The sequence below is a fragment of the Oceanococcus atlanticus genome, assembly GCF_002088235.1.
Taxonomy (GTDB): Bacteria; Pseudomonadota; Gammaproteobacteria; order Nevskiales; family Oceanococcaceae; genus Oceanococcus; species Oceanococcus atlanticus.
In genome coordinates, this window is sequence record NZ_AQQV01000001.1 from 573,251 (window position 1) to 630,921 (window position 57,671).

The 57,671-nt window shown below is 59.1% G+C and carries 53 protein-coding genes (2 of these 53 running past the window's edge); 26 read left to right on the forward strand and 27 right to left on the reverse strand.

Annotated features, from left to right (window positions below):
* Positions 1-66, reverse strand: partial view of a flagellar biosynthesis protein FlhA gene (gene flhA, locus ATO7_RS02660; RefSeq protein ID WP_083559359.1) — the 5' portion only. Its footprint begins 2,001 nt before the window's first position; 66 of the gene's 2,067 nt are visible here — the first part of the coding sequence; the start codon lies at positions 64-66; its stop codon lies beyond the left edge, outside the window.
* A gap of 94 nt (positions 67-160) precedes the next feature.
* Entirely contained in the window at positions 161-349 is a 189-nt protein-coding gene (locus ATO7_RS02665; RefSeq protein WP_083559360.1) for a hypothetical protein, read from the reverse strand.
* Positions 350-524: 175 nt separating this feature from the next.
* Between ATO7_RS02665 and ATO7_RS02670 the strand changes: the two genes are divergently transcribed.
* Positions 525-1,208, forward strand: a complete 684-nt coding sequence (locus ATO7_RS02670) for a TetR/AcrR family transcriptional regulator (RefSeq protein WP_083559361.1) — start codon at positions 525-527, stop codon at positions 1,206-1,208.
* A 24-nt stretch (positions 1,209-1,232) separates the two neighbouring features.
* Here ATO7_RS02670 and ATO7_RS02675 read toward each other — a convergent pair whose 3' ends face one another.
* Positions 1,233-2,174 (reverse strand): response regulator, encoded by a 942-nt coding sequence (locus ATO7_RS02675; RefSeq protein WP_083559362.1) that lies wholly within the window; start codon positions 2,172-2,174, stop codon positions 1,233-1,235.
* Between the two features lie 17 nt (positions 2,175-2,191).
* Complete coding sequence (locus ATO7_RS02680; protein WP_158523009.1) at positions 2,192-4,006, reverse strand: DAHL domain-containing protein; 1,815 nt, start codon at positions 4,004-4,006, stop codon at positions 2,192-2,194.
* A gap of 236 nt (positions 4,007-4,242) precedes the next feature.
* Between ATO7_RS02680 and ATO7_RS02685 the strand changes: the two genes are divergently transcribed.
* Positions 4,243-4,737 carry a nuclear transport factor 2 family protein gene (locus ATO7_RS02685; RefSeq protein ID WP_083559364.1) on the forward strand — a complete coding sequence of 165 codons (495 nt, stop codon included), beginning with the start codon at positions 4,243-4,245 and terminating at the stop codon, positions 4,735-4,737.
* A gap of 8 nt (positions 4,738-4,745) precedes the next feature.
* Here ATO7_RS02685 and ATO7_RS02690 read toward each other — a convergent pair whose 3' ends face one another.
* The 6 genes from ATO7_RS02690 to ATO7_RS02715 all read right to left on the reverse strand — a co-directional run bounded on the left by ATO7_RS02690 (position 4,746) and on the right by ATO7_RS02715 (position 9,969).
* Entirely contained in the window at positions 4,746-5,420 is a 675-nt protein-coding gene (locus ATO7_RS02690) for a hypothetical protein (RefSeq protein ID WP_206044765.1), read from the reverse strand.
* A gap of 57 nt (positions 5,421-5,477) precedes the next feature.
* The gene (locus ATO7_RS02695) at positions 5,478-6,215 is read right to left on the reverse strand and encodes a hypothetical protein (protein ID WP_083559366.1); all 738 of its coding nucleotides are present in this window, start codon (positions 6,213-6,215) and stop codon (positions 5,478-5,480) included.
* 154 nt (positions 6,216-6,369) lie between these two features.
* Positions 6,370-7,401 (reverse strand): 4-hydroxy-2-oxovalerate aldolase, encoded by a 1,032-nt coding sequence (gene dmpG, locus ATO7_RS02700; RefSeq protein ID WP_083559367.1) that lies wholly within the window; start codon positions 7,399-7,401, stop codon positions 6,370-6,372.
* Positions 7,402-7,411: 10 nt separating this feature from the next.
* Complete coding sequence (locus ATO7_RS02705) at positions 7,412-8,323, reverse strand: acetaldehyde dehydrogenase (acetylating) (RefSeq protein ID WP_083559368.1); 912 nt, start codon at positions 8,321-8,323, stop codon at positions 7,412-7,414.
* 30 nt (positions 8,324-8,353) lie between these two features.
* Complete coding sequence (locus ATO7_RS02710) at positions 8,354-9,151, reverse strand: fumarylacetoacetate hydrolase family protein (RefSeq protein ID WP_083559369.1); 798 nt, start codon at positions 9,149-9,151, stop codon at positions 8,354-8,356.
* Complete coding sequence (locus tag ATO7_RS02715; RefSeq protein ID WP_083559370.1) at positions 9,148-9,969, reverse strand: alpha/beta fold hydrolase; 822 nt, start codon at positions 9,967-9,969, stop codon at positions 9,148-9,150. The genes ATO7_RS02710 and ATO7_RS02715 overlap by 4 nt, the downstream gene beginning before the upstream one ends.
* 193 nt (positions 9,970-10,162) lie before the next feature.
* On the opposite strand from ATO7_RS02715, the gene ATO7_RS02720 reads away from it, so the two are divergent.
* From ATO7_RS02720 to ATO7_RS02765, 10 genes are all read left to right on the forward strand, one after another.
* Positions 10,163-11,602, forward strand: coding sequence for a WS/DGAT/MGAT family O-acyltransferase (locus tag ATO7_RS02720; protein ID WP_083559371.1), 1,440 nt, complete (start codon positions 10,163-10,165; stop codon positions 11,600-11,602).
* Positions 11,599-12,369 carry an SDR family oxidoreductase gene (locus tag ATO7_RS02725; RefSeq protein WP_083559372.1) on the forward strand — a complete coding sequence of 257 codons (771 nt, stop codon included), beginning with the start codon at positions 11,599-11,601 and terminating at the stop codon, positions 12,367-12,369. Before ATO7_RS02720 ends, ATO7_RS02725 begins: the two co-directional genes overlap by 4 nt.
* A 61-nt stretch (positions 12,370-12,430) precedes the next feature.
* Positions 12,431-14,458 carry a DUF3604 domain-containing protein gene (locus tag ATO7_RS02730; RefSeq protein WP_083559373.1) on the forward strand — a complete coding sequence of 676 codons (2,028 nt, stop codon included), beginning with the start codon at positions 12,431-12,433 and terminating at the stop codon, positions 14,456-14,458.
* A gap of 9 nt (positions 14,459-14,467) precedes the next feature.
* Entirely contained in the window at positions 14,468-15,379 is a 912-nt protein-coding gene (locus ATO7_RS02735) for a peptidyl-prolyl cis-trans isomerase (RefSeq protein ID WP_083559374.1), read from the forward strand.
* Positions 15,301-16,341 (forward strand): HupE/UreJ family protein, encoded by a 1,041-nt coding sequence (locus tag ATO7_RS02740; protein WP_146680113.1) that lies wholly within the window; start codon positions 15,301-15,303, stop codon positions 16,339-16,341. The genes ATO7_RS02735 and ATO7_RS02740 overlap by 79 nt, the downstream gene beginning before the upstream one ends.
* Before the next feature lie 56 nt (positions 16,342-16,397).
* Positions 16,398-17,195, forward strand: coding sequence for an outer membrane lipoprotein-sorting protein (locus tag ATO7_RS02745; protein ID WP_083559376.1), 798 nt, complete (start codon positions 16,398-16,400; stop codon positions 17,193-17,195).
* A 214-nt stretch (positions 17,196-17,409) separates the two neighbouring features.
* Positions 17,410-18,183: an SDR family NAD(P)-dependent oxidoreductase gene (locus ATO7_RS02750; RefSeq protein ID WP_083559377.1), complete on the forward strand. Its 774-nt coding sequence runs from the start codon at positions 17,410-17,412 to the stop codon at positions 18,181-18,183.
* Positions 18,173-20,761: a TonB-dependent receptor gene (locus ATO7_RS02755; RefSeq protein ID WP_158523010.1), complete on the forward strand. Its 2,589-nt coding sequence runs from the start codon at positions 18,173-18,175 to the stop codon at positions 20,759-20,761. The genes ATO7_RS02750 and ATO7_RS02755 overlap by 11 nt, the downstream gene beginning before the upstream one ends.
* Before the next feature lie 72 nt (positions 20,762-20,833).
* Complete coding sequence (locus ATO7_RS02760; RefSeq protein ID WP_206044766.1) at positions 20,834-21,943, forward strand: Rieske 2Fe-2S domain-containing protein; 1,110 nt, start codon at positions 20,834-20,836, stop codon at positions 21,941-21,943.
* Positions 21,944-22,049: 106 nt separating this feature from the next.
* Positions 22,050-22,331, forward strand: coding sequence for a hypothetical protein (locus ATO7_RS02765; RefSeq protein WP_083559379.1), 282 nt, complete (start codon positions 22,050-22,052; stop codon positions 22,329-22,331).
* Positions 22,332-22,337: 6 nt separating this feature from the next.
* On the opposite strand, the gene ATO7_RS02770 is transcribed toward ATO7_RS02765, so the two are convergent.
* A complete protein-coding gene (locus ATO7_RS02770) occupies positions 22,338-23,510 on the reverse strand; it encodes a multidrug effflux MFS transporter (RefSeq protein WP_206044767.1) in 1,173 nt (390 codons plus the stop codon).
* A 140-nt stretch (positions 23,511-23,650) separates the two neighbouring features.
* Between ATO7_RS02770 and ATO7_RS02775 the strand changes: the two genes are divergently transcribed.
* The gene (locus tag ATO7_RS02775) at positions 23,651-24,058 is read left to right on the forward strand and encodes a hypothetical protein (protein ID WP_146680114.1); all 408 of its coding nucleotides are present in this window, start codon (positions 23,651-23,653) and stop codon (positions 24,056-24,058) included.
* Between the two features lie 57 nt (positions 24,059-24,115).
* Here ATO7_RS02775 and ATO7_RS02780 read toward each other — a convergent pair whose 3' ends face one another.
* The 9 genes from ATO7_RS02780 to ATO7_RS02820 all read right to left on the reverse strand — a co-directional run bounded on the left by ATO7_RS02780 (position 24,116) and on the right by ATO7_RS02820 (position 37,330).
* Positions 24,116-26,446: a thrombospondin type 3 repeat-containing protein gene (locus ATO7_RS02780; protein WP_083559381.1), complete on the reverse strand. Its 2,331-nt coding sequence runs from the start codon at positions 26,444-26,446 to the stop codon at positions 24,116-24,118.
* 436 nt (positions 26,447-26,882) lie between these two features.
* Positions 26,883-30,356, reverse strand: a complete 3,474-nt coding sequence (locus ATO7_RS02785; RefSeq protein WP_083559382.1) for a DEAD/DEAH box helicase family protein — start codon at positions 30,354-30,356, stop codon at positions 26,883-26,885.
* 42 nt (positions 30,357-30,398) lie between these two features.
* Entirely contained in the window at positions 30,399-30,962 is a 564-nt protein-coding gene (locus tag ATO7_RS02790) for a PIN domain-containing protein (RefSeq protein ID WP_083559383.1), read from the reverse strand.
* Positions 30,962-31,507, reverse strand: coding sequence for a helix-turn-helix domain-containing protein (locus ATO7_RS02795; protein ID WP_240499411.1), 546 nt, complete (start codon positions 31,505-31,507; stop codon positions 30,962-30,964). The genes ATO7_RS02790 and ATO7_RS02795 overlap by 1 nt, the downstream gene beginning before the upstream one ends.
* Before the next feature lie 7 nt (positions 31,508-31,514).
* On the reverse strand, positions 31,515-33,398 hold the full coding sequence (locus ATO7_RS02800) for a 3'-5' exonuclease (protein ID WP_083559384.1): 1,884 nt from the start codon (positions 33,396-33,398) through the stop codon (positions 31,515-31,517).
* Positions 33,399-33,410: 12 nt separating this feature from the next.
* Positions 33,411-34,601: a restriction endonuclease subunit S gene (locus ATO7_RS02805; RefSeq protein WP_083559385.1), complete on the reverse strand. Its 1,191-nt coding sequence runs from the start codon at positions 34,599-34,601 to the stop codon at positions 33,411-33,413.
* Entirely contained in the window at positions 34,598-36,136 is a 1,539-nt protein-coding gene (locus ATO7_RS02810; protein WP_240499412.1) for a type I restriction-modification system subunit M, read from the reverse strand. Before ATO7_RS02810 ends, ATO7_RS02805 begins: the two co-directional genes overlap by 4 nt.
* Positions 36,137-36,232: 96 nt before the next feature.
* Positions 36,233-36,469, reverse strand: coding sequence for a hypothetical protein (locus ATO7_RS02815; RefSeq protein ID WP_083559387.1), 237 nt, complete (start codon positions 36,467-36,469; stop codon positions 36,233-36,235).
* A gap of 114 nt (positions 36,470-36,583) precedes the next feature.
* The gene (locus ATO7_RS02820; RefSeq protein ID WP_083559388.1) at positions 36,584-37,330 is read right to left on the reverse strand and encodes a hypothetical protein; all 747 of its coding nucleotides are present in this window, start codon (positions 37,328-37,330) and stop codon (positions 36,584-36,586) included.
* Between the two features lie 1,655 nt (positions 37,331-38,985).
* Between ATO7_RS02820 and ATO7_RS16705 the strand changes: the two genes are divergently transcribed.
* Positions 38,986-39,822 (forward strand): class I SAM-dependent methyltransferase, encoded by an 837-nt coding sequence (locus ATO7_RS16705; protein WP_158523011.1) that lies wholly within the window; start codon positions 38,986-38,988, stop codon positions 39,820-39,822.
* Between the two features lie 7 nt (positions 39,823-39,829).
* Here ATO7_RS16705 and ATO7_RS02830 read toward each other — a convergent pair whose 3' ends face one another.
* A complete protein-coding gene (locus tag ATO7_RS02830; RefSeq protein WP_083559390.1) occupies positions 39,830-40,063 on the reverse strand; it encodes a hypothetical protein in 234 nt (77 codons plus the stop codon).
* Positions 40,064-40,178: 115 nt separating this feature from the next.
* Here ATO7_RS02830 and ATO7_RS02835 point away from each other — a divergent pair, with 115 nt between their 5' ends.
* Positions 40,179-41,120, forward strand: a complete 942-nt coding sequence (locus ATO7_RS02835; RefSeq protein WP_083559391.1) for a hypothetical protein — start codon at positions 40,179-40,181, stop codon at positions 41,118-41,120.
* 308 nt (positions 41,121-41,428) lie between these two features.
* Positions 41,429-42,580, forward strand: coding sequence for a site-specific integrase (locus tag ATO7_RS02845; RefSeq protein ID WP_083559393.1), 1,152 nt, complete (start codon positions 41,429-41,431; stop codon positions 42,578-42,580).
* 22 nt (positions 42,581-42,602) lie between these two features.
* Here the strand turns inward: ATO7_RS02845 and ATO7_RS02850 are convergent, their stop codons facing one another.
* Positions 42,603-43,559, reverse strand: coding sequence for an SOS response-associated peptidase family protein (locus tag ATO7_RS02850; RefSeq protein WP_083559394.1), 957 nt, complete (start codon positions 43,557-43,559; stop codon positions 42,603-42,605).
* A 124-nt stretch (positions 43,560-43,683) separates the two neighbouring features.
* Here ATO7_RS02850 and ATO7_RS02855 point away from each other — a divergent pair, with 124 nt between their 5' ends.
* The 9 genes from ATO7_RS02855 to ATO7_RS02895 all read left to right on the forward strand — a co-directional run bounded on the left by ATO7_RS02855 (position 43,684) and on the right by ATO7_RS02895 (position 53,927).
* Positions 43,684-44,136 carry a LexA family protein gene (locus ATO7_RS02855; RefSeq protein WP_158523012.1) on the forward strand — a complete coding sequence of 151 codons (453 nt, stop codon included), beginning with the start codon at positions 43,684-43,686 and terminating at the stop codon, positions 44,134-44,136.
* Complete coding sequence (locus ATO7_RS02860) at positions 44,114-45,397, forward strand: Y-family DNA polymerase (protein ID WP_083559396.1); 1,284 nt, start codon at positions 44,114-44,116, stop codon at positions 45,395-45,397. The genes ATO7_RS02855 and ATO7_RS02860 overlap by 23 nt, the downstream gene beginning before the upstream one ends.
* A gap of 220 nt (positions 45,398-45,617) precedes the next feature.
* The gene (locus tag ATO7_RS02865) at positions 45,618-45,848 is read left to right on the forward strand and encodes a hypothetical protein (RefSeq protein ID WP_083559397.1); all 231 of its coding nucleotides are present in this window, start codon (positions 45,618-45,620) and stop codon (positions 45,846-45,848) included.
* A 666-nt stretch (positions 45,849-46,514) separates the two neighbouring features.
* Entirely contained in the window at positions 46,515-47,009 is a 495-nt protein-coding gene (locus tag ATO7_RS16710) for a TolC family protein (RefSeq protein ID WP_240499434.1), read from the forward strand.
* Positions 47,006-48,859 (forward strand): efflux RND transporter periplasmic adaptor subunit, encoded by a 1,854-nt coding sequence (locus tag ATO7_RS02875; protein WP_083559398.1) that lies wholly within the window; start codon positions 47,006-47,008, stop codon positions 48,857-48,859. Before ATO7_RS16710 ends, ATO7_RS02875 begins: the two co-directional genes overlap by 4 nt.
* The gene (locus ATO7_RS02880) at positions 48,853-52,029 is read left to right on the forward strand and encodes an efflux RND transporter permease subunit (RefSeq protein WP_083559399.1); all 3,177 of its coding nucleotides are present in this window, start codon (positions 48,853-48,855) and stop codon (positions 52,027-52,029) included. Before ATO7_RS02875 ends, ATO7_RS02880 begins: the two co-directional genes overlap by 7 nt.
* Positions 52,030-52,136: 107 nt before the next feature.
* Complete coding sequence (locus ATO7_RS02885) at positions 52,137-52,391, forward strand: BufA1 family periplasmic bufferin-type metallophore (protein ID WP_083559400.1); 255 nt, start codon at positions 52,137-52,139, stop codon at positions 52,389-52,391.
* Positions 52,331-53,194, forward strand: coding sequence for an MNIO family bufferin maturase (gene bufB / locus ATO7_RS02890; RefSeq protein ID WP_083559401.1), 864 nt, complete (start codon positions 52,331-52,333; stop codon positions 53,192-53,194). The genes ATO7_RS02885 and bufB overlap by 61 nt, the downstream gene beginning before the upstream one ends.
* The gene (locus tag ATO7_RS02895) at positions 53,181-53,927 is read left to right on the forward strand and encodes an HvfC/BufC N-terminal domain-containing protein (RefSeq protein WP_083559402.1); all 747 of its coding nucleotides are present in this window, start codon (positions 53,181-53,183) and stop codon (positions 53,925-53,927) included. The genes bufB and ATO7_RS02895 overlap by 14 nt, the downstream gene beginning before the upstream one ends.
* 107 nt (positions 53,928-54,034) lie before the next feature.
* On the opposite strand, the gene merA is transcribed toward ATO7_RS02895, so the two are convergent.
* The 5 genes from merA to ATO7_RS02920 form a co-directional block, all read right to left on the reverse strand.
* Positions 54,035-55,528 (reverse strand): mercury(II) reductase, encoded by a 1,494-nt coding sequence (gene merA / locus ATO7_RS02900; protein WP_407938457.1) that lies wholly within the window; start codon positions 55,526-55,528, stop codon positions 54,035-54,037.
* Positions 55,444-55,791, reverse strand: a complete 348-nt coding sequence (gene merP, locus ATO7_RS17215; protein WP_083559404.1) for a mercury resistance system periplasmic binding protein MerP — start codon at positions 55,789-55,791, stop codon at positions 55,444-55,446. Before merP ends, merA begins: the two co-directional genes overlap by 85 nt.
* A gap of 12 nt (positions 55,792-55,803) precedes the next feature.
* Complete coding sequence (locus ATO7_RS02910) at positions 55,804-56,166, reverse strand: mercuric transporter MerT family protein (protein ID WP_083559405.1); 363 nt, start codon at positions 56,164-56,166, stop codon at positions 55,804-55,806.
* A 67-nt stretch (positions 56,167-56,233) separates the two neighbouring features.
* Positions 56,234-56,641 (reverse strand): MerR family transcriptional regulator, encoded by a 408-nt coding sequence (locus tag ATO7_RS02915; protein WP_206044768.1) that lies wholly within the window; start codon positions 56,639-56,641, stop codon positions 56,234-56,236.
* A gap of 67 nt (positions 56,642-56,708) precedes the next feature.
* Complete coding sequence (locus ATO7_RS02920; protein WP_158523013.1) at positions 56,709-57,557, reverse strand: helix-turn-helix transcriptional regulator; 849 nt, start codon at positions 57,555-57,557, stop codon at positions 56,709-56,711.
* Between the two features lie 20 nt (positions 57,558-57,577).
* On the opposite strand from ATO7_RS02920, the gene ATO7_RS02925 reads away from it, so the two are divergent.
* Positions 57,578-57,671, forward strand: the start of a protein-coding gene (locus tag ATO7_RS02925) for a sterol desaturase family protein (RefSeq protein WP_206044769.1). Its footprint extends 761 nt past the window's final position; the window shows 94 of its 855 coding nt (coding positions 1-94); its start codon is at positions 57,578-57,580; the stop codon falls past the right edge of the window.

Consider the following 57,671-nt stretch of genomic DNA (forward strand, 5'->3'; position numbering starts at 1 on the left):
GGCGGCACCCAGACCGGGCGTGGTCAGATAACGGGAAAATGCGTTAGCGGCGAGTAGCTGGGTCACCCGGCGGTTCCGGCGGCAAGATTGCGCCGCAACCTGCAAACTCCGGGCCGTGACGACAAACCGTCACAGCCCGTCACTTAATGATGTCAGGACATCAACTCTTGCTGGTACTCAGCGCGATCGCTTGATGACCGAACAACTGCTGCGCACTGTCGGCCTGCCAGCCGCGCATCACGCCGCATCCAGCCGCGATCAGCAGCACCGCCAAGAACATGGCGCCCAGTCCGCTGAAGTGGCGCACAGTGAATTTTTCGCAAGCTGACATTGGGGTTTTGGCATTCATTTAAGGCAACCTCCTTATCTCATGTCTTTATATTAAGGCATGTGCCTTATTTTTCAAGCTCAGCGTCATGCCACATGCTCCATCGCAGCCGGCTGGAAGCCCAGAGCAAGCGGCAAAAGCGGCACAACAGCGCTATTTTCAATATGATGTCGTGATGCACTGGTGGCGGAGATAAATGAGAGCCCGAAACAACCCGGCCCGAACAGAACGCAGCGCGACGACACGCAACAAGATCATCCAGGTGGCCGTAAAGCTGTTTGCCGAGCGCGGCATTGAGGGTGTGTCGTTAAACGACATCAACAAAGCCGCCGGTCAGCGCAACAAAAACGCCACGCACTATCACTTTGGCAGCAAGGAAGGCCTGTTGCAGGCCATTCTGGACAAGCACGAACCACCGATTGCCAAGCGTCGGGACCAACTGCTTGATGAGTTCGAAGCACAAGGTGACCTGACCCTGCGCAAGGTGCTGCGCGCGGTGATGCAGCCGATGGTGGAAAAGCTCGATGACCCGGATGGAGGCGCAGACTTTGTGCGCTTTAGCGCACATCTGGTAATCACCCACACCATGGCAGCCCTGCATCTGAATGCGCCGACGTTCCGCATCCACTCCGTGGAACGCATTGCTCAGGCGCTGGACCAGCAGCTGGGCCCGCTCACGCCCAGCGTCAAATTTCACCGCGGCATCATGCTGGGCGTGTTCCTGACCCACGGCTTGGCCGAGCACTCACGCCTGCGTGACACCGCCTCGCCCGGTGCCGATATCAATCAGATGACCGAGCTGTTCGTGTCCAATCTGGAGGATTGCCTGACCGCGATGATGCAGGCGCCGGTTTCGGAGCAAACCCGCGCCCTGCTCTAAGCCGCGGCAGGCCTGTTTCAGGCTCTAGCCAGTAACCAGACGGCGCAAGGAACGTATGCGGTTGAGCAAACCATTGGCCAATGGCGGATTCTCCGGCTTGGGCTCAACCGGTTTTTGCACCTGGTAACGGCGGCTCAATTGCTTGTGGCGCGCCATACGACGATGCTGGTTGATTGCTGAAGCCACGGTGATCTTGGTCTGGGTCTCACGCAAGGGCTTGGTGATAAAACGATAAATCTGCCCCTGGTTGATCAACTCGATCGCCATGCCAGCATCGGCCCGCGCGGTCACCACCATGGAAATCAATTCCGGATTGTGTTCTTTGAGCGTGCTGAGCAGACTCACCACCGACTGGTTCTGAACGCGCGTATCGGTGATCACCACCCCCACTGCCTCACGCTCCATGATCTCGATGGCACCTTCAATGGTGGTTGCCGCAACCACCCGGTACTGATTACCGAGCATTTGCTGAATCGCCGGTGCAACTGTGGGATCTTCATCCAGCACCAGCGTGGCGGGCAGATTGGACGCCGCCTGCTCGTCCGAGCCGCCTTCACTGCGCGAGAGCTGTATCGCTTCCCGTGTGGTGCGGGCCGCTTCCACGGCTTGAGCCACGGTCGCTTTGAGCTCCTTGTTGTCCCAGGGCTTGTTAACAAAGCGGAAAATCTCGCCCTCGTTGATCGATCCGATGATCGCATTGAGATCCGAATAACCGGTCAGCAAGATGCGCATCGCCTCAGGGCGCAAGTCTTTGGCCTCGCGCAGCAAATCCACCCCGGTCATGCCCGGCATGCGCTGATCACTGACCACAACGTCGACCGTCTCTCGCTTGAGGAATTCGATCGCCTCATTTGCGCTGTTGGCAAAGAACATCTGGTAGTCGCCACGAAACAGCATGCGCATGGTGGTAAGAATGCGCCGCTCGTCGTCTACGAACAGAACCCGTGCTTTTTCCGTCTCTGACATTTTGACCTCAAACTGGCTTATGCGGCCGCCGCAACCGCGTCATCTGCCGCCGCAACATCCGGTTGCTTCAGTGGCAACCAGACACTGAACTCGCTGCCTTTTCCTTCTATGGATTTCACATCGATGCTACCGCCATGATCTTCGATGATGCGGTAGATGATCGACATGCCCAGCCCCGTGCCCTTACCCACCGGCTTGGTGGTGAAGAACGGTTCAAAAATATGCGCCATGGTCTCTTCACTCATGCCACAGCCGTTATCCAAAATGCGGATATTGACGCCCTCGTTCAGCGCGCTGGTGTGAATGAAGATGCGACCCTCATCGCGCCCGGCCACATCAATGGCCTGCGCGGCGTTGGTGATGATGTTAAGGAAGATTTGATTGAGCTGCGAGGGCGAGCACTCGATGTCGGGCAACTCACCGAAAACTTTCTTGACCTGAATATTGCCCTTGAGATGGTTCTGGCAAATCTTCAACGCGGATTCGATCCCTTTATTCACGTCGAACACGTCATCACGTGAACGATCCACACGTGAGAAATCCTTGAGGCTGGCCACCAACTCTGCAATCTGCTCAAGGCCGTGGTCGGTATCTGCGAGCAGGCTGTCGAGCTCGTCCAGCAACTCACCGGTCGCCAGATCCTGATCCAGCGCAATCGCCATGCTTAAGGCCTCAGCGACGGCCGCTTCGGAATCTGCACCGTTGGCAATCATCTGCAAAGCCTTGCTTTGCTGATTGGTTACGGCTCGCACATCGACCAGTGATGTTTTGACGATGTCGGCGTTGCCGCGGGCATAGCCCAGCGGGGTATTAATCTCATGAGCCACCCCGGCAACCATCTGACCCAGCGAAGCCATTTTTTCCGACTGAATCAGCTGCGCTTGAGAGTTCTGCAACTCTTTCAGAGTGTCGCTGAGATCGCGGGTGCGCTCTTCAACCTGCGCTTCCAGAGTTTCATTGGCGCGATCCAGCTCGATGAAGCTGCGCCGCAGACGCAAGCCCAACCAGGCCAGAATCAGCAGCAAGACCACCGCGTAGGCAACCAGGTATTGCCGATACTCTGCTGCTTCGGAGACACGCGATTCATGCCACTGGGTGTAGATGTCGTTGAGGTCCTTGAGGTGCTGCGCCGTGGGCGCATCAAAGAATTCATCCAGCCTCTCAACCAGTTCGCGCTTGTCAGCAATGACCGATTTGATGGCAAATTCCAGCTGGTCGACCGACTGAGCCAACTCAACCTGGTCCGGCGAAATCGACGCTTTGAGGGTGACCAATTGCGACTGGATACCGTCCAGCAAGCGCTCCTCCGGGCTGGTCGCGATAATGACCGCCATCGCGTCGGTCTGCAGGCGACTCAATAACTGATCAATGTTGCCACCCGCCTCGACCAGGTTTTTCGACTGATTGGTGTACAGCGGCACCGCATCGGCGCTGCGAATCAAGCGTTGAATGATCTGCGAGGAACGGATATCAAAATCAAAGGCCAGCACGAATTTGTCGCCAGCGGTGGCCAGAAACTGATCAAGGGACGCATCGATCTCTTGCGTTAATCCGCGCAGCGAGTTGTCGCCGCTATCAATGTCGTCCATCGCATCGCCCAGGCTGGCGATGATTTCGGATTTGTTGTCGCTTTGCAGCTGCAACGACGACGCACGGTTCAAGGTCATCGCACGGTTCAAGGCCACATCCAGATCATTGATCTTCTGCAAGGCCGCCAGGCGCTCCAGGTGCTTCTGCCCGTCAGCCGCCTGCGTTTTCTGGATCAGAAAACCCAAACCGCCCAACGCTGCAATGACCAGCACAAAGCTGAAGAACAGCTTCACAAACTTCATAACACTCCCCTGTGTCCCCGGTGTCCGCCGTTTGGTCTGCGCCAGCCCGGCATGAGGCCAAGCGCATAGCTTGCAGTGTAGTCGAAAACCCTGCTTCATCCATGCGTAGCAGATCAAAAACCCCTACAAATACGGCTGTTTACACGGCAAATGATTGTCAATCTGGCACAAACGGACGAATTCAGCCGATCACGCAACGCTAAGCTGGAGGGCGGAGACACCACAAGGATTTGCGCATGTCATCAGCGATTGAGCAGCGGCTCAGCCAACTCGAAGCCCTGGACGCCATCCGGCAACTCAAGTCAGCCTATCTGTCCAGCTGCGACGCCAAAGATTGCCAGGGCTTTCGCGATGCGTTCATGGATGGCGCTGTCGATATTGATTACGGGCCGATTGGCTGCTTCGACAATGCTGACGATCTGGTGGCGGTGTTTCGCCAAATCGCCTGCCATCCGCACATGCTGGAGTGGCACCATGCCAGCAATCCGCAGATTGAGCTGCTGGCCAGTGATCATGCGCGAGGCCACTGGAGCTTGCAGTATCAGCTCATCAACACCCAGGACAATACGCTGACCCAGATTGGCGGCGAGTATGTTGATGAATATCGCCTGACCGAGGCTGGCTGGAAAATTTCAGCAACTCGCTTTGCTCCGCGCACCACATTGGTTCTGGCCCTGCAGGACGGCCAGCTGAATTGCCCGGTGATGGGTTCACCTCCGGCTGCGGCCTGACATCCGCGCTATTCGCGCAGCTTCACGAACACCTCGCCATCGCGCACTTCGATGTGCTCCACACCATCAGCAAAGGCTTGCCAGAAGCCGCCCTGGGCGCCGAACTTCTCCACCAGATCCACGTTCTTGAGATGACCCAGCCAGGCGTTGGGTAACGGCACGCCCCAGGCGCTCACGCCTTTGAGCACGATCACCGGACGGCGCTCACGAAACGCCACTTCCAGCCCCGCATTCATGCGCAGGGTCTGGCCACCAAGAATGGGAAAATCCGGGTCCAGCGGCAACACCAGACGGGCGCTGGCCAGCTGATCTGACAGATCGATTGCCAGCTTGCTGGCCAGTTCGGTGTTCTTGGCCAGCAGCGCATTGAGCTCGCGCTCCTTGAAACGCACCTCGCGGCTCGCACCATCCTCGCTGTAAGCCTGCGGTTCCAGCGCCTCGGCAGACGCCACCTCCGGGAAGGCGTCCTGCTGATATCCCAGGGCACGCAGCTTGTGGTTGAGCTCAAGCTTCTCGGAGGCACGCAGCTCCACCGGCTGGAGTTGGGACGGAAACAGCCACCACCGGGCCACCATGATCGCGACCAGCAAGGCCACCAGCACGGCGGAGAACACAATCAGGAAAAGCTTGATTCCCGAACGTTTGGGTCGATCCTGCGCAGGCATTGTGGGGTGCGTGTCCATGCCATCTCCGAATGATTGTCCAGGCTATTGATAGCACAGCCCAGCCTGCGCGCAAGGCTATGGCGCAGCGGTGGCAATCGGCGTGTGCAGGCGCTGCTGAATCTCATCATCCTGGCTGAAGCGCGCGAAAGGGTCGCCGTCGAACTCGGCATACGGGTTGTAGCCTAGGCGCAGCACATCCTTGTAAAACATGTTCTGGGTCGCACGCCGGGCAAACCCGCGCATATTGCGTGGCGTGTGCTGTGCAAGGTAGGCGCTGAGCAGTTCGCCATAGGCTTGGCGCCGTTCAAGCAGCGCCAACAACTCGGCCCGTTCAAGTTCACGCAAATCCGGTCGCGCCTGCAATTCAGCCAGGCCTTTTGCGGTAAACGCCGGCACCTGCAGCAAGGCATCGTAAGCTTGCTCGGAAGCGAGCAGGGCTTTGGCTTTTTCCAGGCTGTCGGCACTGCCAAGACGCTGCTGCACGGCCTGAAAGTGCGGCCCGCTGTCAGTGCGCAAGCGCAGGCTCACAAAATGCTCAGCCTGACGGTAAACCAGGGCACCGTCGTGCTCGTAGAGCAGCGGGTGCCGGCTCAGATTTTCGGCGATCAGCGTGCCATCCTCAGCACGGTAGACGTCGGCGATAGTCAACGCGTCATCGCCAACCACATACCGCTTGATGTTGCCGTACAGCGGATTAACCAGATACCAGGCGCTCTCATCCGGCGCCGCGGGCTGGGCCGGCGCAGCGCCCATACCGCCCGCCAGCGCGACAAACACCACCAGCCGCAATACGCCAAACACACGCTTGTTCATCGCCCATCTCTGCCTCACCCAAAACTGGGTTTAGCCTAGTCGCTGAGCCGGCCCACGGTTGTCCCGAATCCATGGGACACACCGCCTTGAGGCCGGCAATCGAAACCCAAGGCTGTGATCCGCATCACACGCTCAAGCGTGCGGCACGCTCGTCTCAGGCGATCAGTCCGCGTTCCTTGGCCATGGTCAGGGCTGCATCTTCAATCATGTCTTCCTGACCACCCACCATCTTGCGCTTGCCCAGATCGATCAGAATCTCGCGCGCCGGAATGCCGTATTTTTCTTCCGCCCGTTTGGCAAACAGCAGGAATGAGGAATATACCCCGGCGTAGCCCAAGGTCAGCGCGTTGCGGTCGATGCGCACCTGGAAATCCATGATCGGAGTGACCAGATCTTCGGCCACATCGGAAATCTTGAACACATCCACGCCGGTTTCGATACCCATGCGCTCGCACACCGCCACGAACACCTCCATGGGTGTGTTGCCAGCACCGGCCCCGAGGCCACCACAGGCGGCATCGATGCGGCGTGCCCCGGCCTCGACCGCAGCAATGGAATTGGCCACGCCCATGGACAGGTTGTGATGGCCGTGGAAACCGATTTCGGTGTCCGGATGGGCCTTTTCACGCAGCAGGGCAACCCGCGATCTCACATCCTCGGGCAACATGTAGCCGGCCGAATCGGTGATGTACAGGCAGTTGGCGCCGTAGCTTTCCATGAGCAGGGCCTGTTCAACCAACTGCTCGGCCGGAATCATGTGCGCCATCATCAGAAAGCCGACGGTGTCCATGCCCATCTTGCGCCCCAACGAGATGTGCTGCTCGGACACATCAGCCTCGGTGCAATGTGTTGCCACACGGATGGTGCTGACCCCGCAATCATGGGCCATGCGCAGGTGATCGACGGTGCCAATACCCGGCAGCAGCAAGGCCGAAACCTTGGCCTGCTTGAGACCGGGGATCACCGCACGCAGATATTCTTCATCGCTGGCGGCAGGAAAACCGTAGTTGACCGAGGCCCCGCCCAGGCCATCGCCATGAGTCACTTCGATCAGCGGCACACCGGCCGCATCCAGCCCCTGGGAAATTGATTTCATCTGATCAATGGTGATCTGATGACGCTTGGGGTGCATGCCGTCACGCAAGGACATGTCATGCACTTTGATCTGGGTTCCGTTCAAGTCCATGGCAGTGTCCTCAGGCAGCAGCGGGTTCGAAATTCAGACGTCCGGCACGCATCTCTTCGGCAAACATCTCTGCCGTGCGCGCCGCAGATGCGGTCATGATGTCCAGGTTGCCGGCGTACTTGGGCAGGAAATCGCCCAGGCCTTCCACTTCCAGGAACACGGTCACCCGGTTGCCGTCAAAGACCGGCCCGTTCTTGAGGGTGTAGCCGGGCACGTATTTCTGCACTTCGGCGATCATGTCGTGCACCGACTGGGTGATCGCCGCCTGATCCGGCTCGTCCTCGGTCAGGCAATGAATCGTGTCACGCATGATCAGGGGCGGATCGGCCGGGTTGATCACGATGATGGCTTTGCCCTGCTTGGCACCGCCGATCTTCTCGACCGCACCGGAGGTGGTGCGGGTGAACTCATCGATGTTCTTGCGCGTACCCGGGCCGACCGACTTGGATGACACGGTGGCCACGATCTCGCCGTACTTGACCGGTTGCACCCGCGACACGGCGTAGACCATGGGAATGGTCGCCTGGCCACCGCAGGTCACCATGTTGACATTGGGCTCGCGCTTGCCGGCATGTTCAGCAAGGTTGATCGGCGGCACGCAGTAGGGACCAATCGCGGCCGGGGTCAGATCAATCATCATCACGCCCAGGGCGGTGAGCTTGTCTGAGTTGTCTTTGTGCACATAGGCCGAGGTGGCATCAAACGCGATCTTCACCTCATCCTCAAGCACATGCGGCAGCAGGCCGTCGACACCCTCGTGGGTGGTTTTCAAACCCAGGTCGCGGGCCCGCGCCAGGCCTTCGGATTCGGGTTCGATACCCACCATCCAGACCGGGTTCAGCAGCTCCGAACGCTTGAGTTTGTAGAGAAGATCGGTGCCGATATTGCCGGAACCGATGATCGCGCAATTGATTTTGCTCATGACAGATTCTCGATCCGCGTAAACGCGGATTTAATCGATGAAGCGGATGGCGGCATCGCCGATGCCGGAAATCCGCAGGGTGTATTCGTCGCCGCTGACGATGGGCAGCAGCGGGGCCAGCGAGCCCGACAGAATCATCTCGCCAGCCAGAAACGGAATGCCGAATTCGCCCAGCGTGTTGGCCAGCCAGGCCACGGCTGCGGCCGGATGCCCCTGCACGGCACTGCCCAGCCCTTGTGCGACCTCTTCACCGTTACGCCACACCGTCATCGCCGCCGCCGCCAGATCCAGGCTGCGCGGATCGACCCGCTCTTCACCGACCACGAACACGCCACACGAGGCGTTGTCGGCTACGGTGTCCTGAATCTTGATGGTCCAGTCGTCAATACGGGAATCGACGATCTCGAAGCAGGCCGAAACGTAGTCGGTGGCATCCAGCACATCCTCGGCGCTGATCCCCGGCCCACGCAGGTCCTGCTTCAGACGAAACGCGATCTCGCCCTCGGCTCGTGGCTGGATCAGCCGCTGTTCGGCCAGGCTCACGCTGGCGCCATTGGACATTTCCATCACGTTGGTCAGGAAACCGAAATCCGGCTGATGCACGCCGAGCATGTCCTGCACGGCTTTACTGGTCACGCCGATCTTCTTGCCGACCACCCGCTCGCCTTCAGCCTTGCGCCGCTCGAGCATGCGCAGCGAGATACGGTAGGCCTCCTCGATGCTCAGATCGGGGTGGCGACTGGTCAGCGGCGACAGGGTGCGGCGCTCACGCAGGGCCGCAAACAGTTCATCGCCGAGCGCGGCGATCAATTCAGGGCAAAGCGTCATGAGTGATTCAGAAAGTCGATGCAGCTGCGATTGAAAAAGTCCTGATGCTCAACCATCACCCAGTGACCACACTGGTTGACCAGCACCATCTTGCAGTCGGCGATACCCGCCGCCACTTTCTGCGCGCCTGACAAAGGATTGAACTGATCGTTCATGCCCCAGAACGCCAGCGTTGGGCACTTGATCTCCCCCAGACGCTCTGTGTAGTTGGGCACGCGCATGGTCGACAGCACGGTCGACGGTTGCAGGGCACACACCGCGACGCGCTCGTTGACCACCGCATCGCTGACCTGCGTGGCGTCAAACAGCTGGAAGCCGAGCAGTTTGCGCATGCTGTCGTGATCCAGCGGGCCCTGGGCGAACAGCGCCATCATGCGCTTGATGCCTTCCATCTCGAAATAGGCTTCGCGCTCCTCGACTCCACCCGGCGCCATCAGAATCAGCCGCGACACCTCATCGGGATACGCCAGGGCATAGCCGAGCGCGATCGCGCCACCCAGCGAATTGCCCAGCAAGGTCACCGGCCCCAGATCCAGCGCGGCAATAAAGGCGTGCAGCGTGGCGATGAAATAATCGTTGATGTACTGCGCATCTTCGGGTTTGTCAGAGCGCCCGTAGCCGGGGAGATCCGGCACGATGCAGCGGTATCCGGCGGCCGCCAGCTGCGGGTAGTTCATCTTGAAATTGCTGTAACCGCTGGCCCCGGGGCCGCTGCCGTGCAGAAACACCACGGGCTGGCCCTGACCTTCATCAAGGTAATGAATCTTCAGGCCATTGGCGTTGACATAGTGGGCTTGCGGTATCGGCAATTCGGACATCGACGGGCATTTCCAGCAGTTGAACGGGCACGGCGCAGACCGTGCGCAGCGCTGATCATTGTTCGATTTCACCGGTGTTGCAGCTTCACCCGATTGGACTACGGTCCAAACGGACCACGCGGCGACAGAATTTGGCGCTAAGCTTGCTTACCTTAGAAACAACAAAACGGCCTCAGACCGCCTTGGGAGACCCATGAATCTGCTCAATCCGCTCGATGCGTCCTTCGTGCGCATGGAAAGCAAGCGCACGCCCATGCATGTGGCGGGGCTTATGATCTTCCAGCTGCCTGACGATGCGCCGCCTGACTATCTCAGCGAGCTGTTTGCCTACATGCGCAGCCGCCCGGTCATCAACCCGCCTTACAACTGGCGGCTCAAACCCGGACGCCGCGCGCGTCTGATGCCGCAATGGGAAGAGGCGCGCGAGATCGACATCGATTACCACTTGCGGCATTCCGCTCTGCCCCATCCCGGTGGCGAGCGCGAGCTGGGTGTACTGATCTCACGGCTGCATTCCATCCCCATGGACATGACCAAGCCGCTGTGGGAATGCCATCTGATCGAAGGTCTGGAGAACCGCCGTTTCGCGGTCTATCAGAAGGCCCACCACAGTGCCGTGGACGGCTTCTCCGCGATCAAGATGATGAACAACTGGCTGTCCGATGATCCCCACGAGGCCACCGATGCCGGCCCCTGGTCGCTGCCCCAGCCGGCCCGCAAAACCTCCGTGCCGAAAAACGTCAACGCCAATGACATGGTCAAAAACGCGCTGACGATCAGCGGCAAGAATCTGCAGGGCTCGCTCAAGCTGGTCAAAAAGATGCGTGAGATGGCGCGCACCGCAGACAACCCGCACGGTGGCCTGCCCAATCTGCTGGACATACCCCGCACCATCTTCAACGGCCGCATCACCAAGCACCGCCGCGTGGCCACCCAGTGGATCGAGATGGAACGCGCCCGTGCGATCAGTAAGGCCGCCGGCACCACGGTCAACGATGTGTGTCTGGCCGTGCTTGGCGGGGCTTTGCGGCGCTATCTGGACGAACAAGGTGCGCTGCCCGACAAAACGCTTTACGCCTCGGTGCCGATCGGTTTGCCACACCTCAACGACAAACCCGGTAACCGTGTGGTCGGCTTTGTCTGCCCGATGGGCACCCATCTGTCCAACCCGGCCGAGCGTCTGTCCTACATCAACGCCACCACCTCGGACACCAAGGCCAAAATGGCGTCCTTGCCCAATGAGGCGTTGAATCAGTACTCGGTTATCGGCATTGGTCCGATGATGCTGGGCCAGATGACTGGCCTGAGCCAGAAGCTACCGCCGATGTTCAACGTGACCGTGTCCAACGTGATTGCTGCCAAGAAGCCGCTGTATTTCCGCGGCTCGCAGATGGAAGCGATATATCCGGTATCACTGCTGTTTGACGGCCATACGCTCAACGTCACCATCGTTGGCTATGCCGACAGGATTCTGTTCGGCATCGTCGGCTGTCGCGACACCATCCCCAATCTGCAGCGCATTGCGGTGTATGTGCGTGACGCCCTGGATGATCTTCAAAGCGCGGTCGAAGCCCCCAAACCACGTCGCAAAACGGCGTCGGTGCGCAAGAAGAAAACGGCCGCAAAAGCATGACCGCCCGCACCACTCAGATCGTTCTCATCACCGGAGGCGCCAAGGGCGTCGGCCTGGGTATCAGCCGCTCTTTTCTGGCCCGTGGCGCGCAGGTCATCATCACCGCCCGCAACGCGCCCGAAAACCCTGTCGAGGTGGACGGTAACCAGGCGGAATTCATCGCCGCCGACATCCGCGACGCCGAAGCCTGCAAAGCGCTGCTGGCCGACATCGCGGCGCGTCATGGTCGCCTTGATGTGCTGATCAACAATGCCGGCGGCTCGCCTTTCGCCATGGCGGATGCGGCCTCACCGCGCTTTCATGAGGCGATCATCCGGCTCAACCTGCTTGCCCCGCTGAACCTGGCCCAGGGCGCCAACGCCTTGATGCAGCAGCAGGACCATGGCGGCGTCATCATCAATATCGGCAGCGTCAGCGCGGACCGTGCCTCGCCCGGAACTGCGGCCTACGGTGCGGCCAAGGCCGGCCTGCTCAATCTAACCCAGTCACTGGCCGTGGAATGGGCGCCCAAGGTGCGCGTGGCGGCGGTCAGCCCCGGGCCGGTGCTGACCGAGCAGGCCCATCTTCATTTTGGAGATGAGGCCGGCATTGCCGCTGTTGCCAGCAGCATTCCGATGCAACGTCTGGCCCAGCCGGATGACATCGGCAATGCCTGTGTGTGGCTGGCCTCCGACCAGGCCGCGTACGTATCCGGCAGCAATATCGTGATCAATGGCGGCGGCGAGCGCCCGGCCTTCCTCGACAAGGCCACCGTGAACAAAACATAGGAGCGACCGGGTGACCTGAATCACCCGGCGATTCCGCCCGTACGCGACATGAGGAGACACCATGCACACCGCGTCCATTCGTCTGGCCATCGCCGCCAGCTTTCTGGCCCTGCTTGGCTGCCGCACCTCGCAGGACCCGATTCCTCAGCCGACAACGCCGCCCGGCGTGCCGGATGTCGCCGATGCGCAGCGCGTCTGCAATGATCACAATCCGCTGAAGAACCCCTACTTTGGCGATCTGCATGTGCACACGGTGTACTCGCTAGACGCCAACACCCAGGGCACCATCATCAGTCCGGATGAGTCCTATCGATTTGCCAAGGGCGCCAGGCTGGGCATCCAGCCCTACACCGAGGATGGCGAACCGCTGCGCTATGCACAGCTCAGCCGCCCGCTGGATTTCGCCGCGGTCACCGACCATGCCGAACTGTTCGGCGAAGTGGAAATCTGCACCAACCCGGACTATCTGCAGTACAACGCTCCGGAATGCGTGTTCTACCGCCAGTCACCAGAAAACGCCTTTTTGTTCTTCAATCTGGTCGCGGTGGGCCTGCCCGACCTGTCGCAGACCCCGGTTGCCGCCCTGCCCATCATCAATTCCCTGCCACTGATCGGCGCCGATGGCAGCGTGCCGCGCCTGCCCTACTGCGGCCTTGGCGGCGCACAGTGCCTGGATGCCGCGCAAACGCCGTGGAACGACATCCGCCACGCCGCCGATGTGCATTACGATCGCAGCAACGACTGCCAGTTCACCACCTTCGTGGGCTATGAGTGGACCGGCGCGCCGCTGTCCAACAACCTGCATCGCAACGTGATTTTCAAGAGCGATCAGGTGCCGGAGCTGCCACCGGCGTTTCAGGAATACCCCGAACCGGAAAACCTGTGGACCGTGCTCGACGAGCTGTGTCAGCTGGACAAGGACTGCGAGTACCTGACCATTCCGCACAACTCCAATCTCAGCGCCGGTCTGATGTTCGACCCGGTCGACAAGGATGGCGACCCGTACGACAGCGCCGTGGCCGAAGCACGCCAGCGCAACGAACCGCTGGCCGAGATCTATCAGCACAAGGGCCAGTCGGAATGCCTGGGCACCCGCGGCCCGGGTGCCGAAGACGAGCTGTGCGGGTTTGAACTGCTGCCTTACAACAACCTCACCGGCGACCGTTTCGGCGGTTTCAACACCGGTGAGCCGGTGGAGCAGGACTTCCTGCGCGAGGCCCTCAAGGATGGCCTCCGGCTGGAACTGGAACTTGGCGTCAACCCGTTCAAATACGGCTTTATTTCCAGCTCCGATACCCATCTGGGTACGCCCGGCCTGACCACCGAAGACAACTTCCCCGGACATGGCGGCGCTGGCGCGGCAGCCACCGACGAAGTACCGCCTGGCCTGACCGACCTGGTCGAGTACAGCCCCGGTGGGCTGGCCGTGGTGTGGGCCGAACAGAACACCCGCACATCCCTGTTCGAGGCGCTAAGACGCAAGGAAGTCTATGGCACCAGCGGCACCCGCCCGGTGGTGCGCAGCTTCGGTGGCTTTGATTTGCCCGATGACCTGTGTGCACGCGAGGATTTTGTTGCCACCGGCTACCAGCATGGGGTCCCAATGGGGGCTGATTTGCCGGCACCACCGATCAGCTCGGCCGCACCCAAGATGGCTGTCTGGGCCATGGCCGATCCGCAACCCGACCCTCAGGATTCCGGACTGCTGCAGCGCATCCAGATCATCAAGGGCTGGCACGATGCCAGCGGCAAGCACGAGCAGGTCTTCGACATCGCCGGTGATGCCAACAACGGTGCTGCCGTCGACATGACCAGCTGCAGCCCCACGGGCACCGGGTTCGCCGAGCTGTGCGGCGTGTGGGAAGACCCGGCTTTCGATCCGGCGCAAGGCGCCTTCTACTATGCTCGCGTGGTGGAAAACCCCAGTTGCCGCTGGTCGACACGCCAGTGTCTTAAAGCCGGCATATCCTGTGCTGATCCGTCCGCTGTGCCGGAGGAATTCGCAGCCTGTTGCGACAACAGCTACCCGCGCACCGTTCAGGAGCGGGCCTGGACCTCGCCGATCTGGTACAGCCCACAAAATCCATAGCACCTCATCATGCGCGCTTTCGTTCGCCAACCCCTGTTGCATTTCATGCTGATCGGCATCGCTTTGTGGCTGTCATCTGTCTATTTGCAGGATCGTGCAAGCCGCCAGATCGATGCGCCAACCGAACAGGAAATTGCCACCCTGGTGGCCGACTGGAGCAGCCGCCACGGGCGCATGGCCGACGCCCAAGTGCAGGCCGCACTGGTGCGCGAGGAGATCGAACGGCGTCTGGTGTTTGCTGAGGCGCTGCGCTTGGGTCTGCACAGGCACGATCCAGTGGTGTTGGCGCGCCTGTATCAGGATGCCGTTTTTCTCGGCATCGAAGCGCCCGAGGACGAGATGATCAACATGGCCCTGGAACTGCAGCTGCACCGGGGCGACGATCTGATTCGGCGACGCCTGCTGGAGCGTATGCGCAGTTTGATCGTTAGCAACCGACCACCAGCGACCGAGGCCGAGCTTCGTGAGGTGTTTGCCGCCCACCAGGCGCGCTGGACACAGCCCGCACGCATCAGTTTCGAGCACATCTACGTGCGCCCAGCCGACTCCTCCACACAAGCCTGGGCAAAGGCCAAGGACAGAGCCCTGCGATTGCTCAAGACCAGACCCGATGCCCGCGCAGGAGATCCGTTCTTGCACGGCCACAGGTTCGAGCACATGAGCGCTCGCCAGCTCAAGGACACCTTTGGTGGACAGATGCCAGCGCTGCTGGAGCAAGACTCCACGGCTGCATGGATCGGCCCCGTCGCATCGCACTACGGCTGGCATCTGATCAGCATTCAGACCCGTGAGCCGGCCCGCCCAGCGGAGTTCGAGCAGGTCCGGGCGGATGTGCTTGCGTTGTGGACAGCACAAAGCAAACGGCAGCACTTTGCCAAGTATGTCCAAGGTCTGCGCGCACGTTACCGGGTCAATTCATGAACCGAACTCGCCTCATCATTGCTCTGCTGCTGTGCTGGTGCAGCATGCCAGCGGTGGCGCACAAGCTCGCTCCTGCCCTGCTCGACATCACGCCACAGGGCGACAGTGACTATTCCATCCTATGGCGCCTTGGCCTGCAGACACCGCCGTTGACGCTGCAATGGCCTGATGGCTGTAAGGAAGGTCCTCAGACCATCAGCCAGCAGGGCACGGCGCTTGATCGGCGCTACACCCTGAGCTGCGATCAGGCACTGGACGGCCGGACGCTCAACATCGAGGGGCTGGAAGCCGCCCGTACGGCTGTGCTTGTGCGCCTGCACAACGCCCAAAATACGCAGCAAACCCTGGTTACAGCAGCTAACCCCAAGCACCGCTTCTCGGCCCGTCACGCGTCCGACTCAGTCGTGCTGGAATACCTCGTGCTGGGTATCGAACACATCCTGATCGGGCTGGACCATCTGCTGCTGGTGCTCGGGCTTTTCCTGATTACCCACGGGTGGCGTGCGCTTGCGGCCAACGTCACAGCATTCACGCTCGGGCACAGCATCACGCTCGCCGCCGTCAGTCTTGATGCGATCCGCGTGCCCAGCACCTGGGTCGAGTTCACGATCGCCGCCACCATTCTTGCGCTGGCCCTGTCGCTGAGCCGCAAACCCGCGAATCGCGGCGGGCAGCAATGGCTGATCTTCAGCATATTCGGTCTGATTCACGGCATGGGCTTTGCCGGCGTACTGGGCGACATCGGCTTACCCAAGCAGGATTTGCTTGCAGCCCTGCTGGCCTTCAACCTCGGGATAGAAGTGGGCCAGCTTGCCTTCCTGGCGGCGTTAGCAGCGCTCTTCGCATTGGCTGCAAAGATTCACAAACAAGTGAACAAAGCCACGCAAACGCTGGCCGTTTACAGCATGGGCGGCCTTGCCAGCTTCTGGTGTATCGAAAGAGGCCTCAGCCTCTTGAATTAATTGTTGCGGCGCACAAATTAGGTTACTATAGCCATACATTGTTGCGGTGCAGCATCATGAGATTATTGTTTTTATTAGGCTTTCTAGCCATACCCTTCACATCCATCGGGGCGCAGCCTGTGTCCGATGCGGCCTCGGTTATGGCCTGCATGCGGGACAATCTGCCACGTCGGCTGGAAGTGGAAGAATTTGTCGTGCTGTCCTCGTCGCAGGACGGCGCACGCGAAACGCTGGGTGGCGAAATTTTCTTCACCCGCGAGCGCATGAACGGCGATATCGGGCGTGCCCGCGCCATGATGCGCATCACCCAGCCCGCCGCTCTGCGCAATTCGGCTTATCTGATTCTTGAAACCGACGACTACCTGCGAGATGGCATGTTCGTTTACCTGCCAGCTGTTGCCCGCGTGCGTCGCGTCAGCGGCGAAATCGCGGATGGCCGCCTGTTCGGCACCGACATCACCTACTACGATTTCAAGCAGATTCGCAGTGCGTTTGGTGACATGAACGCCGAATATGTCGGCATGAGCAGCACGCAAGGTCGCCCGGTGCATACCCTCAAGCTTTCGCCTGATGAACAGGTTAATGCCGGTTACGACCATCTGATCGCTCAAGTCGACAGCCACACCTGCCTGCCCTTGAGCCTGTCCTTCTATCAGCAAGGTCAGCTGATCAAGGAAGCATCGGTGCCGGCGAACACCATCGTGGCCGACGGCGACCGCTGGTACCCCACCGAGTTCACCTTGCGCGATCTGATCAACGGCAGCCAGTCCACACTGAGAACCATTGGCTTTCGCAGCAGCGAGCAGCTACCGGAGCGACTGTTTCACCCGGCCAGCTTCTATCGCGTGCATTGATGGGCATGCGGCACTGTCACGCCGCGCCCCTCCGAAAAAAGCGCCATAATCCGTAATCCCGTTTGTTGTGGGTTATGGCGTGAATCTCGCCTGAACGGCCGCCTCGTAGCGGCCGTTTTCATTTGACCACTCGCATTCATCCCTATGGACGAGGTCACCGGCCTTGGCTGACAGCAGGATCGTGTCTCAATAAAAGCATTATGAGGAGACACGCGTGGCAGATACCGAATTTCCCAGTGGCGCCGTTCTCGTCTTTGGTGGCAGCGGCGGGATTGGTCAGGAAGTGGCCAAGTCCTTCGGTCTTGCCGGCAGCGACGTGGCACTCACCTACCGCAGCAAGAAAGACGTCGCCGAGCGCGTCGCAAGCGAAATCAGCGGCCACGGCGTCAAAGCCACTGCACACGCAACTGATGTCACCGACCCCCAACAGGTCCAGGCCGCCATCGACGCTGCCGTTGCCGCCCACGGGCGCATCCACAGTGTGGTTTTCGGGGCAGGCCCGGTCGTGGAACAGGTCTTTCTGAGCGAAACCTCGCCGGAGCTCTGGCGACGCTCGATCGAAACCGAGTCCATGGGCTTCTTCAACGTGATGTCAGCCATGATCCCGCACATGCGCGAGCACGGTGGCGGCTCGTTTGTGCATCTGGGCTCCGCCGGTCACGCATGGTGGCCTCACAAGGATGGTCTCTCGGTTGCGCCCAAGGCCGCCAACGAAGCGCTGATCAAAGGCATTGCCAAAGAAGAAGGCGTGAATAACATTCGCGCCAACTCGGTGTTGATTGGGGTGATCGAGGCGGGCATGTTCCTGGAACTGCTTGAGCGTGGTGTGTTTGACGACGCGTGGATCGCAGAAACCCAGAAACTCCTGGCCCTCAAGCGTTGGGGCAAGCCGCAGGATATCGGCAACGCTGCCGTTTTTCTGGCGTCAAACAAGGCCAACTACATCACCGGTCAGCAAATCAATGTGTCGGGCGGCTTTGGGGTCTAGCCGCGGTTGGCTTGCCCCGGCCAGCCTTGCTCTGAGCAGTCTGTTCACGTCCGCAAGTACGCACGCCCAGAACGACGAACTGGATGCCCTTTTCGGCCCTGCACAAACGCCGGCCAAGCCCAGCCCTTCGCCAACGCCAAGCCCGTCGCCGAGCATTTCGCTGAGTGCGCAAACGCCACCTCCAGTGCTGCGAACATCACCCGCAGCGCTGGAGGAAATCATCGTAACCGCGCAGCGGCGAGAAGAATCTCTGCAGGACACACCGATCTCCATCTCAGCGCTGGGCGAGGATGAACTCACGGTCGGTGGGATCGGCGGGCTCGCTGACATTGGCGCCAGCGTTCCTTCGTTACAGATTGAGCCCTTCCCTACCAGCAACGCCACGTTACGTTTCTACATCCGCGGCATGGGCATCATTGATGCCCAGATTACTCAGGACCCAGCCATTGGTGTGTACGCCGATGGTGTATACATCGCGCGCTCCACCGGCACAGCCTTTGAAGTCGCGGATCTGGAGCGCATTGAGGTCCTGCGTGGCCCGCAAGGCACACTTTACGGGCGCAATACCATCGGCGGCGCCATTAACCTGGTCACACGCCGGCCCGATGTCGACGAGACCTCGTTCCGACAGGATGTCACCGTTGGCGACCGCAACCGCATCAAACTGAAAAGCGTGCTGAACGTGCCACTGGCCGACAACCTTGCCGTCAAGCTTGCCTTGGCCGGTAGTCAAATCGACGGCCATGTCGAAAATCTCGGTCCAGGCGGCGACTATGGTGACCGTCGCAGCGTGTCCGGGCGCCTGGACGTACGCTGGTTCCCCGCTGATGCGTGGACCGTTGATTACAGCTATGACCGTAGCGAGATCGACTTCTATAACTATCAGTATCAAGCCGTGTTCACCCCGGAGGGCGACAAAGGTCAACTTGAGCTGATCAAACGCGAAGCACAGGCCAACAGTGTTTTCAGCGATACACGCCTGAACGCGCTGGCCACCGGCATGCCGCTTGAGGAATCAGGAACTCTGATCAATGGCCATGCACTGACTGTGCAGCGGACCTTCGAGCACTTCGACCTCAAGTACATCGGCGCTTATCGCGACCTCAAAGAATCGTTTTATACCGATCTGGGCGGCGGCGCCGGCTCCACCGCTTACCGGCTCGATACTCACCGCTACGACGGCCCGGCGGCTACCAGCCTGCAAGGCGGCCCTACGCCACTGGTCATCCCTTTCATTGCCCAGGACCAGTCATCACATGAACTGCAGATTGTGGGCAGCACACCGACCGGGCATATCGACTACGTGGCAGGACTGTTCTGGTTTGAAGAATCCGCCGTCGAGGACTGGCAACCGATGGTGCATCAATTCAGCGCTGCCGCCAATCCTGTGGCCACCACGCCAGGCCTGGGCGAGCTTGTGAGTGCGCTGGGGCCTCGGCTAGTCGCCTTCAACCGCATATTCAACGAAATTGAAAACGATTCCAGCGCAGTGTTCGGTCAGGCCACATGGACACCGCAGGCCTGGCAACGTCGCCTGCACCTGACGCTGGGCTACCGCTACTCGCGCGACAAGCGTTTCGCTCGCAAGACCAAACAAGCCCCCACATTTGTCGAAATCAACCAGGGTGGCCAGGGCATTGGCATCAACCTTGGCAATCCGCTACCGCTGCCCAGCAACCCATTGACCGACCTGATATTCGACAATGTTTCTCTGGCCGGCGCAGATACCTTTGACGCGGTGCCCGGCCAGATTAAATTCAGCGACAGCTCGTTTTCATTCGTCAGCGCCTTCGATTACAGCGACGATTCCAATCTTTACGCCAAGTATGTCGAGGCCTACAAAAGCGGTGGCTTCAACACCCGCGACCCGCACATCGACGGCAACAATGAGTACGGATTCGGCTTTGGCGATGGCTTCGACAAAGAGAAGGTTCGCAGCTGGGAAATAGGCCTGAAAAGCCTGTGGCTGCAGCGCCGCCTTCGGCTGAATGCGAGCGCGTTTTATACCGACTACCGTGACATGCAAATCAACTTCATTCTGGCCGGCACGGTGTCAGACACAAAAACCACCAATGCAGGCAAAGCCCGTATGTGGGGTCTGGAGACCGATGCCAGCGTGGTCCTCAGCCACAACCTGCGGCTGAGCGGCAGCTATGCCTATCTGAATGCCGACATTACACAAGTGACCGATGCGCTGAGTGGCGAAAATGTCGCGAACCAGTATCAGTTCAATTCAGCGCCGGAACATTCGGTCGCGGCACACATAGATTGGACGTTTGCTCATCTGCAACGCACCAGTCTCACGCTCAATCTGGGCTATCAGTACACCAGCGCGCGCGAAGGCGGTGCAAACGCAGGCGCCCCGGTCGACCTGCCTGCATTTGACCTGGTGAATGCATATCTGGGCACCAGCCCCGCCGCCTGGGGACGCTGGCAGATCAGTGCCGGATTGTGGGTTCGTAACCTGCTCGACAGCGACCACGAAATCAGCGCCATCGACAATCTGCCGCACGCGGATCGCGCGGTGTTGTGGAATGAGCCACGCACCTACGGCCTGGATCTCCGGGTCACGTTCTAGTTCCTTCAAATGGACGAAGCCACAACAACAGCGCGCCCGGACACTGAGCGCCTAAACCAAAGGAAGTACGCCATGGCTGCCGTTATAAAATCGCCCTCGACCATAACCCCGTTGCATGAAATTCAGGCCAAAGCACCGCCTGAGCGTTTCGCACGCGGTTGGCACTGTCTGGGGCTGGCAGAAGACTATAAAGACGGCGAACTTCATCGGCTGGATATTTTCGGCACCCGCATGGTGGTGTTCCAGGGCGAAAGCGGCCAGCTCAATGCGGTTCAGGCCTGGTGCCCTCACATGGGTGCAGACCTGTCGCTGGGCCACGTGGAAGGCGAATCCATCGTTTGTAAATTCCACGCCTGGAAATGGAATGGCGATGGATCCTGCGCTGGTATTCCCTACGCTAAGCGCGTACCGCCGAAGGCCCGCATCAAGACCTGGCCGACCTGTGAAGTGAACAAATTCCTGTTCGTATGGAACGACCCGGAAGGCAAGCCGCCGATCGAAGAGCAGGCCATTCCCGAAATTGCCCAGATCGATGATCCGGAATGGGCCGACTGGTCCGTGGTCAAGTGGAAGATCGACATTAACTGCCGCGAGCTGGTCGACAACATCGCCGACATGGCACACTTCATTCCAGTGCATGGCTCAACCGATGTGGTCTACTTCACCAATATCTTCGAAGGGCACAAAGCAACCCAGATCATGGTGGGTGAAAACGAGCGTCTGGGTGGCAAAGGCAACTACCTGACCACCGTCGCAACCTACTTCGGGCCGGCCTACCAGATCACCCATATGTTCGGCGAAATGAACGGCATGCCGGTGGAGTCATTGCTGATGAACTCGCACACGCCGATCGACAATGACAGCTTCGAACTGCGTTTTGGCGTGCTGGTTAAAAAATTCCCCGGCATGACTGACGAGCAGTGCAATGAAATGGTTCAGGGCTATATTGATCTGACCAACAAAGCCTTCTCTGAGGACGTGGAAATCTGGCACAACAAAGTGCGTGTGGATAATCCCATGCTGTGCGATGGCGACGGACCGATTTATCAGAACCGTCAGTGGTACGAACAGTTCTACCATGATGTGGCTGTGCTTGATCCGAAGCTGCAAGAACGTCAGGTCATCGAGATTGATCGTGGCCTTGAGAACAAACCCGCCATCCATCACGCTCTGGAAAGTTGATTCCAAAAGCTTGAAAAAGCCCGCCATGCGCGGGCTTTTTTGTGCCCGTCTTGGTCTCGCCTGACGCAACGCTTATGCTTAGCATGGGGACACAGCAACACACATCATGGTTTACATCGACCCACGCAAACCGCGCCGTCTTGGAGACAAGGGCCGCGCCGCCAAAGCGCGCGCGATGGCGCGTCAACGAGCTGCTGAGGCAAGACGGCAGAAGCTGCGGTTGCTGGTCCACGGCATCATCATCACCCTGGGCATCTGGGGTTTTCGCCACACCGACCTGAACAGCAGTGACCCATTCGAGTCCGTAACATTGGTACTGATGGATATTCTGTTCTGTATCTACTTGCTGCTAATGGTATTTATTGAGGCCTGGAACCGGGCCAAATAGCCTGCCCTACTCTGCACGCACCCAGCGCAGGAGCAAATAGCCAGCTGTTGCGCACACGGTCATAACCACCGCCATGGGCACAGCCCCATGACCACCAAAATGCCCGACGCCGGCACTGACCACCCCCGCGATTGCAAACTGCATGGTCCCCATCATGGCTGATGCGGTACCCGCACGATCACCAAACGGTGCCATGGCTGCGGCGGTGGAATTCGGGAACGTAAAGCCCAGGCAAGCCAGACACAGCCACAGCGGCGGGATCACGCCCCATACGCCGCCAACCCCAGTCACCGCCATAATGCTCATGAGCAACGCCGAGACCGCGTACGTCCCCAGCGCATAGCCGAGCACACTCTGCGCCCTGAAACGCTCAAGCATGGCGCGGTTGACCTGCGAGGCCAGTATCAAACCGAAGGCGTTGGCACCAAACAAGATGGCGAACTGTGACGACGACAGGCCGAACCCCTCAATAAAAACGAATGACGAGGCCGAGATATAGGCAAACATGCCCGCCTGAGCCACGCCTCCGGACAGTGCGTATCCCATGAACCGTCGATGTGTAAGCACATGACGGTAATTGATCATGGCACTGCCCAGACTCAGCGCCGGCTCACGGCGACGCACATCAAGCGACTCCGGCACGCCAACCATTACCAGCAGCGCGCACAACGCACCAAACGCGGCCAGCAGAACAAACATCGCGGGCCAGTCGAACCAGCTCATCACCAAACTGCCAATAAACGGTGCCAATATCGGCGCCACCCCCATAACCAACACCAGCAGCGACAACACACGAGCCATCTCCTGTGGTGTGCACAGGTCACGCACCACAGCACGCGCAATAACCATACCGGCACAGCCTGTCATGGCCTGAATAAAGCGCCAGAACACCAGCACTTCAATACTTTCGGACATGGCACACGCCAGTGAGGCCAGCGAATACGCGGCAAGCCCCAGGATCAACGGCACACGCCGTCCGAAGCGGTCACTGATGGGGCCATACAGTAGCTGGCCCAGTGCGATGCCGACAAAGAAGGCGGCCAGGGTGAACTGCACCGATGCCGCATCGGTCGAGAAATACGTCTGAAGACGTGGAAAAGCCGGCAGATACAGGTCAATGGACAACGGACCGATGGCCACCACTGCCCCCAAAACCAGAATCAGACGCGCCTGAACCACGATGTTCTCCAACAATCCACTCGGCAATCCACCAGCTTAGCACTGCCAAGCCAGGGGCTGGGTTAACAGCCTGAATTCACGCTTTTTTGACGTGATACACGATGCAATGTGGGGCATCCAAACATCGCCAGTATCTGACCATGCTCCGCCCGACACACAAATTGCTCTTTGCCACAGTCACATTGACGGGCTGCTTTGCCGCACAGGCCCTGTTTGTCGACACCCAGAATACCGCCAGCGCCGCCCAGATCGAACAGCTCACAAGCCGCCTGGCACTGTGCCCGGAATTGTCCCCGTCCGTGGCCACTGCACTGGATCAACACCATGGTTTTTTGCCCGCAACAATCAGCGACGAACTGACCGACCAGATTCGGCAATGCGAACGCCAACGTCGCCATCTACCCAACAACGCTCGCACTCACATGGCTTACACGGCCTTGGCGGCCCTGGCGCATAGCCAGTCCGGCACACGCTATACCGGCGGTGATGCAACGCATCCTGAACATACGCCGCTGCGGCTTAAGCTATCCCAACAGCTGCAGCAGTAACGACCACAAAAAAGGCGGGCTCATGGCCCGCCTTTTCAGTTGAACTGCCGTAACCCGTTACGGCCCGACGTTCTGGATGCAGACGCCGTGAATCTCAAATGTGTCGAGCAATGCCAGTGTTGAAGACACTTCGATTTGAACTTCGTCGTAGTCACGCGTTGGGTTCACGCGAATCATCGATTTTGAGCTGTCACCCAACAAACCCAGCAGATCCAGCCCCAGCAGATTGCCAGCATTGGTAAAAGCTTGCCGTTGCTGACCACCTTCGAACGTCCGAACCGTCACGCCCGGCAACAGATCAGCGAGAAGCAGATCGGCGGTGGGGTTGGACACAATAACTGCAATATCACGCCCGGCGATGTAGGGGTTTTCAGTGCGCCGCTCATCAAGGACCGAAATCGCGCCTCGAGCATCAAGCAGGCCGAGGGTCAGATCTATGCTGCCCGCGGTGTTCAGATCACCATCAATAACACGCCCTCGATTACTGATCGAACAGCCGAGGCAGAGCGTAGATACGAATGTGCGATCGCCCTGAATAACCGGCCCCGCGATGTTTGGATCGCCCGTTGAGACCAGCGGCTGGAAGGCTTCGCCAACACCACAAGATACTTCGGTCAACTCGTCACAGGCATCGCCCACACCGTCGCCGTCGGCATCTGTTTGGTCAGGGTCGGGCACATTCAAGCACTTATCGTCGTCATCCAACACGCCGTCGCCATCGGAGTCCGCCTCACAGGCATCGCCAATACCGTCATTGTCGGCATCGAGCTGATCAGGGTTGGCTACCAGCGGGCAATTATCTGTGCTGTTGTCCTCGCCATCGTTGTCCATATCAGCATCGCAGGCATCACCGGCGCCATCTTCGTCGGTATCTATCTGCGATGCGTTCGGCACCGTGGGACAGTTGTCAAAGGCATCAAGCACCCCGTCAGCCATGGGCGCCCCAGACTCGTCAACATCGGAGTCATCGCACACATCTCCACGAACCGGCAGATCCGGATCGGCCAACTCGGCAGCCTCGTCAAAATTGGCTTGATTCGTGTTGGGCACTTCCGGGCAGTTGTCGACCGAGTCTGCGACCAGATCATTGTCAAAGTCGGAGCACGCGTCCCCCTGACCGTCGTTATCGCTGTCGCTCTGATCCGGATTGGCCGTGAACGGGCAGTTGTCCAGGTTGTCGTCGACGCCATCATTGTCGTCATCGGCATCACAGACATCGCCAAGGCCATCGCCATCGCTGTCAGCTTGCCCTAAATTGGCTACATTCGGGCAATTGTCAACGCTGTCCAGAATGCCGTCAGCATCACTGTCATCACAGGCATCGCCGCGACCGTCGTTGTCCCGGTCACCCTGCAACGGATTGGGATCCACCGGGCAGTTATCAACGTCGTCGACGACAGCGTCACCGTCCTGATCGCCTTCGCAGGCATCGCCAACACCATCCTGATCAGCATCACCCTGTTGTGAATTGGCGACTAGTGGGCAGTTGTCCAGGTTGTCATCAACACCATCCTGATCGTCATCCGCATCGCAAATATCGCCGATGCCGTCGTTATCGAGATCCTGCTGATTCGGGTTTGAGGTGTCCGGGCAATTGTCTACGGCGTCAACGATCTGATCGCCGTCGGTGTCATCACAAGCGTCACCGGCCCCATCAGTATCGCGGTCAGCCTGATCCGGATTGGGGATTGACGGGCAATTGTCAGCGCTGTTGCCGATCCCATCGTTATCCAAATCTCCCGGACACGCATCACCGATACCATCGTTATCGTTGTCTTCCTGCCCTGCGTTCGGCGTCAGCGGACAATTGTCGGCCCCGTCGTCAACACCGTCATTGTCTGAATCATCATCACAGGCATTGCCGACGCCATCGTTGTCTGCGTCGGCTTGCAGCGCGTTCGACAAAGTTGGGCAATTGTCTTCACTGTCCAGCACACCGTCGTTGTCGCTGTCCTGGCAGGCATCACCGACTCCGTCAGAATCACTGTCGAGCTGGTCCGGATTGTTCACCGTGGGGCAGTTGTCCAACTCGTTGCTGACCCCGTCAGCATCGACATCACCCTGCTTGGCGCACACATCGCCGATACCATCATCATCGCTGTCGGCCTGGTCCGGATTGGCGAATGTCGGGCAGTTATCTGACCCATCGGCCACGCCGTCGTTGTCATCGTCGCCATCGCATGCGTCGCCCATACCGTCAGCGTCGGTGTCGGTCTGCAGGGGATTGGCAATGGTCAGACAGTTGTCCGCACTGTCAACGATGCCATCGCTGTCGGTATCAAAAGTCGTGCCGCCGTTAATGCCCGAGTCATCAGACGAGCATGCCATCAGGACGCCGCCCAGCAGCAACGCCATGATCGTGCGTGCATGCGTGTTTTTGAATTCCATTCCCCTACACTCCTAGATACACGTGGAAAGCCACCTGCTCTGATTCAGGTCTGCTTGTGCCCTGCAGCTGGCCCCGTGAAAGATTTGCTCAGTCCTGACCACACGAATTGGCATGGATGACGGTTCCACCCGGTCCGATCATCCGCACAACCCACAAAATGCCTGTAAGTCAGGCTGTTACCCCATAAAGTTAAGGTACTAATAACAGATTATGGGACATAAGTCATGCCAGCCGTGTGACAGCCTCATAAACGGGCTTCAGGCAAGCGCTAGAGTGGCGGAGAGGGAGGGATTCGAACCCTCTCTCCCATTACCAGGAACGCCCATGCCACGGGCGTTCCCAAGACGCCGAAAATGCCGTGGGCCATATATGGGCCACGTTGGCCACGCGCGCTTGATGGGCTCAATCGGTTTGCGCAATCACTTCGCGGCAACGCTAGGCCACCCTGGCATTTTCGTTGATTTGCTCTATGGCTCCCAGCACAGTGTCCCCACCTGCCCCCGGAAAAACCCCATCCAGCCCTTCATGGTGGATTGAGGTAAAAGGCGGCTCGTAGAGCAATCCTGGGTCCATCACGCCGTGTTGCGTCAGCCGCTCAATGATCATCTCTACAAAACGAATCTGCTGACTGCTGTAGCGGTTGCCGTCAAGGAACTGACTGAAGGCTTCCTTGGCGGCGTTACGATCCAGCCCGACGAGGGATCGGATCAGTTCGGTCAGCGGCTTGTCGGCACCATAGACCTCGGTGAATCGCTCGCGGCTTTCTGCCTCACCTGACTCATAGACGAAGCGCTCCAGCTCATCCAAATCCTGCGGGGTCAGCGGCTTGTTGTGCTTGAGTTTGGCGATGGCGACGTGGTTTTCATTGGCGCGGATGTAGGCCTCAACCTTGCGCTTGTACTGCGCCACGTTGATACCGGTGGAGAAGTCACCCAATTCCACTTCGCTGGCTTCTCCCTTTTCATCCGTCAGCACGGTGTAAACGGGTTTGATGGCGCTCTTGTCCACGAACAGGATCAGGCCGCGCAGTTTGCGCCGAAGATGCTCCAGCATGGGCAGGCTGATGTCCTGCCAGTATTCGTCAGTCTGGAGGTCCTGGATCAACGGGAGTTGGGCCTTGACCAGCGGGATGCTGTCCTTGGTTTCCAGATCAGCGGCCAGCTTCATAACTTTCTGACGCAGCTTTTCGAACGCGCTGCCTTGCGCCACTGCAAGCTGCATTTGAAGACAGGTCAAATCAAACAGTTTGGCGGTGATGTGCTCGGTTTCACGTTCGCTGGGCAGACCCGCCACCTCATCTCGCAAGTCGATCAGCGCGGTATCATCCAAAGCATCCCAGGCTTTGCGCTCAGCAAATCGGCTGACCGGCTCGCGGTGTGGGCGCACGATGAAGTTGTCCGGATTCATCGCTGCAACTTCACGGTGCAGTTCATCCGTCACGCCGATGCGCAGCTCAATCAGGGCTTCTTCATCGGGCGGGCATTCACGCGCCTCATTGATCACCGGCGCGGGCAGCACTTCCAGCAGTTCCAGACGCCGCTTGAATAGCTTCTTGGCCAGTGGTTCGCCAACACTGCCCGCCATACCACCAGGGTGCTCATTGAAGTATTCGAAGTTGCCGCAGAAATCGAAGATCTGGAACTCGGTCTTGTCCTGCCCCGGCCCGAACAAATCCGGGCACAGGCGCGTGCCGCGCCCGATCATCTGTAAGAACTTGACCTTGGAGCGCACCGCTTTGAAGAACACCAGATTCAGTACTTCCGGTACGTCAATGCCGGTATCCAGCATGTCCACCGAAATCGCGATCTGCGGCAACTTCTCCGGGTTTGAGAAATCATCGATCAGCGACTGGGCGTAATTCACACTGTAGGTGATGGTGCGCGCGAACTCACCGTTGGTATGCGGGTAGTGATGATTGAAACGCTTGGCAATGAAATCTGCATGCGCCTGATTGGCTGCGAAGATGATGGTCTTGCCTAGCTTGTCGCCACCCTCAACGCTCAGGCCGTTTTCCATCAGGTGTTGCAGCATCAGATCAACGGTGTGCTCGTTGTAGAGCTGCTTGTTGATTTGTGAAGCATGGATTTCACTGGGCGCGGGGTCGTCCACGCCATCACCATCACGATCGCCCCAGTCCAGCGATTCCCAATGCTCCTTTTCTTCGTCCGAAAGCTCGTCGTACTTAATGCCCTCGCGGACAAATTTGATCGGCACCGAACTGGCCTTGGGCGGCACCAGATAGCCATCGGCCACAGCCTCATCCAGGCTGTAGGCATCGGTGGGCACGCCGGTTTCCAGACCGAACAGATGGTAGGTATCGCGATCCACCTCATCACGCGGTGTGGCGGTCAGGCCGATCAGATAACTGTCGAAGTAACGAAAGATCGCACCGTACTTCTGGTACACACTGCGATGCGCTTCGTCGATGATGACCAGATCAAAGTGGCCGACGCCAAAGGGGCGCTGGCCGTCTTTCATTTGGTCGATCAGGCCCATCATCGTGGGATAGGTCGAGAGATACACCCGGCCCTGCCCGGTTTTTTCAGTGACCAGATTGACCGGGCTGGAATCCGGCAGATGGGCCTTGAAGGCTTTGGTCGCCTGATTCACCAACGCCACGCGGTCGGCCAGGAACAACACCCGCTTGGCCCAGTTGGCGCGCATCAGCACATCCACCAGCGCAATGGCAGTGCGGGTCTTGCCGGTACCGGTGGCCATCGCCAGCAGACCGCGACGACGACCCTGATTCAAGGATTCGGCAATCGAAACGATGGCACGTTTTTGATAGCTGCGACCGGCGATATTGGGATTCACGTCGATGCTGGACAGCTCGGTTCTCAGGCCGCGCCGGGTGATGGCCAGCTCAAGCTCATCACGGGTGTAGAAACCCTGCACTTCGCGCGGTGGTGCGCGACGGTCATCCCACAACCAGGTGGCAAAGCCGTTGGTGTAGAAGATCAGCGGACGCTGACCCTTCATCTGTTCGAGGCAGTCGGCGTAAAGCTTGGCCTGCTGCTGGCCCATTTCCGGGTCTTTGGTCGTGCGCTTGGCTTCGACCACCGCCAGCGGCTTGCCATCGGCACCCCAGAGCACATAATCCGCGAAGCCTTCACCGTGCTGGTTCGGCATCCCGGTCACGGGCACTTCCTCGCCAGCGGTCTCACCGACAACCCAGCCCGCCTCACGCAGCAGCACGTCGATGATCAGCTTGCGGGTATCCGCCTCGTTGTAGTCGTGATCATCCGGCACCGCGATATTTGCGGCCTTGGCTTTGGCCAGTTCGCCGCGCAGCGCCGCGAGCTCTGCGTCCATCTCGGCCAAAGCCGCCTCGCGCGCCTCGATGGTCGCCGCCGCTTCGGCAATCGCGGCCTCACGCTTTTCCAGCTCCTTGTGCTGCTCGTCAATCTGCCCCGCGAACTTCGCTTCCTGCTTCTTCAATTCATCGCGGGTTAGTGCAATGGCTTCATCCGAGCGCACCAGTCGCGGCACAGCCTTGTCATCAAAGCGGGCTTCAATCGATTTAGGATCAGAGGCGCGGGTATAGGTGCGAGCCAGCCAGAACAAGATGTGAAACAGCTCGCGGACCAGCTTCATAGCATCCAGCGGCACCACCGGCCGAGCCGAATGCACCGCCTGGTTACCGAACTTCTGGATCAGCCTCGCCTTCGTGTAAACCGGCGGCGGCATCAGCCCTTCAAAGTCGGGCTGGGTCAGCAGCACATTCAGACTGCGGTCATACGGCATGCGCAGATCGCGGTCATTGTCGTACAGCCAATGCACCGCCTGTTCCAGCGCATGGCGGGCGCGCATGCAGCAGGCGCGCGGGTCGGAATAAACCAGCTGCTCCGCGCTTTTAGCCGGCTCGAATAGCGGCTTGAATTCAGCGCGTAGGAACTGGAAGTTACTCATGGCTACCTAGCCAAAACGGAATGATCAAGGTCATAACTGAATTCACAGCACATCTTCAAATTTCCTCAATCGCTCCGCCGTAACCACCAAGCCCAGTGCCGCCAAAGTATCAAGATACTCGCCAACCGGCTTGGGTGGTTTTCTCAAACTCTGCCGGTGTTTTTCCACCGCTGCCAGAATCTTGCCCTCATTCAAATCGAATTGCTGAGTTACAAAATCGTCAGGATGGACCGCTTCAATACCGAAACCGGATAAAACACTGTCAGGAAAATCTTTCAGGTTAAAGGTCACAATGAGCTGCGCACCCGATTGGATGGCGGCGGCCAGCACATGCCGATCATCGGGGTCTGGAAGCGTAAGACCTTCAATCAATGCCTCATAACCCGTGACCACAACATCCGGCACGGCTTTGTTCATCAGCTCGATGGTTCGAGGCAGTTTGTCGCTCAGCTCAGGCCGGTTCTTCAGCACACTACGCGACCATTCATCCTGAATCTGATCCGTCCAGCGCGCCGCGAACAAATCGGTCATTGCCAATCGTATTAGCAGGTCCCGCAGCGGCGCGGGGTACAGCACACAAGCGTCGTAAATGACGACAAAACGCATCAATAACCCATGTCGAGTTCTTGTGCCTGATCCACCAATTCCTGCATCGCAGCCTCAGACTCCGCATCGCGGCCCGCCTTGTAGGCCATCAAGTCTTGCAGGGTAATGCGGCGGTGTGTGCCGACCTTGCTGAAAGGCAGTTCTCCCGCCTCCAGCAACTTGATCAGATGTGGACGCGAAACATTCAGCAGATTGGCCGCTTCCTGCGTTGTCAGCTCTGCATGCACCGGCAGGATGGTGACACCGTTGCCTTGTGCCATCTCGTTCAGGATGTTGCGGAGCAATTCAATGGCCTGCCTGGGCAAAACCAGATCCGCGCCATCCATACGAACGTGTGCACGATCCTGCTCCGGATGGCTACGCAACAACTGCGCTAATGCCACCGAGCTTTCGCGCGCGATGTCCGCGAACCGTGGGTCGGGAAGACTGCTGTTTTCCAATGCACTGGGCATGGCGACACCCTCGGATGTGTAGAAGTACCGGATACGATAAACGCAATAAACGACAAACGCAATAAACGAAACGGCATTGAAGGCAGCGAACAACGCTTTGTCAGGCCACCCTGCCATCCTGCGCACCACTCAATTCATGCTGAAGGGCGTTGATCGAAGCCTGAATCCGCCGGCTGAACACCGAATGCTCGCGATAGGTCATGATCAGCTTGTCCATGGCACGGGTCATGGCCACGTACAGCAGCTTGGCCTCATCCTGCTCGTCTTCTTTCGGACGCGGCATTTCGCCCAGACACGGGATGATGACGCAGCCAAACTCCAGCCCTTTGCTGGAATGCATGCTCACCAGCTTGATCGCCTCCGCGTCGTCATACAGCGCGGCCTTGCCACGGCTGGATGCGGTGGACACCACAGCCAGCCCCTTGCCCTTCAAGACCTGCTCGATCTTTTTCGCCTGCGCGGTGGTTCGATACAGCACCGCGATGTCGCTCAATGCGCGACCGTGATCCAGCTCATTGAACACCCGCGCCAGTACGCAATCCCATTCTGCCCATTCACTGCCGCAGCGAATCAGTTCCGGCCAGGGTCCGCGTCGTCCGGCGCTCTCAGGCGCAATGGTGGGAATGCTGTCGTCTTCCGCACCGCGCTCGGCCAGCAGCTCCTCCGCGAAGCGTTGTGCCACCGACAGCACTTCCAGCGTGTTGCGGTAGTTCAGGCGCAGGATCGTGGTGCGACCCTTGGCCTGAATACCCACGCTGGCGAAACTGAAGTTCATGGCCGGCCCTTTGCGGTAGATCGACTGGGCATCGTCATACAGCACCAGCAACGAATTGGTCTGCGGATCGATCATCTGCACCACCAGCTTGAACCAGTCCGGCTCAAAATCGTGGCCTTCATCGATCAGCACGGCGCCGTACTGGGCACGAGGGATCTGACCGCGATCCACGCCATCCATGGTGTTTTGCACCATCTGCGCCATTTTCTTGCCCACCGGCAAGCTGTTATCCGGATACGGGATGTGAAAGGCCTTGTGCATATCCGAGCACCAGGCGTGGAAATTACGCACCACCACCTTGTTGGCGATCTGCTTATCCTCGATCACCTGGCTCAGCCGCGCGGCCAGCGACTTGTTGTAGCAAAGCACCAGAATCGGCTTGCTGGTCGCCTGGGCAATCCGCACACAGCGATAGCCCAGGATCATGGTCTTGCCGGTGCCGGCCGCGCCATGGATGATGCGATGACCATCGCCCATGGATCGCGCCATCTGCTCCTGCTGCAAATCCATCACCTTGATGATGTCCGGAATGCTGGCGCTGTCATCCTCATCGAACAGGCCGAACTGGCCGGGATCCGTGTTGACCCTCACTTCCGGATACATATGCCAGCGCACCCGATCGATCTGCGGCAGGGTCAGACGGCAAGGAAAAGCGACATGGAACATGTCCCACAAGCGTTGCTGAAAGGCCTCGTCATCGACGGATTCCAGCATCTCGTCCTGGCAGATCACCCGCCCCGGTTCCAGCACTTCGCCAAGGTCTGTGCTCTCGAACTGTTTGCGGGTGATGTTGGCCAGCACCACACCCCAGCCCCAGGGCATGATCAGCTTGCCCTGGGTGCGTGAATCCGCCGCACCGACCAGCGCGGGATCAGTTTGCAGCAGCATGCAAACTTCCAGCGCATACACCCGCGCCTGGGTCATCGGGTTCTTTTCCTTGACCAGACCACGGTTGGTCAGAAGCTGTGCAACACCACGGTCCAGCGACTGGATGGTGTCGAGTTTCCAATCTTTGACTTCCAGCACCAGGAAGCCGCGCTGCGGATGCAGGATGACGAAATCCGGGTGCAGAGCCTTGGGGCCCACCGGCACGTCGTACCAGACGAGATAGTCGTCTTCGAGTTTCTTCTCCAGCCGTTCTCCGAGCCGCCGCTCGCCTGAGGTCATGCGGGGCAGACAGGCGTTGCGGGTGGGGAAGAACTGGGCCATGTGGGTGACGGCTTAGGCGGCCTGGCTCAGTTGGCCGGAGAAGGCGCGTTGCTGGAGCGATGCAAACTCTTCGCGCAACTTCAATAGAGATGCCTCCATCGTAGACGCCTGGCATCGCAGTTGGTGCGCAATTGCCGCGAATCTTCCCTGCAAATCTCGCGGAACATCCATCACTGGCAATTCGCGGAGCCGCTTGAGCGTAATCTCTCTAAATGTAGCGCCCTTGATCTGCCTTTGAATCCACACCTGAGTGCCATGGCTTCGCAAATGATTGAGCAAGTAATCGGTATCCATCATCGCGCCAGCAGCAATTCGAGCGGTACCCTGGGTTAGGTTTGCTCCATGTAACGATTCCGTCACCACGGCAGTCGTTCCTACGGTCGCACGAATGCTCATGATGATGTCGCCAGCCTCAACCCGCGACCGTTGAAACTTCGCAGCTATTTCAGGGGAGGTGTGCCGAAGGGAATTCTCTTGGATTTTTCCGTTAACGATATCGCCAGTCCTGACATAGGGAATGCCACCGTCTACCTCGTCTCCCGCCTGGACGATCCCATACGTCACAATTGTTCCGGGATTCACCGCCTCAGCCAGTTCGATCGTCGGCCACCCCTTCGGATTCGTCACCGGATCGCCGAACATATCCAGAAACACGGATTGCAGGAGCTGATCGCATTTGGCCATGGCTTCACGGCGCTTGGCGCGCAGGGCGTCGGCCTTGTCCAGAATCGCGGCGATGCGGCGTTGTTCGGGGAGTGGGGGGAGTGGGATTTTGACCTCCGCGACGATCGCCTTCGACACCTCCTTGAAAGTTGCTCCGTTCCCGAGAGATTGCAGATACGGCTTGTTGGCTCTCAGCCAATAGAACAGGTAGTCGGACGAAAGTTGCTCGGAATCGGGGATGAAGCTCTTGAATCCCTGATTGGTGCATATGGGCACAGTGTTAATAGCGACATGCCCAATGGGGGCCCTTGAGCTAAAGAGCACAGAACCTTTTGGCATCAACTTGGCCGAGCAACTTTGATATCCGGCATCCGTAAGAGTTTGCGGCGTCGCGTCGAGATGTTTTCCCTCAAGGTTACTGAGATCTTTGGGGGTCGCCCATGCGATGGGGCCACCCCAGTACTCATCAACTGAGGTCTTTGGCGTCGCCCCAGAAACAATTTCGCAGCAGTCGGCAAGACGAACTTGAGGCCAGCTCACGAAAGCATCCCCTCCAACTCCTCCATACCCTGCATGATCTCGGCTTCCAGCTTCTTCAGCTCGGCCAGAATCTGCTGCGGCGGGTCGTACTGCACTTCCTCATACACGATCTCCTTGTAGCGGTTGATCGAGAGGTCGTAGTCGTTGGCGGCGATGTCCGCCTTGGGCACCAGAAAGCTCTGCTCGGTGCGGGCGTGCTCGGCTTCAGCATCCTGATTGTTCCAGCGCGCCAGGATGTCCGGCAGGTTGTTGTTCTCGTGCTTGTCGGCGTCCAGTGGGGTGCGCTTGTCGTCCAGTGAGAAGCCGTCGGCCTGCATATCATAAAACCAGACATGCTCGGTGCCGCCGGAGTTGGTCTTGGTGAAAATCAGAATGGCGGTGGAGACCCCGGCATAGGGCTTGAACACGCCACTGGGCATGGAGACGATGCCGTCCAGCTTGTGGTCTTCGACAATACTTTTGCGCAGGGTCTTGTGCGCCTTGCTGGAGCCGAACAGCACTCCATCCGGCACGATGACAGCGGCGCGGCCACCGGGTTTCAGCAGACGCAGGAACAAGGCCAGGAACAGCAGCTCGGTTTTCTTGGTCTTGACGACTTCCAGCAAGTCTTTGGCGCAGCTTTCATAATCCAGCGAGCCGGCGAATGGCGGATTGGCCAGAATCAAACTGAACTGCCCTTCCACGCTGGCATGGCCCTCACTGAGGGAATCGCGGTTTTCAATTGCAGGGTTTTCGACCCCGTGCAGCAGCATGTTCATGGAGCCGACCCGCAGCATGGTGCTGTCGAAGTCGAAGCCGTGGAAGGTGTCGTGGTTGAAGCGCCACGCCGCCTCGGGCGTGGCGTAAATTTCGTTCTGGTAGTGATCGTTCAGGTATTCACTGGCCGAGACCAGAAAACCCGCCGAGCCGCAGGCCGGGTCACAGATGGTATCGGACGGTTTGGGCGCCATCATCTCAACCATCAGCTTGATGATGTGGCGCGGGGTGCGGAACTGGCCGTTCTGGCCGGCGGTGGCGATCTTGCCCAGCATGTATTCATACAGATCACCCTTGGTGTCGCGATCCTCCATTGGGATCGCATCCAGCATGTCCACCACCTTGGCCAGCAATGCCGGATTGGGGATGGTGAAGCGGGCATCCCTCATGTGCGCCGAATAGGTGGAATCGGTTTCACCACCACCCAGGGTCTTGATGAAGGGGAATACCTGCTCGGCCACGGTGTCGTACAGCGTTTGCGCGTCACCGAGCTGTCGGAACACCGACCAGCGCAGGTTTTGCTGGTCCTGGCCAAAGATCGGCTTGTCGATGGGCCGATTCAAGCGATTGGCCTTTTTCTCCCGCACGGTGTGCAGCTCATCCAAGCGCTTGATGAACAACAGATAGGTCATCTGCTCGATGACTTCCATCGGGTTTGAGATGCCGCCCGACCAGAAGGCATCCCAGATGCGGTCAACCTGATTTTTGATTTCGCCGGTGATCATTGTGCTGTATATCCAATTCGGGCTTGGGCAGACAAAAGCCACAGACTCATCCATGAATCTGTGGCCTGGGTGCAGCCCCGTTCATTTTTTCTTATGGAGGAATATAAATGATCTGGCTTTGGGTTTTGCGATTCTGTGCAGCCATGAAACTTAGCCCCCAGAATCGGGACGGTTGGTCACATGCTGCGTTTTGGATTGAGCAGGCTTCAATTCCCGCTCAGCACGACTCATCAGCTTGAGCAGCGCGTCATGAATCGCACCGCGCAGGTCGATGTCGAAGCCCTGGCGCTCCGCCTCTGTTTTGATGCGTTCCAACCGCTTGTGATCATCCATGCTCATGGCAACGGACAGACTCAGGGTTTTGGTTTGTTTTTTACGAATTAACATTTTTAAGTTCCTATAAAGGGGTTGTGGTGGAAAGCCCACCTGCCCCTTCAGGTACCCACCAATTTGCAAACGTCTCTACGGTGGAAATTCACGCTGCATTGAGGCAGTCCACAACTACCCTGTACTGACGCGGCGGCGACCACCAAACCAGCTCTTTCGACCTTTGGCGACCCGCGCCACCAACATTGACAAGGGCTGAACATCATCCTGACGATGAGACATATAGAGCAGCGTGCCAGGAACCGGGGGAAACGCTGCGATATCGTGATGACGATTCCATTCCTTCTTGGCCAGGGCCATCAGATGACCCACCTGTTTTCTGATCACCGCGGCTCCAGGGGTTCGGTATAGCGACCAGACAGCTTGGCGCATCAAAGAGGTGTCGGCGCTTGAGCCAGCATGTTTCAAGCGGATTTTCCAGTTGTCATAGGTCTTGGCCGTCATTCGCCAGGAATACGACGGCTTGGGCGTCTCTGGGCGCGAGTGGTGAGCCACCTCGTACTCACCCAGCCAGTTCAGACGTTGATGCTTGATGCGGGTGTCTTTGAGATTTTCCTGACGATGGACATTCCCTTCACCGTCTGTGGCAAGCAGCCACCAGGCCAGATCCTGAGAATCCGCAATCGGGTAGAAGAACAGTTGAGCATTGGCTTTGCTGGCGGCACGGCGCCGGTATCGGCGATTGCGGCCCAGATCCACACCATATAACTCAGCAAACTTGGCAGCGAGATTCAGTGCTTTTGCGGCGGGCACCCGGCCGCCGGTCCAGTGGTGGTATCCATGTGAGACGGCATGCAGCATGTGACGCATGGTGGCGATCTTACCTTCGTAGACTTTCGGGTCATATTTAATCTTGGGCATCGGTACTTCCTGAGTAGATACAAGTTGTACTCGACGAGATCGAACAATGTCCGAAGGACATACAAAAGAAGATTCCTAAACAAACGCGTCACAGATCTCGAAGAGCATCTGGGACACAGGTACCGAAATAAGTGCAAGTGCCGCCGATCGCAGCCAACGATCGATGGGCAAACCTGTTCATTCACGCCAAAAACGGGGATGAGGAGGTCCCCAACCGTCAATTGCAATTTGGGGTGGTTGCCAACCACCTCACGGGCCGTACACATGCCAACGTGTGCGGCCAAGTCTGCCGGAGCAGCCGGATGCTCTTAATGGAGCTCGTCCGAATGCGCGCGGGGCTCAGGGGTGCAATTCCTCTGTTCTATCGCGTCTTTTCAGAAAAAGGTTGCGGCGGGTTTTGGTGACAAATTGAACGAGAACGTGCCCAACCAACATTGGGCGACACGGAAACGGGAGCCTATAAAGGGAGGTCTTCGGACTGACTGGAAATGGTGAACCCTGTGATGTGCTCGAAATATCGGGATGGTGTAGGGAAATGAACCGCACCTAACCCGCCTGACACGATGGTTTCTGCGACAGCCGGCGTCGTTTTCGAACGATTCCGCATCCCGATTCGGGGTGGACGAGGCAGGATTTCCGCAAGGATTGATTGACTAAGCGCTGTTGGCCATGGGTGGTAACGCTGCCATGGCGGCACCTGGAGAAATCCAGGGTCGATGTATAGCTCAAACGTGTAAATGTAGGCTGAGAAGTCGCATTCAGGAGAGATGGAAAAACGCCCTTCGGGGCGCTGCCGGCAAGCCGCAAGGCTGTACTAGTGCTGATGATCATGAACCTCGGGCTGATGAAGATTTTGGGATCTTTGCTCACAGCCAAACGAACGTGGTGTGTCGCGTCACACACGAGGAACATGGGAGGCAGCCGGCTACCTGATCGTAGTAGAGCCTCACTAACGTGGGACGCGCCGAACCGGATCGACAAAATGGCAAAGTCGATGCTGTACCGGGGCTGGCGTTGGAGCAACGTGACACTGCATCTACCGTAAGTGGAGAGTGCAGGGATAGACGGGAAAAAAACCAGACGGCTGCCCTCAGTGGGGATGTCGTTTAGGTGAAGCTGAAACGGGCGGTTGGCACCGCATAACCGCGTAGGCAATTCCAGCAACCGAAGGAGTGATCCTGAGGCCGAGTGGACCAGTTGAAAGCGTTATCTAGCAGACGTAATTGTAAATGGGCTGGCAGCCCATGACGGAACTTCCACTGGTGTTGGCGCACCTTTGGAAACAGTGTGGGAGCACTGTGTTTTTTTGGCGATCCGCATCCCCTCCCAGGGGTGCGAAAAACTTGGATTGTATTAGGAGGTACTTGTGGACTGACGCCCCCAAGGCGTTGTGGTCGAAACCGTATTGACCAGGAAGCACCAAGCCATCTTGATGATGGCGATGACGGATTGCGACGGACAATCTGCCATGACTCTAAGCGCAACTTTGTTGCGTATAACTCTTGACCCCCCTTCTTCGGAAGGGGGCGTCATTTTGGTCTATTCTTGATTTTTGTTACATCAATCATGATAGATGTGAAATGACACATGGAGGACGCCGACAAGGTGCGGGTCGGCCACGCGGGTCTGGACGGTTTGACGAGCCGACGCGACTGGTGCGGATTCCTGAAACTTTGAGGCCAGAGGTGGATCGGCTACTGGCTGTACATGCGGCCAAACGAACCGGAGCTGTGCCGGCCAAAGCGGAACGTAAAGACGCCGTCACTGCCCCGGAACACCTGATTGAAGGCATTACGGTACTGCCTCCCATCGACGCAATTGCACTGATGGAAAACTACCGCCGGAATCACCGGCGGTTTGACGTCGTGCATCTTGACCCGGTTTATGAAAGTAACGACGCGGCCGGCCGGCAGCGTTTTGCCCGAAAAACCATCGAGCTGATTCATGCTGCTGCCAAAATCAGTGATCACATTTTGTGCTGGGGATTCCCTGCGTCACTGGGGCTGTTGGTCGATCGCTGGCCCAGAAATTGGAGGATGGAAGGCTGGGTGACATGGCATTTTCAGAATGCACCAACACGCGCGCGCGGCTGGCGTGCTGCCCAGAATGCTTGCCTGCATTTGGTTTCCGAAAACGCGAAAATCCACCCGGAAAATTTCTATTCAGACTCTCAGCTTGATCTTGCTGAGAGTGGTCGATTGGCGTTCAAGCCAGGACCACCGAATGTCGTGGTGTCACCCATGATCAGCGGCTTTGCTTTGAGATCCGAAAGCGTCGGTTTTCGCGGGGGCCAGAAACCTGTTGCTGTTATCGAGCATGTGCTGAAAATGTGCCTGCCAACGTCCGGAGGCCACGCTTTAGATCCGACATGCGGCGCCGGCACAACGGGAATTGCTGCTCGAAATTTGAATGCTTATGCAACGCTCAGCGACCGATCAACAGCCGCCTTGAGAACGACTCAAAAGCGGTTGCTCCAATCCGCTCCCACCTGATCACAGGCTACTCCTCGCCACGCTCCCTCGCCCACCGTTTTCGTTGGGCGATTGAACGAGCCGACGTGTCCTTGTCATACGCCGTCACGTCCATTTCCAGATAGTTTTCCAATGCCGCCCGCATGATGTCCGAGCGTGTCGGAATGAATCCCAGTTCTGACGAAAGCTCTTCCCTTTTTGCATCCACGTTTTCCAATAGATCCGGGTAAGCCCAGCACGCAATCTGCGTCTTTTTTCCCACGGTGTGCTCCTAATGCCTGAGCACAAGTCTATTGACAAACGTTGATACTTGTCTCTATCATGTAACAACTGTTGTTACTTCATAGCAGTAAAACCACTTAACGAAAGGATTTTTAATGAAGAAAAGTATTGCTATCGGCGACATCATTCGCCTTCCCAACGCGCCCGTATTTGGGGTCTACCGCATCCGTGAGGCTGAGTTTGGTGAAGATGAATCCGAAATCATCTTCCGACTGGCCGATGCCACTGGCTCGATCCAGGCCAGCGCCAACGCCTTTGAATTGATGTACAGCCATCCTGGTGAAATGGACGATGCTGTCCTGCATTGTCAGGGCAAGATTGAGATCAACACTTCGGGCGAAGCCATCGTGCAGGTTGCTGACCTGACCGAATCTGAACACGCCGTTTATGGACACATTCAGCAAGTTCCACGTGAAGTGTGCGTCAAAAGTGCCCTGCCCTATTTCGATCAGATCATCGAACGGATCGAGGCCATGAACAGCGATGTCATTCGCCGGTTTTGCGAACTGGCGTTGGGTCACCCGCGCATTTACGAAACCTACTTCAGGAATGGAGCCTCGTGGTCTTCCCACCACGCGGAACCGGGCGGACTGGCAAAGCATGTCAGCGAGATGATCCTGATGATCGATGGCTGCCCATTGCTGAGCGACATGCCTGATTGGCGCCGAGATCTTTGTGTTGCTGGGGCCGTTGTTCACGACCTGACAAAAATCACGGGGAGATCCTCAGGCAGCGACGATTACTCGAACCTCATTCGCAGCCTTTCTGTGCCCATCCGCCACTTTGAAGAACACTGGCCAGATGGCGCGAAGCACATCCTGGAAATGCTTAAAGGCTTTCCACGTGCCACGCATCCTCAAACTGTGGAAGGGGCGGTCCTCTGGGCTGCGGACCGGCTCAGTGCGACGGCAGCAGCGGAACGTCACGCTTTTGATCACATCGCAAATGAAACCGCCAAGGTAGTTGAGGCAAAAACCGGCAAAACGTCGATGCGGATTTATCAGCGCCCTTCCGCTCCGCCGGATGTGCATTCATAACGCCACCCGGGGATTGAAGAACGTGGGAAATATGTGCAATTGGTGCGGTCGCTTGTGCGTCCGCACCCGCTGTCTGAGGCGCAGGTACCTGCTCGGGGTAATCAACCCGAATAGGACCTACGTATGCCTCAAAAATCAGCGCCAATGTACCGGCCAGATCATCTTCCACTGCAAAAATTCTGCGAAATCTACGGCTACGAACCGGACGCGATTCGCCAGAGAATTTATCGCGCCCAATGGATCGAAGGACGTGAGTTCCATCGCGATCCCTTTGGCCACATCCACATCTCACTGAAAGGATACGACCGATGGGTACGTCTAGCATCCTGACAGAATCCCCGTACACCGGGGTTGAGATCCGTGGCCGTTCGATCCGTATCAGGTTTAAGTATGAGGGCAAGTGGGTTCGAGAAACACTGAACTGGCTGCCGACAGAAGCAGGGCTAGATGACGCCTATGACAAACTTCAAACGGTAAAGCGTGAAATCAAGCTGGGCACCTTTAAGTATGAGGTGCACTTTCCAGACTCTAGGCGTGCCCAGAAGATCCTCGCCACTTCGGATATGACAGTCGATGCCGCGATTGTGGGAATGATGTCAATCCAGACGATTTCCAAAAGCACCCTGCGTGGCTACCGAAACGCCCATAAAAACCGCATTAGCCCAACGCTTGGCAGCATCCTGGTGCGGGAGCTGACCAAAAATCAGGTCAAAAACCTTCGAACTCTTCTGAAGAAAAACTACAGCGCGAAAACCGTAAACAATACTCTGAGCGTCCTAAGGCAAGGTCTGGAATACGCAAAAGACGAAAACGCAGTCAAGAAGAACATCGTCAAAAAGGTAAGCGGTATCAAGGTTCCAAAGCCCAAGGTCGATCCCCTCGAACGCCGCGAACTGAACCAGTTGCTGCTGGCCTGCGAGCCTGAGTTTCAAAACTTAGTGTTGTTTTGGGTTTCGACCGGCTTACGCCTGTCTGAAATTCGAGCGCTGCGATGGTCTGACGTTGACCTAAAAAGGGCCACCGTACATGTACAACGTGCATTCGTCTTGAAGGAAATGAAATCCACGAAGAATGAAGAAGACCGGATTGTCGAATTCAAGTCTCTGGGACTGAGGGCATTAGAAAGCCAAAAGAAAATCTCAGGCCAAGCCGAACACGGTTACATCTTTACCAAGAGCATCAACGGTCAGCCATGGCACCTTGAACGCGATGTCTGGAGTGCATTGAAACACCGTTGCCAAAGAGCCGGTGTTCGCCGCCGCAGTCCAACCCAACTTCGCCATACCTATGCATCAATGGCCCTGTCTGCTGGCGAAAGCCCCTACTTCGTCATGACGCAGATGGGACACAAAGATCTGAAGGTCCTGAACAAGCACTATGCCAAGTGGCTGAAAGACGAAAAATCCGGCCTGCGGCATGAAAAGTATCTAATGGAAGAATTGGCGGCGATTGGGCTTTAAGCACCGCTCTCACCATTGCTCTTCATGCTGCGATCTTATGGCGATAATAAAGTGATGGTCGGTCATTCAATACGGCGTCCAGATCCTCCAGTGTTGCCTGACCCGGTTCCAGCCAATCGCCGGCGGCCTGTTCTGTCAGCACAATGACGCAACGATCATGACCGGTTGCTGCCACCTCAGGGGGCGGCTCATCGGTGATGGCTGCAAACGAAGTCAGCGATGGTTGATCCGGTTTTTCCCAGCGGGACCAGAGGCAGGCCACCGTCATGGCCTCGACCTCGCTGTGAAATGCCAGAACCATGTTCTCAGGCTTCTCTCCAGGTTTCAGATCCCGATTTTCGAAATCGTGCCTAGCGACATTTTCGTAGAACGCCGTTATCCGAATCAGGCCGTGGCTGTGACCAAACTGGCCTTTCCAGAAGCCAGTTAGGTTGTCCCGGCGGGCGTTGTACAGGCCATCGTATCGCCGATCATAGCTGGCAGGTTTTCCAGCAGGGCGGCAGTGGTAGCGCATTGGGCGAATCCAGTTTTGCCCGTTCTCTCTCACAACCACAGCGGCGTACTGGAAAGGGAAAATCCGTGAGTCCTTGGGTTCCAGCGTGTTCCGAACCAAATCGGCCAGCTTGCCTTTGGCCCATTTGATCTTTTTTGTCGCGATGCGCAGGCTTTCCCGCGCTGTTTTGGTTTCCTTGATCTGCAACTTGCGCTCAGCATCAGCCCGGCGTTTTGTTTGCTTGAACAGCACCGCTTCCAGTCGGCTGGTCTCAGCTTTCCTGTGTTGCTGGATCAGGCTGGCAATATGCTCCTCGATACCTGTACTGGGCTCCATGAAGTTCGCTTCCAGGGCCTTGGGGATCTTGATCGCACTGTTCGTCAAACGCTGCTCCAGGATGTCCGCAAAGACCTGATAATCGATCTGAGCCTCGAAATGCTCCTGTAGCTCGCTCAGATCAGCACTGACTTGCGCAGAAAAGCACATGACGGCACCTGTCGGTTATGTTCGGACGGATTGTAAATCACACACTTACACGGTTCGCTATTGCATCAATGAGGCGGTCGGGCGTATTACTGTCTTTATGGACAGTATTCATGCAAACCACCCAATGCACGACATCAGCGTAGGTTACGCCGCCATCGACCCTGCTGTGATGGAACTTGCTCTGGTGTCTTCCCCCAGGCCACAGGCCGGCTTCCCCTCCCCTGCTGCGGATTTCGTTGAGGACACCATCGACCTCAACCAGTTGCTGGTTACCAACCCGCCCGCGACCTTCTTCGTGCGTATTGAAGGCGAGTCGCTGAAGAATCTGGGCATTTTGTCGGAGGACATCGCGGCGGTGGATCGCTCCAAGAATCCGCGACGTGGCGATCTGGTGGTGGCGGTCTTTGAAGGCGGGGTCTATGTCAAAGTGCTGGACCTGATCGGTGACCGCATGGCCCTGTGCTCTCGCCATGATTCTCTGGAGCTGTATCAGCCCATGTTCCTGGACAACGATCCGGATCACATCATCTGGGGCGTTGTAACGGGGATTGTCCGTGGGATCGGCCGCAAGCTCTAAGCGAATCGCGCTTGTTGATGTCAACAACTTCTATGCGAGCTGCGAAACCGTTTTTGACCCGACACTGCGGGGGCGGTCTGTCGTTGTCCTGAGCAATAACGATGGCTGTGTGGTGGCCCGATCAGCTGAAGCCAAGTCAGCGGGTATCAAAATGGCCCAGCCCTGGCATCAGGTTGCCCCGTCAATCCAAAGACGAACCCAGGTTTTCAGCTCCAACTACGCGCTGTATGCCGATATGTCGAACCGGGTGATGACAATACTCGGGGATTTGGCACCCAGCCAGGAGGTTTACAGCATTGACGAAAGCTTTCTGGACCTGACGGGTATTCCAAATCTGGCACGTCATGCCACAGGCATCGGTCAGCGCGTCGGCCAGTGGACAGGCCTGTCGGTCTGCGTGGGCATTGGCAGCACCAAAACCCGTGCCAAGCTCGCCAATTACGTAGCCAAGAAGGCGCCGGAATACGATGGCATTTTCAACCTTGAAGATTGGACTGACCACGATCAAACCGCGGTGCTGACGCGAATTCCCGTTGGCGAAGTCTGGGGTATCGGTTTTCGCACCCAGCGGCGCCTGACGGCAATGGGCATCCGCACGGTTGCCGACCTACAAAGCGCTGATCCGAAACATCTGAGACAGCTTTTTGGCGTGGTGATAGAACGCGTCGTTGCTGAGCTCAACGGCGACGCATGCATGGATCTGGAACAGGCTCCACCACCTAAAAAGCAGATCCGATCCAGTCGTTCGTTTGGCAAACCCGTCACAGATCTATCCAGCCTGAAAGAAGCTATGCTGGCCTTCGTTTCCATCGCTGCTGAAAAGCTGCGCCGACAAGGTAGCCTGGCCAGCACCATGCAGGTGTTTATCTGCACCAATGTGTTCAAGGCAGAAGCCCCGCAGTACTCGACCGGCTATACCCTCAAACTGCCCTACGCCATGGACGATACCGTCATGCTGGCACGCTTCGCTATACGCACGCTGGAGCACCTGTATAAGCCGGGCTTCGAGTACAAAAAAGCTGGCGTGAATCTCATGAACCTCACGCCGCGTGAGAACACTCAATTTGGGCTATTTACGAACGATGATGCCGTTCAGCGCGCCGACAAGCTGTCCGGCACCATGGACGCTATCAACCAACGGTTTGGACGTGAGGCGCTGTGTTTAGGGCGGTTGGCGGGAAAGCGACGTTGGTCGATGAATCAATCACGGCTGTCCCGGAGCTATACGACCAATTCCAAGGAGCTGATACTAGCTCGTTGAAGCTGGCGACCCAGTTGGTAAGCCACCGCATGTTCAACGATGTCACCAGACGGCCAATTGCTGACCTTCATTTCCTCATCGACGGACGATAAGTTGGACGTAAATGCGGACATTCAAGCGCCCAGCTCGAGGCATTTCCCGAAACAATATATTCGCCGCAGCCCTGTAAAACAATTGTTCGCTTGACCTTGGACCAGGGTCTAGGCTTATATTCGAACTCATGAGACACCTGCACGTCATCCTGATGCCGCTACTGATCCTGAGCCTGATTGGTTCGGGCAGCGCATTGGCGTGGACTTCTGCGTGCTGCCCGCCAGAACAAGGCCAGGCGATGTCTCATGAGATGGACCTGTCCATGAACGCTATGGATTCGGTGTCACCGACGACAGACGCAAACACCATGGAGACGACCGTCTCGATGAGCATGGCGGACTGTGAAGGCAATGGCTAAGCAACCGGGATGTGTTGTCTGGGCGGCGTGATGGGGCCGCCATCGATAAGCTTTACTGTCTCGGCTGTCGACAACGTCGCGCTGCCGGTATTCCCGACCCGTCGCATACAGCAATCGCCCAGCGGTCTGTTCCGTCCGCCGAAAGTCTAACCGTTTGATTTGACCAAGCGCGCGGCGGCCTGCAACGGCCCTGCGTGGTTCAACGCGTGATGTCGTCACGCGTCATCAATCGGTATGGACTCATGAATAACCTGTTTCGCACGAGCTTGCTCGTGCTCACCACGACCGCGGGAGCAACAGCTGGGGCACAACAAGCCGCCTTCGACCCCGCTGGGCCCCTGACCCCGGATTCACTCGTATCCATTGTGATGCGGCAGAATCCGGGCCTTGACTCGATGCGCGCGGCCGCGGACGTGGCTCGGCTGGAAATTGCCCCGGCAGGCGCTCTGCCGGACCCGAAACTCTCGGGCGCTGTGGCCCCGGACACCTTGGGTGGGCTGGACACGCCATCCGGGACACGACGCGCCAATGTCCGGTTTGAACTCAGCCAGGAAATACCTTGGCCCGGGACGCTGGGACTGCGTTCGCGTGCGGCACGCAATGAAGCATTGGCCGAGAATGAAGGTATCGAGTTAACGAATCGCCGCTGGCCAGGACCGGCAAGCGCTGGCCAGAAAGGATGCCTATCCGGACTTCAAGGTATTCAGCGGCTACAACAGCTTTCTCGATGCACAGCCAAAGCGCTGGTCCATAGGTGTCGGCCTGAGTCTGCCACTGGACCGGTCGAAATACCGCGATCGAATCTCCCAGGCCGGCGCCAATATCCAGAAGCTGGAATATGAAATGGCCGACCGACGTGCAGCCTTGCTCAACGAACTGGAGCAGGCCCATGCGATGGCGGAAGAAGCCGCCCACGAAATCGCGCTGTATGAAGGCGCACTGATTCCCCGTACTCGTGAAAGCCTCAGCGCGGCCCGCGCCGAATACGGCTCCGGCTCCGGCTCGTTCCTGGACGTGCTGCTGGCCGAACAAGTCTTGCTCAAGGCCGAATTGGAGCTGGAGCGCTCGCGCGCCGACTACGACATCGCCATCGCTCAGTTACAACGATGGTCCGGCAGCCCGCTGCCTGAACCAACCCAATCTTTGAGGAATTCGGAATGAATACCCGCAACTTACTCCTTATCGCGCTGGTCATTGCCGTAGGCGGCATGGGCTACTGGATGACCCAGGCTCAACAGCGGGCGAACATGGACGCCGCCAGCTTGGCCGACGCCACCACTTACACCTCCGGGCCATTTCGGGTGACGATCGCCCTGAACCCCAGCGCGCCGATGGTTGGCGAAAACCAGCTCAGCATCCAGCTCGCGGACCAACAGGGCCAGGCTGTGACCGCTGCACGAATCCAGGCCTACGGTGAAATGCCGGCCATGGGCGCCATGTCCGCCATGCGCGCCCCAGCGGATCTACAGGAAGTCGAACCCGGCCTGTATTCGGGGCCACTGGAACTGGAGATGCGTGGCGAATGGCCCTTGTCCGTCACCATTGCAAAAGACGGGCTGGGGGAAGCCCGTCTGGGCTTCGACATGGCCACCGGTCGCGAAGGTTTGTCGATTTCTTCCGGGGGCCGCATGGTCGCTGCCAGCCAGTCCATGCAGCCCACCACCAACACCGTGGCGGACGAGCATGCCGGGGACGCAATGGGCATGAAGATGCCCGGCCAATCCATGGCTCACGATCACGCAGCCGATGACACGGTGTACAGCTGCCCCATGCACCCCTCCGTGCGCAAGCCCGGCCCCGGCCAGTGCCCGATCTGCGGTATGAATCTGGAGCCGATGGACAACAACATGCAAACGCATGCCGACCACGCTGACATGCACACGGGCAACACCCAGCCAGCCATGTCACCAGTGCAAGAAGGAGGCGTAGCCTACTACACCTGTCCAATGCATCCTTCCGTACGTGAGTCACAGCCGGGCCAGTGCCCGATCTGCGGCATGGACCTGAGCGCGGTTAGCCACGAAGACATCAACTCCGGCGTGATTACCGTCGATGCCCGCCGTCGCCAGATGATCGGCGTGCAGACGGCAAAAGCGCAGTCACGCGAGCTGAACAAGTCGATCCGTGCGGTCGGCAAGGTGACTTATGACGAGCGTCGCATCATCAATGTCACGCTCAAATTTGATGCCTGGATTGGTGAGCTGCAAGCGGATTTCGTCGGTGTGCAGGTCGAGAAAGGCCAAGCTCTGCTCTCGGTCTATAGCCCCGAACTGCTCTCGGCTCAACAGGAATATCTGGAAACGCGGCAACGTTTGTCCGGGCGCGGCCCTAACGACAGCCTGCTGGCCGCGGCGCGCCGACGGTTGATGCTGTGGGGCATAACAGATGAGCAAATCAAAGCGCTGGAGCGCCGCGGTGAAGCCTTGGAATACCTGCCGATCTTTGCGCCCGCCAGCGGTACGGTGGTCGAGAAGATGGTCAACGAAGGTAGCGCGGTCAAAACCGGCGCGATGCTGCTGCGCATCGCCGATTTATCAACGGTGTGGATTGATGCCGAGGTCTACGAGGCGGATCTGCCACTGATGCGCACCGGCATGGCAGCCACAGTGACGCTGCCCTTGCAGTCCGGAGCGCAGTTCGATGCCACCGTGGACTACATCTACCCCTATCTATCGGGTGCTACCCGCACCGCCCGCATTCGGCTGGTGCTGGACAATCCGGCGGGCGTGCTCAAACCCGACATGTTCGCCGAAGTTGCCCTTAAGGCCGACCTTGGTCGGCGCCTCGCCGTGCCCTCCGAAGCGGTTTTGATCGCCGGCGAGACGCGCGTGGTTTTCAAGGATCTCGGCGACGACGGCAAGCTCAAGCCCATCCGCGTGAAGACTGGCCAGCGCGTGGGTGACTGGGTGGAGATCACCGACGGCCTGTCGCCGGGTGACACGGTGGTGACCTCGGGCAACTTCCTGATCGCCGCCGAAGCCAAACTCAAAACGGGGATCGAACAATGGTAGCCGAGCATGATTACCGTCGCGGCGCACTGGCCGGCCTGATCGCCTGGTGCGCCCGCAACTGGCTGCTGACCGTGATGCTGGTGGCCGTGGCGGCGGCCTGGGGCGGACGCTCGTTGATGAGCGCACCGCTGGATGCCATCCCCGATCTGTCCGACGTGCAGGTGATCGTGTTCACCGAATGGAGCGGGCGCAGTCCTGACCTGGTCGAAGACCAGATCACCTATCCACTGACCACCACCTTACTGGCTGCGCCGGGCGTGAAATTCGTGCGCGGGCAGAGCTTTCTCGGATTGTCTTTCGTCTATGCGATTTTTGAGGACGGCACCGATATCTACTGGGCGCGCTCGCGGGTGCTGGAATTCCTCAATTCGGCCAGCGGCGACCTGCCCGAGGGCGTCACGCCCCAGCTGGGCCCCGACGCGACCGGCGTGGGCTGGGTCTACCAGTACGCCCTGATCGACAAGTCAGGCAACAACAACCTGGCGGACCTGCGCAGCATCCAGGACTTCAATCTGCGCTACGCGCTGGAGTCGGTGGAAGGCGTGGCCGAGGTCGCCTCGGTGGGTGGCTACCAGAAGGAATATCAGATCAATCTGAACCCGGACCGCCTGGCCAGTTACGACATTTCGCTCAAGCGCGTGGTCGAGGCGGTACGCCGCTCCAACAACGACGTCGGCGGCCGAGTGCTGGAGATTTCCGGCCACGAGCAATTCGTGCGCGGTCGCGGCTATGTGAAATCCACAGCCGATCTGGAAAAGGTCGTACTCGGTGTCAGCGACAACGGCGTACCGATCCGGGTGGCGGACGTAGCCACGGTGAGCCTGGGTCCGGGCCTGCAACGTGGCAGCGCCGAGCTCAACGGCGAAGGTCTGGCCGTGGGGGGCATTGTTGTAATGCGCTACGGGGAAAACGCGCTGAATGTCATCGAGCGGGTCAAGTCCCGGCTGGCCGAAGTGGCCACCAGCCTCCCCGAAGGTGTCGAAGTGGTGCCGGTGTATGACCGCTCCGGCCTGATCACTCGCGCCATCGACACGCTGAAAGTCACCCTGGGTGAGGAAATGCTGATCGTCTCGGTGGTCATCATCGTCTTTCTGCTGCATCTGCGCAGCGCGCTGGTGGCCATCATCACGCTGCCCATCGCCATTCTGCTGGCCTTCATTCCGATGTATTACCAAGGCCTGACCGCCAATATCATGTCACTGGGTGGCATCGCGGTGGCAATCGGCGCCATGGTTGATGCGGCCATTGCCATCGTCGAAAACATCCACCGACGCTTGAGCCTGTGGCAGGACAAACCTGTAGCGGAGCGGGAATCACGCACCGATGTGATTATCGATGCCATGCAGGAAGTCGGCCCTTCGATTTTCTTCGCCCTGCTGATCATCGCGGTCTCTTTCCTGCCGGTCTTCGCCCTGCAGGACAGCGAAGGCCGGCTGTTCAAGCCGCTGGCCTGGACCAAGACCTACTCGATGTTTTTTGCCGCGCTGCTTTCCGTGACCCTGATCCCGGCACTGGCAGTACTGGTCATTCGCGGCAGAATTCATGGCGAGAAAAGCTGGCTGAACCGCATGCTGGTCAGCGGCTACGCACCCGTCGTGCGCTTTGCCGTGCGCTACCGCTGGCCGGTGATCCTGTCCGGTGCGCTGCTGATGGCCTCGTCGGTCATTCCGCTGCGGCAGTTGGGCAGCGAGTTCATGCCGCCACTAAACGAAGGCAGCATCCTGTACATGCCCACCGCGCTGCCTGGCATGTCCACCGGTGAAGCGCAGAAGGTCTTGCAGACCATGGATGCCATGCTGATGGAGTTCCCGGAAGTCGAGCGGGTGTTCGGCAAGGTCGGACGTTCCACCAGTCCCACCGACCCGGCCCCGCTATCCATGGTTGAAACCAACATCACGCTGAAACCGAAAAGTCAGTGGCGCGAGGGCATGACCTGGGACAAGTTGATTGCCGAAATGGATGAAAAGCTGCGCTTCCCCGGCATGCCCAATATCTGGTGGATGCCTATCCAGACCCGCACCCAGATGCTGGCCACCGGCATACGCTCGTCGCTGGGTATCAAAGTATTCGGGCCGGATCTGGCGACCATCGAAACCACCGCCACCGACATCGAAGAAGCCCTGCTGGCTGACGAAGGTACAGCGCCGTACACGCGCAGTGCCTTCGCCGAGCGCACCACCGGTGGCTACTTCCTGGACTTCGACATCGACCGCGACGCGGCCTCGCGTTTCGGCCTGAATGTGGGCGATGTGCAGGACGTCATTGTCTCGGCCATTGGCGGCCAGATGGTCTCGCAAACGGTCGAAGGGCGGGAACGCTACGGCATCCTGGTGCGCTACAACCGTGAATACCGCGACAATCTCGAGGCCCTGGAACGGGTATTTGTCACCACCGCCGCCGGCGCGCAAATTCCGATCACTCAGGTGGCTGATATCAACTTCCGCACCGGGCCGCCGATGATCCGTAACGAAGATGGGCAGTTGGTCGGCTTTGTGTTTGTCGATGTCGGCGACGGTATCGGCATTCCGGATTATGTGGACTTGGCCAAGGACGTGGTCAGCGAACAAGTCAAGATCCCAGACGGCTACCGCATCGCCTGGGCGGGCCAGTTCGAGAGTTTCGAGCGGGCCAAGGCGCGCCTCACTATCCTGGTGCCGCTGACGATCTTCATGATCTTTTTCATGCTCTATTTCCACCGCAAATCACTGGTGGAAACGCTGGTGGTGATGTTGGCCCTGCCGTTCTCACTGGTGGGCGCCAGCTGGCTGCTGTGGGCGCTGGGCTACAAAATGTCGGTGGCTGTGGCCGTGGGCATCATTGCCGTGGCCGGGCTGGCCGTTGAGCTTGGCCTGCTGATGATGCTGTATCTGGATATCGCCTGGCGACAGCACGTGGCCGACGGCCGCATGCGCAACGCCGCCGATTTGAGCGAAGCCATCGTCGAAGGCGCGGCCAAACGCCTGCGGCCCAAGCTGATGACCGGCCTAGCGCTGTTCATGGGCCTAGTGCCGATCATGTATTCGGCCGGCACCGGCGCCGATGTAATGAAGCGGGTCGCCGCACCGATGCTGGGCGGCGTCGGCACTGCCCTGCTAATGGTGCTGATCGTGTTTCCGGCGATCTTCGCCATCTGGCGTGGCAGGCAACTGAATGCGCACAAGGGCCTGTAATTGGGCAGGCATCTGGCGCAGGCAAATAGCCTACTTAAACCTTCACGCGACACTATCTGATTTACCCGGTCCTTATAACAGGACTTTCATCAAGCAAGGAGAAAACCATGCAACATTCCAACTCACTACTGGCCCTAACCGTGGCAAGCATGATCACAGCAGGAACTGCGGCAGCACACGCCGCCGAGGCTCCGGAAGGCAAGGAAAAATGCACCGGCATCGTCAAGGCGGGCATGAACGATTGCGGCACCAGCCAGCACGCCTGTTCCGGTATGGCCAAGACGGACAATGATCCTGAAGAATGGATCTACCTTCCCAAGGGCACCTGCAACAAGATCACCGACGGCAAGGTCAAGTCATAGAGGGGGTCGGGCTGGGGCTGCGGCCCCGGCACCAGGCCGAGATACTGGCCGGCGATCACGACATCGGCTGGTTCGAGGCTCTAAGCGACAACTATCTGGACACCTCTGGCCCGCCAATGCGACAGCTGGAACGCGTGCGCGCGCGCTACCCCGTCGTGCTGCACGGTGTCGGCCTGTCGATTGGCTCGGTCGATCCGCTGGATCATGACTATCTGGATCGGCTGGCGCGACTGGCGGCGGCGGTACAGCCGGAGTGGGTGAGCGACCATATGTGCTTCACCCATGCCGGCGGCCGCTACAGCCATGATCTGCTGCCGCTGCCGTATACCCCGGAAGCGCTGCGCCACTGCGTGCAGCGCATTTCGGTGGTGCAGGAGCGCCTGGGGCGTCGCCTCGTGCTGGAGAACGTATCGAGCTACCTGCGCTATGCGGATTCGTGCATGAGCGAATGGGAGTTTCTTGCCGCGGTAGCCGATGAGGCCGATTGCGAGATTTTGCTCGATGTGAACAACGTCGCGGTCAGCGCGCACAATCACGGCTTCGATCCCGGCGACTATTTGGCCGCCATCCCGCCTGAGCGAGTGCGTCAGATGCATTTGGCCGGCTACGAGCAGGCCGAGGATCACCGCTTGGACACGCACGGTCGGGCGGTACAGCCGGATGTCTGGTCGCTGTACGAAGCGGCACTGGCGCGCTTCGGCCCAGTGCCGACGTCGCTGGAGTGGGATCAGGACATACCCGATTTCGAGACCCTGTGCACCGAGGCCGCACGGGCACAGGAGCGGATGGATGCGGCTCGCTGATCTGCAGCATGGCCTACTGGCCGCGCTGCTCGATGGCGACGAGTCCGTGCTCAGCGCGTTGCAGGATGATCCGCGACGCGGGTCCCGGCGAGCGCTGGCAATCCAAAGTGGCAGCGTTCGGGGTATCCAGAGCCGGGCACTGGCTGAAACCTTTCCCGTACTCGAGCGATTGCTGGGCGCAGACAGCTTTGGTGCCTGCACGCGACGCTACCTCGCCGAAAACCCGTCCCGCACCTGGTCATTGATCGCACTCGGCAAAGCGCTTCCCGACTGGCTTGCCGACTTTGCGCCTCTGGCCAACTGGCCTTATCTGCCTGAGGTGGCCCAGCTGGAATGGGCCTGGCACGAGGTGTTCCATGCCGCCAACGATCCGCCTCAAGACTGGCAGCAACTGGCAACGCTGGACCCAGACCAGCAGGCAGCCCTGCCGCTGTGTCTGCCGACCGCCGCCCGTCTGCTGCACACGCACTACCCGGTGCTGGACATCTGGCAGGCCAACCAGCCCTCAGAGCCAGATACGACGCTGGATTTGAGTGGCCAGGACGCCCAGCGCCTGCTGGTGATCCGCCATGGTGAACAATGGCCCGAGATCCATCGGCTGGATGACCCGGACTATGCCCTGCTGCTCGCAACCCAGGCCGGCACGAGGCTGGGTCAGCTGACACGCGAGCCGGCCTGGGCGGCGCGCCTGCCGGGTCTGGTCGAACGCGGCTGGCTGCGGCTCGGTCTGTGATTTTGTTCGAGACTTGTTTGGATGGATTGCGACACCCTTGATTCGCGGTGATCCGCACACGCTCGTGTCCATTCCTGCCGGATTCGAGTGGGTCGGAGACGATATGCCTAGCCGGCGCAACAGGAGAGTTTCTCGACGTCCTTGGTGAAGGTCTGGGCGCAGAGCTTGAGCGCTTCCACGTGCACCAGATATGGGAACAGCAAATCGCCGAGGGCCTCGACGCTCATGCCGTGATGCACGGCCAGAGCCGCGGTCTGGATCATTTCGCCGGCCTCCGCGGCGAGGATTTGCACGCCCAGCAGGCGGTGGCTGCCGGCCTCGGCCACCAGCTTGACGAAGCCGCGGGTCTCGAAGTTGGCCAGGGCCCGGGGCACGTGGTCCAGCGCCAGCTTGCGCGTCTCGGTCTCGATGCCGCGCTTCCGTGCCTGGCCTTCGTCCAGACCCACGGTGGCCACCTGCGGCTCGGTGAAGATGACCGCCGGCATGGCGGACAGGTCCAGCCTGGCCTCGCCGCCGGTCATGTTCACGGCCGCGCGGGTGCCGCCGGCGGCGGCCACGTAGACCAACTGCGGCAGGTCGGTGCAGTCGCCGGTGGCGTAGATGGTCTCGACGCTGGTGCGCAGGTGCTCGTCCACTTTGACGCCGCCGCGCTCGTCGGTCGCCAAGCCGATCTGTTCCAGGCCCAGCTCGCGGGTGTTGGGCGCACGGCCGGTGGCAATGAGCAGCCGGTCGCCACGGATCGGGCCGTCCCGTGTCTCGAGGACGAACTGGCCTGATTCGTACCGGACCGCGATAGCCTGGGTGTGCTCGCGCACGTCGATGCCTTCGGCCCGGAAGGCGTCAGTGAGACCCGCGCCCAGGTGCGGTTCCTCGCCCGACAGCAGGGTGCTGCGCGCCAGGATCGTCACCTTCGATCCCAGCCGGCAAAAGGCCTGGGCCTGCTCGACCGCCACCACCGAGGCGCCAATGACCAGCAGGTGCTCGGGCGCTTCGTCGCTGAACACCGCCTCGTCCGAGGTCCAGTACGGCGTGTTGGCCAGCCCCGGGATCGGCGGGATCATGGGTGAGGCGCCGGTCGCAATCAGCACGCGATCGGCGGTGATGCGCTCCAGCCCGCCGCCTCGCAGTTCGATGTGCAGGGTATGGGCGTCCTCGAAGCGGGCGCGCCCACGGATCATGTTGATGCCCGGATTGTCGTCCAGGTTCTTCTGGTACTTGGCCTGGCGCAGCTCCTCCACCCGTGAGTGCTGCTGGGCCGCGATCCGCGGGCGCTCGATGGCAGGCGCGTGATTGGGCAGGCCCTCGAAGGGATTTAGCCGCTGATGCTGCGCTAGCTGGGCTGCGCGGATCTGGATCTTGGAGGGCACGCAGCCGACATTGACGCAGGTGCCGCCGATCACGTCGCCGGACTCGATCATGCTCACGCGGGCGCCGGCCTCGGCAGCGCGGATGGCGGCCGCGAAGGCGCCGCTGCCGCTGCCGATGATGGCGATATGCAGACCCTCACCACCGCCGTTCACTGCGGGCGCTCGCTGCTTGGGGGCTTGCTTGTCATCGCAGATGGAAAGCCGGCGTTGGTGGTGGCTTCGGTCAGCTCGGATACCGCTGTCTTGTTCGCGTTGTAGGTCACGGTGGCGGTCTTGGTCGAAAAATTCACCTGAGCGGATCGCACGCCATCAACCCTTTCAAGGGCCTTGCGCACTGCGATGGGGCAAGTCGCGCAGCTCATGTTTTCGACCGCAAGCGATACAGTCTCGGTGGCGGCCGATGCCGGTCTTTCCTCGGCACCGACAGGGCCTCCACAGCCGGTCAGTGACCCCGCCAACAAGCTCAGCAGAGCAATGAATACGGTCTTGTAAAGCATGTCATTCGTCCTTTAAAGCAGGGCTGGGGCGTACCAGGGAAAAGCGAGCAAGGCCAACACGGGGAAGGTGATGAGCCAGAAGATCAGACGTTGGCGGCGTTTGACCGCCGGGTTGGCGCAGGCCTCACCCGGCGCGCAATCCTCCTCGCGCCGATAGAGCTGCCAGCCGGAGAATGCGAGCAACGCGAGGGTGGCGATGACCAAGATGGGCCGATAGGGCTCCAATGCGGTCAGCGAGCTGACCCAGGCGCCGCCGACGCCGATGGAAATCAAGACCAGTGGCGCAACACAGCACAACGAGGCGCCGATCGCTGCCAGCACGGCGCCGATCTGCACCCAGGCGGTGCGACCGGAAATCGTTGCGGATTCATTCATGCTCAGCTCCGTGTTCAATCAATTCAAGGAACACGGCCAAGCCTAAACGCGGTACCCGGGTACCGTGTCAAGCGTCCGAACTGGGATCTTTGCCGATGTGTGACAGAGTCTCGATCAATGGGCAGTGGCCGGGGTCTCGTTCATGCCGACAGCGGTCAATCAGCGCATCCAGAGTGCCCTGCATTGCGCTCAGGTCGGCGATGCGTCTGGCGACCAGGGCGCGCTGGCCTTCGGCTACTCGCCGCACGTCGTCGCAATGGCCGTCGCCGAGTTCCAGCAGTGCAGAGATTTCCGCCAGGCTGAAGCCCAGTTCCTGAGCGCGTTTGATAAAGCGAATGCGGTCCACCGCAGACTTGCCGTAGCGGCGATAGCCGGAATCCGGCTTGGCCGGCTGCTCAATGAGCCCGCGCCGCTGGTAGTAACGCACGGTTTGCAGGTTGACGCCGGCGCGACGGGCCACGGACCCAATCGTCATTCCCGGTGCAGTATCAGTACTTCCGGCCATTGCCCACCTTGGCTCATTTGCAGCGCAAGACGCCATTCTAAGCACCGTCGTATCGAGTCACCAGCCGGTCGCCAACAGCTGGCCGCATGTGCACGCGCGCCAGGCGGCGCGCGCCGAAGAACAGAGCGGGCGGCAAGCCGAACATCCTGCGAAAGGTCCGCGACAGGTGCGCCGAGTCGGCGAAGCCGGCGGCATGGGCCGCCTCGGTCAGAGTTGCGCCGCTGATGGCGTTTTCGACGGCTTGGCGCAATCGCCGCCACAGGATGAAACGTCGTAGTGGCAGGCCCAGTTGGCGCGAGAATAGGTGGCCAAAGTGACTCGGGGACAGGCCGACGGAGCGAGCGAGATCGGCCTGTCGCAGCGCAGATTCGTTCAGATGCTCGTCGATCAGTTCAACAGCCGCTACGATGCGCGGGTCAAGATCGACGATGTCGTGTTCCGGGCTCCGTGCCCCAAGACAGTGTTCCACGAGGCCTTCTGCCTCGGACCAGGAACCCGGAGCGAGAACCCCCAACGTGAGCGCAGCAGGCAATTCGAATGCCGCGTCGCGGTCTCCATGGTGAGGCAGCCAGTGACGGCCCGCTAGGCTTTCCGGTTCCAGGTACAGCAGCAGAATCCGCGTGCCTTGGGCATCGAAGGCGTGCGATAGATCCGCCGGCACCGCGAACCCCGGCGCCTGTTGCCACGGGTTGGCGGTCCCTGTGTGCAGCCGTATCGGGCCATCCAGACCGATGCCCAGCTGGATGGCGTGGTGGCGGTGCCTGTCCGCCTTGAACCCGGGGCCGTGCAGCAGCAGGCGGTCGGACCACAACCAGATATCAAACGGCGGGTCACCGCCAGTTTGTTCAAGCGCTGCGTCCCCGCCAGAAGTCAGACTACGCGTCACTGTTCGACTCAAGGTGTCTTATGGCCATTGTTATTCCGTTGATCCGTTATGGGCTTTTCCCGACCGTTCTGTTCGGCGGCTGCGGCGCAATCATCGCACTACTCGGCTCGGGCG

Excerpts from the sequence above, each read along its gene's own strand:
- ATO7_RS02665 (WP_083559360.1), bottom strand. The coding sequence starts at position 349 with ATGAATGCCAAAACCCCAATGTCAGCTTGCGAAAAATTCACTGTGCGC.
- ATO7_RS02670 (WP_083559361.1), top strand. The coding sequence starts at position 525 with ATGAGAGCCCGAAACAACCCGGCCCGAACAGAACGCAGCGCGACGACA.
- ATO7_RS02675 (WP_083559362.1), bottom strand. The coding sequence starts at position 2,174 with ATGTCAGAGACGGAAAAAGCACGGGTTCTGTTCGTAGACGACGAGCGG.
- ATO7_RS02680 (WP_158523009.1), bottom strand. The coding sequence starts at position 4,006 with ATGAAGTTTGTGAAGCTGTTCTTCAGCTTTGTGCTGGTCATTGCAGCG.
- ATO7_RS02685 (WP_083559364.1), top strand. The coding sequence starts at position 4,243 with ATGTCATCAGCGATTGAGCAGCGGCTCAGCCAACTCGAAGCCCTGGAC.
- ATO7_RS02690 (WP_206044765.1), bottom strand. The coding sequence starts at position 5,420 with ATGGACACGCACCCCACAATGCCTGCGCAGGATCGACCCAAACGTTCG.
- ATO7_RS02695 (WP_083559366.1), bottom strand. The coding sequence starts at position 6,215 with ATGAACAAGCGTGTGTTTGGCGTATTGCGGCTGGTGGTGTTTGTCGCG.
- dmpG (WP_083559367.1), bottom strand. The coding sequence starts at position 7,401 with ATGGACTTGAACGGAACCCAGATCAAAGTGCATGACATGTCCTTGCGT.
- ATO7_RS02705 (WP_083559368.1), bottom strand. The coding sequence starts at position 8,323 with ATGAGCAAAATCAATTGCGCGATCATCGGTTCCGGCAATATCGGCACC.
- ATO7_RS02710 (WP_083559369.1), bottom strand. The coding sequence starts at position 9,151 with ATGACGCTTTGCCCTGAATTGATCGCCGCGCTCGGCGATGAACTGTTT.
- ATO7_RS02715 (WP_083559370.1), bottom strand. The coding sequence starts at position 9,969 with ATGTCCGAATTGCCGATACCGCAAGCCCACTATGTCAACGCCAATGGC.
- ATO7_RS02720 (WP_083559371.1), top strand. The coding sequence starts at position 10,163 with ATGAATCTGCTCAATCCGCTCGATGCGTCCTTCGTGCGCATGGAAAGC.
- ATO7_RS02725 (WP_083559372.1), top strand. The coding sequence starts at position 11,599 with ATGACCGCCCGCACCACTCAGATCGTTCTCATCACCGGAGGCGCCAAG.
- ATO7_RS02730 (WP_083559373.1), top strand. The coding sequence starts at position 12,431 with ATGCACACCGCGTCCATTCGTCTGGCCATCGCCGCCAGCTTTCTGGCC.
- ATO7_RS02735 (WP_083559374.1), top strand. The coding sequence starts at position 14,468 with ATGCGCGCTTTCGTTCGCCAACCCCTGTTGCATTTCATGCTGATCGGC.
- ATO7_RS02745 (WP_083559376.1), top strand. The coding sequence starts at position 16,398 with ATGAGATTATTGTTTTTATTAGGCTTTCTAGCCATACCCTTCACATCC.
- ATO7_RS02760 (WP_206044766.1), top strand. The coding sequence starts at position 20,834 with ATGGCTGCCGTTATAAAATCGCCCTCGACCATAACCCCGTTGCATGAA.
- ATO7_RS02765 (WP_083559379.1), top strand. The coding sequence starts at position 22,050 with ATGGTTTACATCGACCCACGCAAACCGCGCCGTCTTGGAGACAAGGGC.
- ATO7_RS02775 (WP_146680114.1), top strand. The coding sequence starts at position 23,651 with ATGCTCCGCCCGACACACAAATTGCTCTTTGCCACAGTCACATTGACG.
- ATO7_RS02780 (WP_083559381.1), bottom strand. The coding sequence starts at position 26,446 with ATGGAATTCAAAAACACGCATGCACGCACGATCATGGCGTTGCTGCTG.
- ATO7_RS02785 (WP_083559382.1), bottom strand. The coding sequence starts at position 30,356 with ATGAGTAACTTCCAGTTCCTACGCGCTGAATTCAAGCCGCTATTCGAG.
- ATO7_RS02790 (WP_083559383.1), bottom strand. The coding sequence starts at position 30,962 with ATGCGTTTTGTCGTCATTTACGACGCTTGTGTGCTGTACCCCGCGCCG.
- ATO7_RS02800 (WP_083559384.1), bottom strand. The coding sequence starts at position 33,398 with ATGGCCCAGTTCTTCCCCACCCGCAACGCCTGTCTGCCCCGCATGACC.
- ATO7_RS02810 (WP_240499412.1), bottom strand. The coding sequence starts at position 36,136 with ATGGATGAGTCTGTGGCTTTTGTCTGCCCAAGCCCGAATTGGATATAC.
- ATO7_RS02815 (WP_083559387.1), bottom strand. The coding sequence starts at position 36,469 with ATGTTAATTCGTAAAAAACAAACCAAAACCCTGAGTCTGTCCGTTGCC.
- ATO7_RS02820 (WP_083559388.1), bottom strand. The coding sequence starts at position 37,330 with ATGCCCAAGATTAAATATGACCCGAAAGTCTACGAAGGTAAGATCGCC.
- ATO7_RS02835 (WP_083559391.1), top strand. The coding sequence starts at position 40,179 with ATGAAGAAAAGTATTGCTATCGGCGACATCATTCGCCTTCCCAACGCG.
- ATO7_RS02845 (WP_083559393.1), top strand. The coding sequence starts at position 41,429 with ATGGGTACGTCTAGCATCCTGACAGAATCCCCGTACACCGGGGTTGAG.
- ATO7_RS02850 (WP_083559394.1), bottom strand. The coding sequence starts at position 43,559 with ATGTGCTTTTCTGCGCAAGTCAGTGCTGATCTGAGCGAGCTACAGGAG.
- ATO7_RS02855 (WP_158523012.1), top strand. The coding sequence starts at position 43,684 with ATGCACGACATCAGCGTAGGTTACGCCGCCATCGACCCTGCTGTGATG.
- ATO7_RS02865 (WP_083559397.1), top strand. The coding sequence starts at position 45,618 with ATGAGACACCTGCACGTCATCCTGATGCCGCTACTGATCCTGAGCCTG.
- ATO7_RS02875 (WP_083559398.1), top strand. The coding sequence starts at position 47,006 with ATGAATACCCGCAACTTACTCCTTATCGCGCTGGTCATTGCCGTAGGC.
- ATO7_RS02880 (WP_083559399.1), top strand. The coding sequence starts at position 48,853 with ATGGTAGCCGAGCATGATTACCGTCGCGGCGCACTGGCCGGCCTGATC.
- ATO7_RS02885 (WP_083559400.1), top strand. The coding sequence starts at position 52,137 with ATGCAACATTCCAACTCACTACTGGCCCTAACCGTGGCAAGCATGATC.
- bufB (WP_083559401.1), top strand. The coding sequence starts at position 52,331 with ATGGATCTACCTTCCCAAGGGCACCTGCAACAAGATCACCGACGGCAA.
- ATO7_RS02895 (WP_083559402.1), top strand. The coding sequence starts at position 53,181 with ATGCGGCTCGCTGATCTGCAGCATGGCCTACTGGCCGCGCTGCTCGAT.
- merP (WP_083559404.1), bottom strand. The coding sequence starts at position 55,791 with ATGCTTTACAAGACCGTATTCATTGCTCTGCTGAGCTTGTTGGCGGGG.
- ATO7_RS02910 (WP_083559405.1), bottom strand. The coding sequence starts at position 56,166 with ATGAATGAATCCGCAACGATTTCCGGTCGCACCGCCTGGGTGCAGATC.
- ATO7_RS02915 (WP_206044768.1), bottom strand. The coding sequence starts at position 56,641 with ATGACGATTGGGTCCGTGGCCCGTCGCGCCGGCGTCAACCTGCAAACC.